The 57,671-nt window shown below is 52.8% G+C and carries 58 protein-coding genes and 1 riboswitch (1 of these 59 running past the window's edge); of the genes, 55 read left to right on the forward strand and 3 right to left on the reverse strand.

Features of this window, described 5'->3' with window-relative positions; all coding sequences use genetic code 11:
- Window positions 1–473: 473 nt before the first annotated feature.
- Window positions 474–890 (forward strand): hypothetical protein, encoded by a 417-nt coding sequence (locus tag FHS19_RS32750; protein WP_183587459.1) that lies wholly within the window; start codon window positions 474–476, stop codon window positions 888–890.
- 110 nt (window positions 891–1,000) lie between these two features.
- Here the strand turns inward: FHS19_RS32750 and FHS19_RS32755 are convergent, their stop codons facing one another.
- The gene (locus tag FHS19_RS32755) at window positions 1,001–1,525 is read right to left on the reverse strand and encodes a hypothetical protein (RefSeq protein WP_183587460.1); all 525 of its coding nucleotides are present in this window, start codon (window positions 1,523–1,525) and stop codon (window positions 1,001–1,003) included.
- Between the two features lie 209 nt (window positions 1,526–1,734).
- Here FHS19_RS32755 and FHS19_RS32760 point away from each other — a divergent pair, with 209 nt between their 5' ends.
- The 10 genes from FHS19_RS32760 (at window position 1,735) to rsmI (ending at window position 9,661) form a co-directional block, all read left to right on the forward strand.
- Window positions 1,735–1,920: a sigma factor G inhibitor Gin gene (locus FHS19_RS32760; RefSeq protein ID WP_076176641.1), complete on the forward strand. Its 186-nt coding sequence runs from the start codon at window positions 1,735–1,737 to the stop codon at window positions 1,918–1,920.
- A 354-nt stretch (window positions 1,921–2,274) separates the two neighbouring features.
- The gene (locus tag FHS19_RS32765) at window positions 2,275–3,954 is read left to right on the forward strand and encodes an aminotransferase class I/II-fold pyridoxal phosphate-dependent enzyme (protein ID WP_183587462.1); all 1,680 of its coding nucleotides are present in this window, start codon (window positions 2,275–2,277) and stop codon (window positions 3,952–3,954) included.
- A complete protein-coding gene (gene tmk, locus FHS19_RS32770; RefSeq protein WP_183587464.1) occupies window positions 3,951–4,580 on the forward strand; it encodes a dTMP kinase in 630 nt (209 codons plus the stop codon). The genes FHS19_RS32765 and tmk overlap by 4 nt, the downstream gene beginning before the upstream one ends.
- A gap of 177 nt (window positions 4,581–4,757) precedes the next feature.
- On the forward strand, window positions 4,758–5,087 hold the full coding sequence (darA, locus tag FHS19_RS32775) for a cyclic di-AMP receptor DarA (RefSeq protein ID WP_036712689.1): 330 nt from the start codon (window positions 4,758–4,760) through the stop codon (window positions 5,085–5,087).
- Between the two features lie 15 nt (window positions 5,088–5,102).
- Complete coding sequence (locus tag FHS19_RS32780; protein WP_183587466.1) at window positions 5,103–5,546, forward strand: YaaR family protein; 444 nt, start codon at window positions 5,103–5,105, stop codon at window positions 5,544–5,546.
- Between the two features lie 139 nt (window positions 5,547–5,685).
- Entirely contained in the window at window positions 5,686–6,660 is a 975-nt protein-coding gene (gene holB / locus FHS19_RS32785; RefSeq protein ID WP_183587468.1) for a DNA polymerase III subunit delta', read from the forward strand.
- A gap of 45 nt (window positions 6,661–6,705) precedes the next feature.
- Window positions 6,706–7,506, forward strand: a complete 801-nt coding sequence (locus tag FHS19_RS32790) for a PSP1 domain-containing protein (RefSeq protein WP_183587470.1) — start codon at window positions 6,706–6,708, stop codon at window positions 7,504–7,506.
- Between the two features lie 29 nt (window positions 7,507–7,535).
- The gene (gene yabA, locus FHS19_RS32795) at window positions 7,536–7,901 is read left to right on the forward strand and encodes a DNA replication initiation control protein YabA (RefSeq protein ID WP_183587472.1); all 366 of its coding nucleotides are present in this window, start codon (window positions 7,536–7,538) and stop codon (window positions 7,899–7,901) included.
- 111 nt (window positions 7,902–8,012) lie between these two features.
- Complete coding sequence (locus FHS19_RS32800) at window positions 8,013–8,780, forward strand: tRNA1(Val) (adenine(37)-N6)-methyltransferase (RefSeq protein ID WP_183587474.1); 768 nt, start codon at window positions 8,013–8,015, stop codon at window positions 8,778–8,780.
- A complete protein-coding gene (gene rsmI, locus FHS19_RS32805) occupies window positions 8,777–9,661 on the forward strand; it encodes a 16S rRNA (cytidine(1402)-2'-O)-methyltransferase (RefSeq protein ID WP_183587476.1) in 885 nt (294 codons plus the stop codon). Before FHS19_RS32800 ends, rsmI begins: the two co-directional genes overlap by 4 nt.
- A gap of 302 nt (window positions 9,662–9,963) precedes the next feature.
- On the opposite strand, the gene FHS19_RS32810 is transcribed toward rsmI, so the two are convergent.
- Entirely contained in the window at window positions 9,964–10,218 is a 255-nt protein-coding gene (locus tag FHS19_RS32810; RefSeq protein ID WP_036712714.1) for an AbrB/MazE/SpoVT family DNA-binding domain-containing protein, read from the reverse strand.
- Between the two features lie 323 nt (window positions 10,219–10,541).
- On the opposite strand from FHS19_RS32810, the gene FHS19_RS32815 reads away from it, so the two are divergent.
- The 13 genes from FHS19_RS32815 to FHS19_RS32875 all read left to right on the forward strand — a co-directional run bounded on the left by FHS19_RS32815 (window position 10,542) and on the right by FHS19_RS32875 (window position 23,103).
- Window positions 10,542–11,822, forward strand: a complete 1,281-nt coding sequence (locus FHS19_RS32815; RefSeq protein WP_183587478.1) for an HD domain-containing protein — start codon at window positions 10,542–10,544, stop codon at window positions 11,820–11,822.
- Between the two features lie 58 nt (window positions 11,823–11,880).
- Complete coding sequence (locus tag FHS19_RS32820; RefSeq protein WP_183587480.1) at window positions 11,881–12,651, forward strand: TatD family hydrolase; 771 nt, start codon at window positions 11,881–11,883, stop codon at window positions 12,649–12,651.
- Between the two features lie 205 nt (window positions 12,652–12,856).
- Window positions 12,857–13,083, forward strand: a riboswitch (cyclic di-AMP (ydaO/yuaA leader).
- 270 nt (window positions 13,084–13,353) lie between these two features.
- Window positions 13,354–14,526 carry a resuscitation-promoting factor gene (locus FHS19_RS32825; RefSeq protein ID WP_183587482.1) on the forward strand — a complete coding sequence of 391 codons (1,173 nt, stop codon included), beginning with the start codon at window positions 13,354–13,356 and terminating at the stop codon, window positions 14,524–14,526.
- Window positions 14,527–14,753: 227 nt separating this feature from the next.
- Window positions 14,754–15,308, forward strand: coding sequence for a ribonuclease M5 (rnmV, locus tag FHS19_RS32830; RefSeq protein WP_183587484.1), 555 nt, complete (start codon window positions 14,754–14,756; stop codon window positions 15,306–15,308).
- Window positions 15,305–16,195 (forward strand): 16S rRNA (adenine(1518)-N(6)/adenine(1519)-N(6))-dimethyltransferase RsmA, encoded by an 891-nt coding sequence (gene rsmA / locus FHS19_RS32835; RefSeq protein ID WP_312887407.1) that lies wholly within the window; start codon window positions 15,305–15,307, stop codon window positions 16,193–16,195. The genes rnmV and rsmA overlap by 4 nt, the downstream gene beginning before the upstream one ends.
- A gap of 56 nt (window positions 16,196–16,251) precedes the next feature.
- Window positions 16,252–17,151, forward strand: a complete 900-nt coding sequence (gene yabG / locus FHS19_RS32840) for a sporulation peptidase YabG (protein ID WP_183587486.1) — start codon at window positions 16,252–16,254, stop codon at window positions 17,149–17,151.
- Window positions 17,152–17,393: 242 nt separating this feature from the next.
- A complete protein-coding gene (veg, locus tag FHS19_RS32845; protein ID WP_105442437.1) occupies window positions 17,394–17,669 on the forward strand; it encodes a biofilm formation stimulator Veg in 276 nt (91 codons plus the stop codon).
- Between the two features lie 134 nt (window positions 17,670–17,803).
- Window positions 17,804–17,983: a small, acid-soluble spore protein, alpha/beta type gene (locus FHS19_RS32850; protein ID WP_076176656.1), complete on the forward strand. Its 180-nt coding sequence runs from the start codon at window positions 17,804–17,806 to the stop codon at window positions 17,981–17,983.
- Between the two features lie 262 nt (window positions 17,984–18,245).
- The gene (gene ispE / locus FHS19_RS32855) at window positions 18,246–19,100 is read left to right on the forward strand and encodes a 4-(cytidine 5'-diphospho)-2-C-methyl-D-erythritol kinase (protein WP_183587489.1); all 855 of its coding nucleotides are present in this window, start codon (window positions 18,246–18,248) and stop codon (window positions 19,098–19,100) included.
- Between the two features lie 120 nt (window positions 19,101–19,220).
- Window positions 19,221–20,051, forward strand: a complete 831-nt coding sequence (gene purR, locus FHS19_RS32860) for a pur operon repressor (protein WP_183587491.1) — start codon at window positions 19,221–19,223, stop codon at window positions 20,049–20,051.
- Between the two features lie 194 nt (window positions 20,052–20,245).
- Window positions 20,246–20,530 (forward strand): septation regulator SpoVG, encoded by a 285-nt coding sequence (gene spoVG / locus FHS19_RS32865; protein ID WP_076176659.1) that lies wholly within the window; start codon window positions 20,246–20,248, stop codon window positions 20,528–20,530.
- A gap of 123 nt (window positions 20,531–20,653) precedes the next feature.
- Window positions 20,654–22,045 (forward strand): bifunctional UDP-N-acetylglucosamine diphosphorylase/glucosamine-1-phosphate N-acetyltransferase GlmU, encoded by a 1,392-nt coding sequence (gene glmU / locus FHS19_RS32870; RefSeq protein WP_183587557.1) that lies wholly within the window; start codon window positions 20,654–20,656, stop codon window positions 22,043–22,045.
- 104 nt (window positions 22,046–22,149) lie between these two features.
- The gene (locus tag FHS19_RS32875; protein WP_076176661.1) at window positions 22,150–23,103 is read left to right on the forward strand and encodes a ribose-phosphate diphosphokinase; all 954 of its coding nucleotides are present in this window, start codon (window positions 22,150–22,152) and stop codon (window positions 23,101–23,103) included.
- A gap of 76 nt (window positions 23,104–23,179) precedes the next feature.
- Here FHS19_RS32875 and FHS19_RS32880 read toward each other — a convergent pair whose 3' ends face one another.
- Window positions 23,180–23,380, reverse strand: coding sequence for a hypothetical protein (locus FHS19_RS32880; RefSeq protein ID WP_076176662.1), 201 nt, complete (start codon window positions 23,378–23,380; stop codon window positions 23,180–23,182).
- A 148-nt stretch (window positions 23,381–23,528) separates the two neighbouring features.
- On the opposite strand from FHS19_RS32880, the gene pth reads away from it, so the two are divergent.
- The 31 genes from pth to folB form a co-directional block, all read left to right on the forward strand.
- Window positions 23,529–24,089 (forward strand): aminoacyl-tRNA hydrolase, encoded by a 561-nt coding sequence (pth, locus tag FHS19_RS32885; RefSeq protein WP_183587493.1) that lies wholly within the window; start codon window positions 23,529–23,531, stop codon window positions 24,087–24,089.
- Between the two features lie 80 nt (window positions 24,090–24,169).
- Entirely contained in the window at window positions 24,170–24,400 is a 231-nt protein-coding gene (gene fin / locus FHS19_RS32890; RefSeq protein WP_076176664.1) for an anti-sigma-F factor Fin, read from the forward strand.
- A 237-nt stretch (window positions 24,401–24,637) separates the two neighbouring features.
- Window positions 24,638–28,162 carry a transcription-repair coupling factor gene (mfd, locus tag FHS19_RS32895; RefSeq protein WP_183587495.1) on the forward strand — a complete coding sequence of 1,175 codons (3,525 nt, stop codon included), beginning with the start codon at window positions 24,638–24,640 and terminating at the stop codon, window positions 28,160–28,162.
- Window positions 28,149–29,282 carry a peptidylprolyl isomerase gene (locus tag FHS19_RS32900; protein WP_183587497.1) on the forward strand — a complete coding sequence of 378 codons (1,134 nt, stop codon included), beginning with the start codon at window positions 28,149–28,151 and terminating at the stop codon, window positions 29,280–29,282. Before mfd ends, FHS19_RS32900 begins: the two co-directional genes overlap by 14 nt.
- A gap of 245 nt (window positions 29,283–29,527) precedes the next feature.
- Window positions 29,528–30,070 carry a stage V sporulation protein T gene (spoVT, locus tag FHS19_RS32905; protein WP_281382620.1) on the forward strand — a complete coding sequence of 181 codons (543 nt, stop codon included), beginning with the start codon at window positions 29,528–29,530 and terminating at the stop codon, window positions 30,068–30,070.
- Between the two features lie 189 nt (window positions 30,071–30,259).
- A complete protein-coding gene (locus FHS19_RS32910; RefSeq protein ID WP_183587501.1) occupies window positions 30,260–31,939 on the forward strand; it encodes a putative polysaccharide biosynthesis protein in 1,680 nt (559 codons plus the stop codon).
- Window positions 31,940–32,157: 218 nt separating this feature from the next.
- Window positions 32,158–33,648, forward strand: coding sequence for a bifunctional methyltransferase/pyrophosphohydrolase YabN (gene yabN / locus FHS19_RS32915; RefSeq protein WP_183587503.1), 1,491 nt, complete (start codon window positions 32,158–32,160; stop codon window positions 33,646–33,648).
- Between the two features lie 316 nt (window positions 33,649–33,964).
- Window positions 33,965–34,237, forward strand: a complete 273-nt coding sequence (locus tag FHS19_RS32920) for an HU family DNA-binding protein (RefSeq protein WP_076176669.1) — start codon at window positions 33,965–33,967, stop codon at window positions 34,235–34,237.
- Between the two features lies 1 nt (window position 34,238).
- Window positions 34,239–34,517, forward strand: coding sequence for an RNA-binding S4 domain-containing protein (locus FHS19_RS32925; protein ID WP_094600122.1), 279 nt, complete (start codon window positions 34,239–34,241; stop codon window positions 34,515–34,517).
- A gap of 183 nt (window positions 34,518–34,700) precedes the next feature.
- The gene (gene yabP / locus FHS19_RS32930) at window positions 34,701–34,982 is read left to right on the forward strand and encodes a sporulation protein YabP (RefSeq protein ID WP_089549461.1); all 282 of its coding nucleotides are present in this window, start codon (window positions 34,701–34,703) and stop codon (window positions 34,980–34,982) included.
- Window positions 34,979–35,557, forward strand: a complete 579-nt coding sequence (yabQ, locus tag FHS19_RS32935; RefSeq protein WP_183587505.1) for a spore cortex biosynthesis protein YabQ — start codon at window positions 34,979–34,981, stop codon at window positions 35,555–35,557. The genes yabP and yabQ overlap by 4 nt, the downstream gene beginning before the upstream one ends.
- A 63-nt stretch (window positions 35,558–35,620) precedes the next feature.
- The gene (locus FHS19_RS32940) at window positions 35,621–35,986 is read left to right on the forward strand and encodes an FtsB family cell division protein (protein ID WP_183587507.1); all 366 of its coding nucleotides are present in this window, start codon (window positions 35,621–35,623) and stop codon (window positions 35,984–35,986) included.
- 126 nt (window positions 35,987–36,112) lie between these two features.
- On the forward strand, window positions 36,113–36,604 hold the full coding sequence (locus FHS19_RS32945) for a S1 domain-containing RNA-binding protein (protein ID WP_183587509.1): 492 nt from the start codon (window positions 36,113–36,115) through the stop codon (window positions 36,602–36,604).
- Between the two features lie 536 nt (window positions 36,605–37,140).
- A complete protein-coding gene (gene spoIIE / locus FHS19_RS32950; RefSeq protein WP_376772020.1) occupies window positions 37,141–39,552 on the forward strand; it encodes a stage II sporulation protein E in 2,412 nt (803 codons plus the stop codon).
- A 168-nt stretch (window positions 39,553–39,720) separates the two neighbouring features.
- On the forward strand, window positions 39,721–40,458 hold the full coding sequence (locus FHS19_RS32955) for a vWA domain-containing protein (protein ID WP_183587513.1): 738 nt from the start codon (window positions 39,721–39,723) through the stop codon (window positions 40,456–40,458).
- On the forward strand, window positions 40,442–41,389 hold the full coding sequence (locus tag FHS19_RS32960) for a serine/threonine protein kinase (RefSeq protein WP_183587515.1): 948 nt from the start codon (window positions 40,442–40,444) through the stop codon (window positions 41,387–41,389). Before FHS19_RS32955 ends, FHS19_RS32960 begins: the two co-directional genes overlap by 17 nt.
- Window positions 41,390–41,464: 75 nt before the next feature.
- The gene (tilS, locus tag FHS19_RS32965) at window positions 41,465–42,910 is read left to right on the forward strand and encodes a tRNA lysidine(34) synthetase TilS (protein WP_183587523.1); all 1,446 of its coding nucleotides are present in this window, start codon (window positions 41,465–41,467) and stop codon (window positions 42,908–42,910) included.
- Window positions 42,911–42,962: 52 nt separating this feature from the next.
- Window positions 42,963–43,502 carry a hypoxanthine phosphoribosyltransferase gene (gene hpt / locus FHS19_RS32970; protein ID WP_076176679.1) on the forward strand — a complete coding sequence of 180 codons (540 nt, stop codon included), beginning with the start codon at window positions 42,963–42,965 and terminating at the stop codon, window positions 43,500–43,502.
- 113 nt (window positions 43,503–43,615) lie between these two features.
- Complete coding sequence (ftsH, locus tag FHS19_RS32975; protein WP_183587525.1) at window positions 43,616–45,730, forward strand: ATP-dependent zinc metalloprotease FtsH; 2,115 nt, start codon at window positions 43,616–43,618, stop codon at window positions 45,728–45,730.
- 329 nt (window positions 45,731–46,059) lie between these two features.
- Complete coding sequence (gene nadA / locus FHS19_RS32980; RefSeq protein WP_076176681.1) at window positions 46,060–46,998, forward strand: quinolinate synthase NadA; 939 nt, start codon at window positions 46,060–46,062, stop codon at window positions 46,996–46,998.
- A 39-nt stretch (window positions 46,999–47,037) separates the two neighbouring features.
- Window positions 47,038–48,654, forward strand: a complete 1,617-nt coding sequence (gene nadB / locus FHS19_RS32985; RefSeq protein ID WP_183587527.1) for an L-aspartate oxidase — start codon at window positions 47,038–47,040, stop codon at window positions 48,652–48,654.
- A complete protein-coding gene (nadC, locus tag FHS19_RS32990; protein WP_183587529.1) occupies window positions 48,644–49,510 on the forward strand; it encodes a carboxylating nicotinate-nucleotide diphosphorylase in 867 nt (288 codons plus the stop codon). Before nadB ends, nadC begins: the two co-directional genes overlap by 11 nt.
- Before the next feature lie 5 nt (window positions 49,511–49,515).
- Window positions 49,516–50,283, forward strand: a complete 768-nt coding sequence (locus tag FHS19_RS32995; protein ID WP_145142616.1) for a type III pantothenate kinase — start codon at window positions 49,516–49,518, stop codon at window positions 50,281–50,283.
- A 108-nt stretch (window positions 50,284–50,391) separates the two neighbouring features.
- On the forward strand, window positions 50,392–51,276 hold the full coding sequence (gene hslO / locus FHS19_RS33000) for an Hsp33 family molecular chaperone HslO (protein WP_183587531.1): 885 nt from the start codon (window positions 50,392–50,394) through the stop codon (window positions 51,274–51,276).
- A 17-nt stretch (window positions 51,277–51,293) separates the two neighbouring features.
- Window positions 51,294–52,250 carry a peptidylprolyl isomerase gene (locus FHS19_RS33005; RefSeq protein ID WP_183587533.1) on the forward strand — a complete coding sequence of 319 codons (957 nt, stop codon included), beginning with the start codon at window positions 51,294–51,296 and terminating at the stop codon, window positions 52,248–52,250.
- A 252-nt stretch (window positions 52,251–52,502) separates the two neighbouring features.
- Window positions 52,503–53,441 carry a cysteine synthase A gene (gene cysK, locus FHS19_RS33010; RefSeq protein WP_183587535.1) on the forward strand — a complete coding sequence of 313 codons (939 nt, stop codon included), beginning with the start codon at window positions 52,503–52,505 and terminating at the stop codon, window positions 53,439–53,441.
- A 194-nt stretch (window positions 53,442–53,635) separates the two neighbouring features.
- Window positions 53,636–55,225: an anthranilate synthase component I family protein gene (locus tag FHS19_RS33015; protein ID WP_183587537.1), complete on the forward strand. Its 1,590-nt coding sequence runs from the start codon at window positions 53,636–53,638 to the stop codon at window positions 55,223–55,225.
- Window positions 55,226–55,237: 12 nt separating this feature from the next.
- The gene (gene pabA, locus FHS19_RS33020; protein ID WP_183587539.1) at window positions 55,238–55,819 is read left to right on the forward strand and encodes an aminodeoxychorismate/anthranilate synthase component II; all 582 of its coding nucleotides are present in this window, start codon (window positions 55,238–55,240) and stop codon (window positions 55,817–55,819) included.
- Entirely contained in the window at window positions 55,816–56,703 is an 888-nt protein-coding gene (locus tag FHS19_RS33025) for an aminotransferase class IV (RefSeq protein ID WP_183587541.1), read from the forward strand. The genes pabA and FHS19_RS33025 overlap by 4 nt, the downstream gene beginning before the upstream one ends.
- Window positions 56,704–56,738: 35 nt before the next feature.
- Window positions 56,739–57,563, forward strand: a complete 825-nt coding sequence (folP, locus tag FHS19_RS33030; protein ID WP_183587559.1) for a dihydropteroate synthase — start codon at window positions 56,739–56,741, stop codon at window positions 57,561–57,563.
- Between the two features lie 62 nt (window positions 57,564–57,625).
- Window positions 57,626–57,671, forward strand: partial view of a dihydroneopterin aldolase gene (folB, locus tag FHS19_RS33035; protein WP_183587543.1) — the start only. It continues 317 nt past the right edge of the window; only the first 46 of its 363 coding nucleotides appear in the window; the start codon lies at window positions 57,626–57,628; its stop codon lies beyond the right edge, outside the window.

Raw genomic sequence — 57,671 nt, forward strand, 5'->3', positions numbered from 1 at the left:
CGCCGATGGTACTTGGACCGAAGGGTCCTGGGAGAGTAGGACGTTGCCAAGCGAAGGACCACTGTTGATGTATATCAACGGTGGTTTTTTTGTTTTTAATAATGTGTATAAGAGGAAATGGGTTATTAAATACAAATCCTGTCGTATTCATTAACAAGAAGGAAGGAATTTTTTATCTATAGAATGAATCCTGTAAACTTAGACAGCATCATAAATTGTCCGTAGGGATGCCCTGAGATAACATAGGATCGGGATGGACCTAATAAGGGTTTATGAATCTTTTGTCATCAGGAGAGATTCAAGATACCGCAGTTGCATACCGATATTATGCATAATGTTTGTATACTCTCTAAACGAAGTAACATTTTTGTTACCGACAGCGAAGAAGTAGTCAGTATAATATGTATGTACATGTTTGGGGGTGCCTAAGGAAACTGAATAATTATTACTTTTACGATATAAGGAGGACATACATGCTCAATAAACCGTGGCTGCATGCTCTTCTTGTGTTTGGAGTCGTCTGTTTGCTGCTTACCGGCTGTATGAAAAGCGAGCCCTCGTGGACGTCCTTTGAAGGAGCTGCGAACGATAAAACTTTTCCGGTACCGAAGGAAGCAAACCGTACCGATCGGACATCCGGTAATTCTAAATTAGACTATGTACGCTACTCGATGAAAGGTCTCAAGGAAGATGATCAGATTCCGGAAGCTTACTTGAATAAGATTAAAGAGTGGGGCTGGAAGGAAAAAACGGAGGAGGCCGAAGGGAGCTCGCACGTTTTTGAGAAGCAAAGTCGGGTAATTAATTTAACCATTCATAATGATTATTTTACGGTGACCGTTTTAACCAAGGGAAAGGCGACAGTCGAAAGTGTGGATACCGATTTATAGTGACCTGCATCTAAGGATGCAGGTTTTTTAATTGTGCGTAACCAGCCGGAGGCCCCTCTAATCTAGAGGGACCTTAAGTTAATCATGATGATGAAGACGATAAAGAGCAGCTATTGCTGATAATAGGAGATGTCCTGCGCGTTAAGTTTAATCATTCCGTCTTTACGCAGGGTCATTAAGTGAAGAAAGGCATAATATTGCGGAAGCAGGAACCAGAGGTGCCAGAACAGCAAGGACAGCGTAAAGGGAACCGGTGACCCAAACATGATTACAGCCAAGAGGAGCAAGCCCAATCCGGTGATATAGGTATAGACTGTCCGAAACAAGCGATAGCTGATATGTTGATCGGTGATATATCCGAGCCAAGGCAGGCGCAGGGAAAATTTCCATCGTTTACGAAATGGAGTTCCTGATAAGAGCAGAACCGATCGGGAAATGACATAATGAATCCAGAGCATAACCGGTGCGGCAAGAACAAAATAGAAGCAGCTGGTCCAGGAAATGAAGATCATGAATGAAATCACCGCGATGTAGGGAAGAAGCAAATATAGACGCACAAGCAGCCGGGAAACCGGTATTTTTTTAATGAGTTTATAGTGGTAAAAGGTTGCGTTAACGTGATTCTCATCCGGCATGGAGAACGCTCCACCTCCTAGAGGTTTTAATTCATATATCGGCTGATTGGAAGACTTTTTTTAAAATTCCTGTACAGACACTCGCGGGGATCAAGGGGAATATGTATGTAAGGAATCAAAGGGGGATATGAAACCACTATGAAAAGGTTTAAAATAATAGAAAATGAGTCATACTTGATAGTAATTAATGAAATAAGGTGGGATGGTTGATGGAAAATCAAACCGAACACGTCTGTATTATTTGCGGGCAAGTCAAAGAAGAAGGAATCACCATTATATCACAATTCATTTGCGAAGAGTGCGAATGTGAAATGGTGCATACAAATGCCGAAGACGCCAAATACCATTATTTTATCCATCAGATGAGACAAATCAATTTACAGACCAACGCGTAAGCAGGTATTTTGTACAGGGGACAGCGGTAAGCTGTCCCTTTTTTGCTTAGGAAAATACGGCCTACCACTCCGATCGTAGTCGATGGACATTCTTCTTAATGATATAGCAACGTATAAGCTGCGGAAAATCTGAACGCCAATGTATCGCAAGGGAAACTATTGATACAAGTGTTCTGGCTGCTTTAAACGTAAACTCGATAGATGTTTCTGTTTATGCTGTTTGTATAAATTGTACGTTTAGATGAGCAAATCACCCTCTATTTGTTGTGACTTTATTTGTTGACCGTTAGCCGGATGATTCAATTTACGATAAAATAGGGTAGAGATTGAAACCGGAAGGAATTATTGCTGGGGATGAAAAAGCAACATGTGAATAAGAACCGAGCACCTGTATATGAGATGATGCAGGAGATGAAAGATAAGGCCAATTTTTCATTTCATGTGCCTGGACATAAAAGGGGACAAGCCTATACCGAAACCGGGGGGGCTGGATTTCTGCAGGATGTTATGCGGGCAGATCTGACCGAAATCACTGGAACGGACGATCTACATCACCCGGAGGGCGTTATCCGGGAGGCGCAAGCATTGGCGGCGGATTGTTTTGGAGCCGAGGAGAGCTTTTTCCTGGTCGGCGGGAGTACATCCGGAAATATAGCGCTGATTCTGACGGTCTGCAGCAAGCCGGGAGATCTGCTGATTGTCCAGCGGAATGTCCATAAATCGGTGATCCATGGACTGATGCTGGCGGGGGCGAAGGCGGTCTTTATCCAGCCGGAGCCCGATCCGGTCAGCGGACTGGCAGTGGCCCCGTCCGCAGAGACCGTCACCGCCGCCCTGGCCGCCTATCCGCAGGCCAAGGGCGTGCTGGTCACCATGCCGAACTATTACGGCATGGGCAGCGATTTGGCGCCGCTTGCGGAGGCGTGCCACCAGCACGGGGTACCGCTGCTGGTGGACGAGGCGCACGGCGCCCATTACGGGCAGCACACGCGGCTGCCCGGCAGTGCCTTGGCCAGCGGAGCAGACGGCGTCGTCCAGTCGACGCACAAAATGCTGGCCGCGCTCACCATGGGAGCCATGCTGCACGTCCAGGGGCCGCGGATTGACCGCGGCCTGCTCCGTCAGCGGCTCGCCATGGTGCAGAGCTCGAGCCCATCGTACCCGATTATGGGCTCGCTGGACCTGGCCCGGCGCCTGCTGCATGTGCAGGGCGCCGGCGCCTTCACGGCGGGACTCGCCGCCGTGGACGCCCTGGAGCGCGGCCTGGCGGAGTTGCCGCGCTTCAAGCTGCTGCACCCGCAGGGGCAGCAGCCCCAAGACGCCGCCGGCGCCGCATCGGCGGGCAGCACTGCGCAGGCGGCTCTTCCTCGCCCCGCAGCCGCATACACCACGCAGGACCCCTTCAAGGTCGTCATGTATGACGACACCGGCGTCCTGAGCGGCTATGAGCTCCAGGAGCGGCTTGAGGCGTATGGCTGCGTACCGGAGATGAGCGATGACCGATACGTTGTCCTGGTGTACAGCTTGGGGTCCACCGAGGAAGACACCCGTCACCTTCTGGATGCCCTCCGGCATATAACTGTAGAGAAGGCGGACGCCCAGAAATCAGCAGACGCCCCACCTGCAGCTGAAAGCCGCCATTCAGTTCAAGAGGGGACGGAAGAAGATTTACGTTTAACGGGAGCGTCCAGCCTGCCCAAGACGCAAGGCAGCCCTGCTGAATTTTCCACGTGGAACATTTTAGCCCAGGCCGTCATATCAGAGCCCATTCCATTTGGACTGCAGCCCATACCTTCTGAAGATACCGAGACGGTTCCTCTTCACGCTTGCGCGGACAGAACCGCTGCGGAAATGATTATTCCGTATCCACCGGGAATCCCGCTCTTGTATCCGGGAGAGCGAATTACCAAAGATACGGCAGCAAGGCTCCGCGTCCTGTCCGATGCGGGAGCGAAGTGCCAGGGGGCTGCAGATCCGAATCTACGAACCATTATCGTCTATAAGAAAAACAGAAAGCAGGGAAGCCAATTATGACTGGTCCAGGAGCATTTATTACGCTGGAAGGAGGCGAAGGGTCCGGTAAAACAACCGTGATCGGAAAAATTGGGGAACACTTTGACCGGCTCGCTATTCCCTATATGATGACCCGAGAGCCGGGAGGCATTGAGATCGCTGAGAAGATTCGGGAGATTATATTGAATCCGTCCCATACGGCCATGGATGCCCGAACCGAGGCGCTTCTGTACGCCGCTTCAAGAAGACAGCATCTTGCCGAGAAGGTGGAGCCTGCCCTGCAGAAAGGCCTCACGGTAATCTGCGACCGATTCGTCGACAGCAGCCTGGCTTATCAAGGGTATGCCCGGGGACTCGGTATGGATGAAGTGTGGGCCATTAATCAATTCGCCATTCATGACCGGATGCCGGATCTCACTTTTTATTTGGATATCGAGCCGGAGACCGGTCTGCAGAGGATTGCGGCAAATCAGGGGCGTGAGGTCAATCGCCTGGATCTCGAGGGTTTAGCTTTTCATGAGAAGGTACGGGAAGGTTATCATATCATCGCATCCCGTTTTCCGGAGCGCATCGTCGTTATTGATGCCTCCAAAGAGCCGTCTGCCGTGGAGCAGGATATCATCCGTGTGCTTCAGGAGCGATTTTAAAGGATTTTTGAGGATCTTTGTCAAATAAGTACAGTAGCAGCCTGCAGCTATATAGAATGAACTAAATCAATGATGCTCTATTGCGGACATCGATGTTATCTAAAAAGATTATTACATCTTACTTTGGTTCAATCTATATGGATGGGCAGGTCTAAATAAGCGAGGAGGGAATGCAAGATGAAACTGATCGTTGCGATTGTACAGGATAAGGACAGCAACCGTTTGTCGGCAGGGCTGGTCAAGGCGAACTTCCGGGCGACGAAACTGGCGAGTACTGGCGGGTTCTTGCGGGCAGGTAACACCACATTTATGATCGGGGTGGATGACAGCCAGGTTGAAGCCGTGATGAACGTCATCCGCAGCAGCTGTAAAGTTCGGGAACAGCTCGTCACTCCCGTAACCCCGATGAGCGGTACGACCGATTCATATTTGCCGCTCCCCGTAGAGGTTCAGGTCGGCGGTGCCACCGTGTTCGTTCTGCCGGTTGACCGTTTCGAACATTTTTAAGGCAGGAGATTCCCATTGAAGATTAATCCGGGGTTCAGACCCCTAAAGAGCGATTTGCAGATCAACGAGGGCAATGCGAAGCAGGTTCGGCCCAAATCGTTTTCCGATATCATGCAGCAGCACGGCGAGAAAGTTTCGCAGGAGGAGCTTGATCGCCGGTTTAAAGAGATTCAGATGCAGGGAGACCGCCTTGCCAGATCGATGACGATTCGTGAGTTGAAAGCCTACCGTATGCTGGTCAAACGGTTTCTGGAGGATACGGTCCGCCGTGGAGTCCGGATGAAGGAAGCGCGTGGCTGGGACCGCAGAGGCCGGAGCAAGCGCTACAATTTAATTGATGAAATCGACTCAGCCCTTTTGGGACTGGCCGACGATATGCTGGAGAGCGAACAGGGGAAAATCGAACTGCTGCAGCGTATTGGGGAAATCCGCGGCATGCTGATCAATCTGATGTTCTGATAGATTAGTAGAAATAGGAATAGGTAAAGCCCTTCGTACATGATAAACTATAGATAAATGAAGAATGCCATACTGTAACATCGATGCGCCGGCCAGGCGATCCGTCTTCCGGTCCATCGATATTGGGAAGAGAGGAAATATGTCTTTTGCAGATATTGCGGGTCAGGATGCGGCAAAGCAAATGCTGCAAAACGCCCTTCGCCGAAACTCCGTCAGCCATGCTTATATATTCAGCGGTCCAGCGGGGAGCGGGCAGATGAAGACGGCCCGGACGTTTGCCCAAGCGCTCTTCTGCACCACGCTTGAGGACGACGCCTGCGGACAATGCCTCGAATGCCGCAAAGTGGAACATGGCAATCACCCCGATCTTCATCTTCTTGCTCCGGATGGATCGTCTATCAAAATTGACCAGATCCGCGACTTACAGCGGGTCTTTTCCTATCGCTCGGAATCTAAGAATCCGAAGGTATATATTATCGATCAGGCCGATACGATGACCGTTCAGGCGGCCAACAGCCTGCTGAAATTTCTGGAGGAGCCGCCCATTCCGGCCGTGGCGATTTTGATTACGGAGAATGGACAGGCTCTGCTCCCGACCATTCAGTCGCGGGCGCAGCTGGTACCTTTTACCCCGCTCAACCCCGGGCTGATGCTGCAGACGCTGGTGGAAGGGGGTTATCCTTCTCCGCTTGCCAGATGCGCTGTTCACCTATCATCGGGACTGGACGGATGCCGTGAGCTGATGGAGCAGAATTGGTTTGCAGAAATTAGAAACGTAGTGTTACAATTAGGGAAGGAAGCTCTAGGCCGCGGCAGCTCCGCTCTGGTGACCGCAGGGCAGAAGGTGTTCAAAGCCGGGTTATCCGATCACTTGGATACACTGCTTAATTTGTTTCATTTGTGGTTCAAAGATATGCTTCACGTCCAGTACGGTAAGCACGAAAGTATCGTTTTTATAGATCAGTTGGACTTTTTGTCTACACATGCTTTAACCCGCAGCACGGCACAATGGGTTTCCTATATGGATTTAGCCGCAGAATGCAGGAAGAAATTGCGCTACAATGTGAATAGCCAACTCTGTCTTGAACAGTTTTTAATCGGTTTGGAAGGATAGCTTCAAGGCTAGCCAATGGTCTCTGGCATATAAGGGGGTTAGTTTTTGTACAGTGTAGTGGGTGTCCGCTTCAAAAAGGCGGGCAAAATTTATTACTTCGATCCGCTCGATTTCCCGATTGAGAAGGATAACAGCGTTATTGTCGAAACGGCGCGCGGTATCGAATATGGCAAGGTTGTCGTTGGAAAAAAAGAGGTGCAGGAATCCGATGTGGTCCTCCCGTTGAAGAAGGTTATCCGGATTGCCGGTGATTCCGACGCACGGGTTGTGGAAGAGAACAAGCAGGCCGCCAAGGATGCTTTTGCCACCTGTTTAAATAAAATCCGCGATCACGGCCTCAAGATGAAGCTGGTGGATGTGGAATTTACGTTTGACCGTAATAAAATTATATTTTATTTTACGGCTGAGGGAAGAGTGGATTTTCGCGAGCTCGTCAAGGATCTGGCCGGTATTTTCCGGACGCGGATCGAGCTTAGACAAATTGGTGTGCGTGACGAAGCCAAGATGCTGGGCGGTATTGGCCCATGCGGTCGCATCCTTTGCTGTTCGTCCTGGCTCGGCGATTTCGAGCCCGTATCCATCAAGATGGCTAAAGACCAGAGCCTGTCGCTGAATCCGACCAAAATCTCCGGCTTGTGCGGAAGACTCATGTGCTGTCTGAAATTTGAGCATGATAATTATGAAAGTGTGAAGGAAGAGCTGCCATCAGTAGGCAAAATCGTCATCACATCGTTGGGAGAAGGCAAAGTGGTCGGTATCAATGCCGGCAGCCGAAGCGTCCATGTCCAGCTGTTTGAAATCAGCAAGGTCAAGGAACTGCCATTGGATGATGTTGTCATCAAGTAAACCGTAGAGGTTACTTTCGGGGTGGAAACTTGGAAAAGAAAAATATTTTTGCACACATTCAAGAGATGGAAACACAAATGGAGCAGGTTCACAGTGATCTGGGTGAAATGAAGCTTCTCATCAAAGAGCTGCTGGAGGAAAACAACCGCCTGAGCCTGGAGAATGAGCAGCTGCGTAAAATATTAAAAGGAGCCATACCGGAGGAAGGATCCCCGCTGCCACAACCGGCCCATGCCACAGCAGAGCATGAGCATGAGATCGAGGACGTGGTGGGGGAAGGATACGACAACCTCGCGAGGCTGTATCATGAAGGTTTCCATATATGCAACGTCTATTATGGACATTTGCGCACAGAAGGCGATTGCCTTTTCTGCCTGTCTTTTCTGAATAAATGAAGCCGTAGGATAACTCCCTACGGTTTTTTTTCAATGTTTTTATGGTTTACAATGGTTTTATGTAAAAGTCCAAGGAATGTTACCCTATGCTGCAGAGAAGGAAAATGAAGAATGAAAATCGATAAATCACAGGTAAGCCTGCGGCCGACGGAACGTCTCGACGATCTGCTGACGCATGATTTGCATATTATCCAAAGCGATGAAGTATTCAGCTTTTCCATGGATGCGGTGCTTCTGGCACGTTTCGCGGGGATTCCGGCCAAGGGGAGAGTGCTAGACCTGTGTACGGGTAACGGCGTCATTCCGATGCTGCTCACCACCCGTACAGCGGCAGCTATAGAAGGTATTGAAATTCAGTCCCGTCTGGCGGACATGGCTCGGCGGAGCGTGGAGCTGAACGGCTTGAATGACCGGGTTCTCATCCGCGAAGGCGATCTGCGGGAGCTGCACAAGGAGACCGGGCATGGTGTATATGACGCCATTACGGTGAATCCGCCCTATATGCCGCTGAACGGCAGCGATATCAAGCTGAACCCTCACCAGGCAATCGCGCGCCATGAAATCAGCTGCACCTTGGAAGAGGTCATTCAGACCTGCTTCAGGCTGGTCAAGCCCGGGGGAAAGGTCAGCATGGTCCATAAGCCGCAGCGGCTTGCAGACATTATATCGCTGATGCGGCAGCATCGGCTGGAGCCGAAGCGGATTCGATTCGTTCATCCTAGGGCCCATTTAGAGGCGAATATGGTGCTCATCGAGGCGATGAGGGAGGGCAAGCCGGAGGTGCGGTTGCTGCCGCCGCTCATTGTATATAATGAGAATAACAGCTATTGCCCGGAAATTCTGGATATTTATTACGGAGCTAAAGAGGGAAAAGAATGAGTCTGAGCATACAAAGCAGTTTTCAGGAAAAAGAAGAGGGCGCGCCGGGTTCATTATACCTGGTGGCCACGCCTATCGGCAACTTGGAGGATATGACGTTTCGGGCGGTGAACACGCTAAATTCCTGCGACATCATCGCCGCAGAGGATACCAGGCAGACGCGCAAGCTGCTCACCCATTTTGACATTTCCCCGTCTATGCTGTTCAGCTATCATGAGCATAATAAGGCGGCAAGCGGACCCGAATTAATACGCTATATAATAGAAGGAAAAAATTTGGCTCTCGTCAGTGACGCAGGTCTGCCAGCGATCTCCGACCCCGGGGCTGACCTCGTCCAGCTGGCGTTGGAACACGGGATTTCCGTTATTCCGGTCCCGGGTGCCAATGCTGCATTGTCCTCCCTGATCGTGTCGGGACTTCCGACCGAGCGCTTTACGTTTATCGGTTTTCTTCCCCGGGAACGCAAAGAGATTCAAGCGGTGCTGGGGCCGCTGCAGGCGGCATCCGGAACGCTGCTGTTTTATGAATCCCCTCACCGGGTAATGAAGACACTCAAGGCCATCCTTGAAATTCTCGGCAATCGAAAAATTGTGCTCGCCCGTGAGTTGACCAAGCGATATGAGGAGTTCGTCAGGGGAACCATTGAAGAGTGCCTTGAGTATCTGGAGGAGCATGCTCCGCTTGGGGAATACTGCCTCGTACTGGAAGGTGCTGATCCGAAGGAGGAGCAGAAGCAGCGGGATGCTTGGTGGCAGGAGCTGACTGTGGAGGAACATGTACAGCATTACGAAGCGGAAGGGTTGCCAAGGAAAGAAGCCATGAAAAAGGCGGCCGTCGACCGCGGCGTTTCCAAAAGGGATGTATATAACGCGCTATTGTAGCGAATGATGCGTGAGAGAGCAGCAGGCAGGAGAGAGATTTGGTTGTTAAACCACTTTTTCAAAAAAACAGATGCCTTTTATAGGGATGAAAGTTTCTCCGGGGATAGGGAATTTGTGGCAAAATGGAAGCAGCCGGGTAGGATGTGTTGTGCGGCTGCTTCTCTTCTCCTTGGAGCGGTTATATCGCGCCAAATCAAAAAAAATGCCTCCCACGGCCGGGTTCTAAGCCGAGGAGACACCAAGGAGATATGAAAAAGGTTAGAATTAACAATTTGAATTACTCTTATTATATACTAAAAATCTTAATTTGTCACAGGTGTTGGGATTTCTGATATACAATCGTGACAAACAATTTTTCCTTTGAAGTAAGTTACATTCTCGGCATTGCCGCAGAAGATGCAGGCCGGTTCGTATTTCTTGAGCATAATACGTTCTCCGTCCACGTAAATCTCAAGTGCGTCTTTCTCTCCAATGCCCAAGGTACGGCGCAGTTCAATGGGGATCACTACGCGACCCAGTTCGTCTACCTTTCTTACAATACCAGTTGATTTCATCATAACTGATCATTGCTCCTCTCGCCATAGTTTTAAAGTGTCATAATTCGACAACGTTCTCTCTTTATTGATATCAATAATACCAACGATTCCCAAAACAGTCAACCAGTAAATTTGGTTCAATAACCTTACAAATAGCATAACAGCTAGGAAATCACTCATATCAGGATTCTTTTCCAATTATATCTCGTTGGTAGTATAATGTCGATTTGGAAAACATTAATTCTGCTTATTTCGACATGTATCGACACCAATTGTCAAAAATATTTCAAAATTAAAACACTTAATAACCCGAATTTCACAAAATGAACGGAGTTGACCTGAACATGAACCCGCTAAGTGAGGAAAAAGTATTTAAAGATCCGGTTCACAACTATATTCACGTCCAGGACTCCACGATTTGGCGGCTCATTAACACAACCGAATTTCAGCGTTTGCGGCGAATCCGGCAGCTCGGGACCTCGTATTTAACGTTTCATGGAGCGGAGCACAGCCGTTTCTCCCACTCTTTAGGGGTATATGAAATTACCCGGCGGATTATTTCGCAATTTGAGCGCAGCGGGTATCCCGATTGGCCCAAGGAAGAGAGGCTGCTGACGCTGTGTGCGGCGCTGCTGCATGACCTGGGACACGGCCCCTTTTCCCATTCGATTGAAGAAGCGTTTCATATGAATCATGAAGATTGGACGCGCCGGATTGTCAACGGAGATACGGAAGTGAATGACATTTTGAGTGAGATTGCCCCGGACTTCCCTGACAAGGTATCGGCTGTCATCGCGAAAACCTATGACAAACCGATCGTGGTGAACCTTGTTTCAAGCCCCCTGGATGCCGACCGGATGGATTACCTGCTTCGGGATGCTTATTACACCGGGGTGAACTACGGCACGATTGATATTGACCGTATTTTACGGATGCTCCGTCCTTACCAGGGGAGAGTGGTGGTCAAGGAGTCCGGAATGCATGCCGTGGAGGATTATTTGATGTCCAGGTACCAGATGTATTGGCAGGTCTACTTCCATCCGGTAACCCGCAGCTCGGAAATAATTTTGCGTCAAATTTTCCGGCGGGCCAAGGAGCTGTACCATGTTGGTTATCCATTTGGCTTTATGGTCGAGCCTCTGCCGCAGCTGTTTGAAGACAGGCTGGACGTGCAGGATTACCTGAAGCTGGACGAGGCCCTGATTCAAACGGCCTTCCTCCAGTGGTCCTATGAGGACGACCGTATACTAAGCGAGCTGTGCACCCGATTTATGGACCGCAAACTGTATAAATATGTAGAAATGGATTCGGTTGATTTGGAAATGATCGATGAAATCCGCAGGGAGTTTGGACAAGCCGGAATGAACCCCGAATATGATCTGGAGATTGATTTTCCGACCGATCTTCCTTACGATGTATTTCGTCCGGGTGACGAGTCGAGCCAGAAACAGATCCTGCTGCTCGACCGCCAGGAGCAGCTGCGGGAAATATCCGAGGTGTCGGATATTGTCCGTTCTATCAGCGGCATTCACCGCGGAAAATATCACTTGTATTATCCGGAAGATAAATTGGAAAAGGCGATAACCGCTCTTTCTCCTTCGATTTCCTGCATTTTCAAGCTTTAATGACAAAATACCGTATGAAACGGAACCTGTGTTACCGACAAGAAAGGAGTTCATATTCATGGAACTGTTCGACACGCACACCCATCTGGATGCGCATCAATTCGACGAAGACCGGGAGCGGGTCATTGATCATGCCGTACAAACCGGCGTAACCCGGATGGTTAATGTTGGTTTTAACCGGGAGACGATTCCATCGACGATGAAGTTAGTGGAGACTTATGATTTTATATATGCGGCCATAGGCTGGCATCCGCAGGATGCCGTTTTTATGCAGGAGGGCGATCTGGAGTGGATTGCATCCTTATGCAGTCATCCCAAGGTGGTAGCCATCGGTGAAATTGGCCTGGATTACTACTGGGACACCTCGCCGAAGGATGTGCAGCACCAAGTCCTTCGCCAGCAGATCGGCCTGGCCCGGGAGCTGAACATGCCGATTGTTATACATAACCGGGACGCCCATGAGGATATTGTGAAAATATTGCGGGAAGAGAAGGCCAGCGAGGTCGGCGGTATCATGCACTCATTCTCGGGGAGTTGGGAAACCGCAAAGCTGTGCCTCAATATGGGCTTTCATCTTTCGTTTGGCGGACCTATTACGTTCAAGAATGCCAGAGTCCCCAAAGAGGTGCTGGCACAGGTCCCGATGGACAGGCTGCTCATCGAAACCGACTCACCTTATCTCACGCCGCACCCTTTCCGCGGGAAGAGAAACGAGTCGGCCAACGTCCGTCTGGTCGCCGAGGCGGCAGCCCAAATTAAAGGGGTTGATCTGGAGGAAATTGCCCAGATTACCACCCAAAATGGGCTGGAACGATTTGGAATTGTGTGAAATCGGGAGAAAAACAGCTGAAAAAATGAGCATGAGCGAATGATTAAAGAATTTTAACAAACAAAACGCCGAATATTACATTTTTTTAACCACTTTTTCAAATAAACGTGGTTGATTACCGCTTTACAACATGCATCAAAACAGGATATCATCTTTTCAGTGAATCATTGAGCTGTCGTTAAGGTCTTACCTTCGCAGCTTTCATGAACCAGTCTCGCTGAGTCTCCCGCAAGGGAGAACGGGGGAACCAATACTGGAGCGGGTCATGACGGACCGGAAGCGGTCCCAAGCTCGCAAGCGTATTTGATTTCTTTCTTGGGTCTCTGGGGTGAATTGAACGGCTTTACGCCATGAGCGTAAGGACGCGAATAGGGCGGCTCTCTTTCGCCCGAACCCGACAGCTAACCCCGTAAGCGGATAAAGAGAGGTACCCTCGTGCATGACAATTCCGATATTCAGACATCCGGAAGCCACGAAAGAGTCCTCGTAAGCTCTTTTCTATCGGCTTCTTTTGTTTTGAATAAAGGAGAGGCAGTCAACATACTGTTGTATAACAGGAGGTGACAAATCATGATGGGGAGATTGGTTCATGGTGCAGGAACGCATGCTTTCTGTGGGTTCTTGTAAAAAATTGAGTATAGTCGCGTCAAATACAATCATGCATAACTCTAGACGGCGAGGCTATGAAGGAGGATCGAGAAAGTGGGCGTTTTCCAACCAGAGAAGACCCATGATTCAAAAATCTCCAGCATGTCTTACGCATTGCGATGGAAGCATGAGAATTTGCGCCAGATCTCCACTGCAGCTATCGTTTCAATCGCGGTTACCCTGATGATCTTGCTGCTCGTGTACAGTCAATCGCGAAAACAAGTTTATTTGGTAGTAGACGGTCAAATGAAATCTGTACAGACCAATACATCTTTACTTCAAGAAATGCTGGATGAGCAGGAAATCAGTCTGAAACCCGAGGACCAAATATCGATGCCGTTGAGCGGGGCCATATCCGACGGCGACAAGGTCGTCATCGACCGCGCGAGTTCTGTGAAGGTGACAGCTGATGGTGCAACGAAGCATTTGTATACAACGGCCAAAACGGTCGGCGACGTGCTGAAAGAAACCGGCGTCAAAGTCAAGGAAACGGACATTGTCACTCCGGCTGTTGAAACGGCGGTCTCCACCAACACGGACATCCGGATCGTCCGGATGAACAAACAGGTGGTACAGCGTCATGAATCCCTCCCTTTCCGGGTGGTCAAAACCTCCGATCCCAGCATTTACAAAGGCGAGTCGCGGGTGATTCAGCAGGGATCCCCAGGCGTCATGGTGCAGTACATTGAGAAGCAGTACAAAGACGGCAAGCTGGTGTCCAAGAAAATGGTAGGTAAAGAAGTGCAGACGGTGACCAAGGATAAGGTCATTGCCGTCGGCACGAAGAAAAAGCCTGTTCCTGTAGTGACCGAAGTCAAAACAGCCGTTGCCAAAGCTTCTTCTACCCCTGCCAAGGTGAAGAAGGTCAGCAGCAGCAGTAGTAACAACCGGGTCAGCCGAGCCGGCGTTGACTTCTCCTACAAGAAGCTGATCAAAGTCTCCATGACCGCTTATTCGTCTGGCGAGTCCGGAGTCGGCACACGCACCGCCACAGGAACACGCGTCACAGAAGGCCGCACGATTGCAGTTGATCCAAGCGTCATTCCCCTGGGATGGTGGGTTTACATTGAAGGCGTTGGCTTCCGTCGTGCGGAAGACACGGGCGGAGCCATTAAGGGAAATATAATCGATATATACTACGATTCCGTCCAGCAGGCACGCAACTTTGGCCGTAAATCCGGCCTTAAAGTGTACGTGATCGGTCCGGTCAAACCGGAGCTGAACTAATTTCGTTTTACTTTGCCATTCTAATGTTATAGTATTATGATCATGAAAATGTCATGCTAAAGAAGAGGAGCTCTCCTCTTCTTTTTGTTGTTAATTTACAGCAGTTTGTCTATACCGGACCCCGTTAAGTACCTGAACAGGCACCTCGATTTATGCCCACTTGCAGGGATACTTGGCTGTCCGGCGGCATTGACGGGTATAATGTACTCGAAAGGAAGACAGGAATCATGATTAAAGAAGTCATTGTGGTGGAAGGCCGGGATGATACCGTGGCCGTGAAGCGGGCGGTGGATGCCGATACGATTGAGACGGGCGGCTCTGCCATCAATGCGCGTATACTCCAGCGGATCGCGCTGGCTCAAGAGCGGCGGGGAGTCATTGTGCTGACGGACCCGGACCACGCCGGCGAAAGGATTCGCAAAATCATTTCGGCCAAGGTGCCCGGCTGCAAGCATGCGTTTATCCCGGAGGCCGACGCAACCCGCAAAGGAGATATCGGTGTGGAGAACGCCTCACCTGAGGCGATCCGCAGAGCTCTGGAGCGGGTTCATACCTCTTATGAGGGGGCGGAAAGCCAGATCGACATGGAGGATCTGATGGAGGCGGGGCTGCTGGTGCACCCGGATGCCGCCGCCCGGCGGATGGCGATGGGCAACCTCCTTGGTATCGGTTACTGCAACGGCAAACAATTTTATAAGCGACTCGCTATATTTCAAATATCCCGCGAAGAATTTGCGGATGCACTCGCCCGTATCGAAGATGAAGGAGGCCGGACAACGTGAACGGCATGGACGACATCGCCACACCAAGGCGAACCAAAGAAATTATTCAGCGCCACGGCTTTTCGTTCAAGAAGAGTCTGGGGCAAAATTTTTTGATTGACCAAAATATTTTAAATAAAATCGTGGACGCGGCTGGGCTCGATTCCACCAAGGGAGCCTTGGAGATCGGCCCTGGCATCGGCGCCCTGACCGAGAAGCTGGCCCAGCAGGCGGGGGCCGTAACGGCAGTCGAGATCGACCAGAGGCTGATTCCGATCCTGGAGGAGGTTCTCGCCCCTTATCCCGGCGTAAAAGTTCACCATGGAGACGTGCTGAAGACGGATCTCGCTGCGCTGTTTAAGAGCAACTTTGCCGGTGTATCCAAAGTCAGCGTTGTGGCGAATCTTCCGTACTATGTGACGACGCCGATCCTGATGAAGCTGCTGGAGGAGCGGCTGCCGTTGGAGAACATCGTCGTGATGATCCAGAAAGAGGTGGCGGACCGGATGGCCGCCCGGCCGGGCACGAAGGACTACGGCAGCCTGAGCATCGCCGTGCAGTATTACAGCGTTCCGGAGCTGGTTTGTATCGTGCCGAAGACGGTATTCATCCCGCAGCCGAACGTGGAATCGGCGGTGATCCGTCTGGCGGTGCGAGAACAGCCGCCGGTTGCGGTGGACGATGAGCGGCATTTCTTCGAAGTGGTACAAGCTTCGTTCGCTCAGCGGCGGAAGACGATCTCGAACAATTTGAAGAGCCGTTTCTTCCCCAAAGAGGGGCGGGAGCGTCTGGATCAGCTGCTGCAGGAAGCGGGAATCGATCCATCCCGCCGCGGCGAGACGCTCAGCATTGAGGAATATGCCGTGCTCAGCAACCTGCTGCGGAAGGAAGGCATCGGCTTAAATTAAACAAAAGATGAACCAATAGGGGGATTCGCCCATACCATGGGGTAGGGGTGATGTTCATGAATATTGGAGACCTGGTCGTGCGCAGATCCTACGGCGGCGATATCGCGTTCCGCGTTGAGGATTTGCGCAGGGAAGAGGCGGTGATTAAGGGAACGGAGTTCAGACTTCTGGCGGATTCTCCGCTCGATGATCTGGTAAGAGTCCCTTATGCGCCGGTAAGTGAAAAAACCGAAAAAGCAAATATTAGGGCAAACGAGTCACTCAGTTTGCTGAAACGTCACCGTCAGGAGCAGACCCAGCGGAATCAGGCCACCTTGAGCGGAAGCGGGGAATGGGGAACAGCTGAGCCGGCTTATTTCGAAGTCCCCGGGAAGGTGCTTCATCTGGATGGAGATCCTAATTATTTGAAGAAGAGCCTGAACCTGTATGAGCAGCTTCGGGTTCCGGCCGATGGCCATTATGTGAATGAGGCGGGGATGGCGGACGCCCTGTACCGGCTGCTGCCGCGGGTCCGGCCGGATATTGTGGTGATCACGGGTCATGACGGCGTGCTGAAGCATCGCCAGAATCATGATTTGTACAGCTTGAACAGCTATAAAAATTCGCAAAACTTCGTCAGGGCGATTCAGGTGGCGCGCCAGTTCGAGCGCCATTACGATCAGCTGACGATTATCGCCGGCGCATGCCAGTCGCACTTTGAGGCGCTGCTGCAGGCCGGAGCCAATTTTGCCAGCTCCCCGGGGCGCATCTTGATTCATGCCCTGGATCCGGTCTACGTTGCCGCCAAGGCTTCCTTTACATCGGTGAGAGATACGATCAACATGACGGATGTGCTTCACAATACGATCAGCGGGACGCAGGGCGTCGGGGGCATTGAAACCCGCGGAAGCTACCGGATCGGCCTGCCCCGGCTGAACGACTTAACCAAGCTTAAAGTGACGCCGTCGGCCATTTAGCGCGGTTGAGAAAAGCTGTGGCATGCTACTTAAACTGACAGCATAAACGAGGAATGCAGGAACCGTAATCTGCCGGCGGATTGCGGTTTTTTGTTGTTTTCCGGGTGTAAGCGGAAATGCGCTGAGGTTCCGAAAAAAAATTCGTTGACAACATAAAATTGATGCTGATATAATTATTATTTTGATTTGACAAAAATCTCTTTTCGAGTTATAATGGACAAGGAAAGAGGTGGTCGTCGACAATGGCTAAAAATACGCTGTTGGAAATCAAACGCAATCTCGAAGCTCACGTGGGTCAGAAGATCTCGCTTCGGGCTAACGGTGGTCGTCGCAAGACCGTCGAGCGTACTGGTGTTTTGGAAGAAACGTACCCATCTGTTTTTATTGTGAAATTGGATCAAGAGCATCAAACCTTTAAACGTGTTTCATACAGCTATGCCGATATTCTTACGGAATCCGTGGAGGTTATTATCTGCGATGATACTACCGGCACCCGGATCGAGTTGGAGAAAGCGTAACTTTAATGACAAAGCAGCCCTCCTGATGGAGGGCTGCTTTTAGTTGGTAAGGGAATAGGGAATGAGGAATGTTCGTGAGCGGGATAATACTTATGGCAGCAGCCTAATTCCGATGGAACCAAAGGAGGATGTTCATGAGCCGCAGACGCCGCAGTGTCATGTCGGATGAGCTGAAGAATGAGCTGGCAAAGGATTTGGGATTTTACGAAACCGTCCAGCAGGAAGGCTGGGGAGGTATTAAGGCCAAGGATGCGGGCAACATGGTAAAAAGAGCGATCCAGCTTGCCGAACAGGCCGCCGCACGTAAATCCTAATTCACACCAGCAATGCCGGCGGAGGCCTCCCAAGTGGGAGGTTCTCCGTTTTTGAGTTGGAGGTAGTGTCTGCTCCACCCTCTGTAAACGGAAAATGACTTGACTGGTTCAGTTTGATATAATGATTTGAAGTTGCAGATCTCTGGATTGAGCCCAAGAGAAAAAATGCTTGAGGTTCATTCCAGATTTCGGATTGAGCCCAAGGATTCGAAGCGGCTTGTGTCAATCCAGATAGAGGGAATCTTGAGGGTGGGTGAACGCCTTGAAAATTTACGAAAAAGCACCGGCTAAAATTAATTTGATGCTGGATGTATTACATAAACGGCCAGACGGGTACCATGAGGTCGAAATGGTTATGACGATGGTCGACCTGGCGGACCGGCTGGAGATGTCGGCTTTGCCCCGGGACACGATTATTATTTCAAGCCAGGCGGGATACATCCCGCTGGATGAGAAGAATTTGGCGTTTCAGGCCGCAAGGCTGATTAAGGACCGGTACGACGTCAAGAGCGGGGTACATATCCATCTGGATAAGAAAATCCCCGTAGCAGCAGGTCTGGCTGGAGGAAGCAGCGACGCTGCTGCCACCTTGCGTGGTCTGAACCGGCTGTGGAATCTGAACATACCGGTAGAGGAGCTGCAGAAGCTGGGCGCAGAGCTCGGATCGGATGTTCCGTTCTGCGTGACTGGAGGCACCGCACTGGCTACCGGGCGGGGGGAAAAGCTGACGCCTGTGGCGAACCCGCTGCAGTGCTGGGTGATTTTGGCCAAACCGCCGATTAACGTGTCGACCGCGGAGGTCTACGGCAAGTTCCGAGCGGCACAGATTAAGGAGCATCCGTCAGCCCAAGGAATGATCAGTGCGATCGAAGCGGGAGACTTCCATGGCGTATGCAGCCGCCTGGGTAACGTGCTGGAGGATGTGACGTTGAGGCTGCATCCCGAAGTGCAGCAGCTGAAGGAAGGGATGCTGCGTCTCGGCGCGGACGGGGCCTTAATGTCGGGCAGCGGGCCGACCGTATTCGGCCTGGTGTACAAGGAATCGAAGGTGGCACGAATCTATAACGGGCTGCGGGGCTTTTGCAAAGAAGTGTATGCGGTGCGCCTATTGACCTAACTTCGCCAACCATGTTGTACATATCCGTACAAAAATGATATATTCTTACTATAATATTCGGATTTTCTAGGTAATTTTGCTTTGGATTCCGATGAATACAGCGATAGCGAGGAGTATTTCGTGAAAAAATTAAAGCGAAGCGCGCGTTTGGTGGAGATGACGCAGTATCTTTTGTCCAGACCGCATACATTGATCCCGCTCACCACATTTGCCGATAGATACGGAGCCGCCAAGTCCTCAATCAGCGAAGATTTGGTCATTATCAAGGAAGTGTTTGAGGAGGAAGGCATCGGGGACCTGCTGACGCTGGCCGGGGCTGCGGGAGGCGTGAAATATATTCCAAAAATGCCGAAGGAGCAGGCGCTGGTGTTTGCGAACGATCTTTGTTCCCAGCTTCAGCAGAAGGATCGGATTCTGCCCGGAGGGTATTTGTACATGTCCGACTTGCTGGGACAGCCTTCACTTATGAACGAGGCGGGAAAGATTTTTGCCACTGCCTTCTCAGGCAAGGAAATCGACGTGGTCATGACCGTGGAGACCAAGGGGATTCCGCTGGCTTATGCCACCGGGGCCCAGTTGAACCTGCCGGTTGTTCTCGTGCGCCGGGACCATCAGGTGACGGAAGGTTCTGCCGTGAGCATCAATTACGTGTCGGGCTCGCATAAGAGCATCCACACAATGTCCCTTTCGCGGCGGGCGCTGAAGGAAAAGTCACGCGTCCTGATCGTGGACGATTTCATGAAAGCGGGCGGCACCATCCAGGGTATGGTAGATTTGCTGGCCGAATTTGATGCCGAGGTCGCAGGGGTAGGCGTATTGGTCGAGTCGGGAGCGGTGGAATCGGAGGAGCGGCTCCTGCACGATTATGTGTCCCTGGCGACGCTGACGGCGGTCGATCCAAAGACGAAGGAAATATTTGTGAGCCCGGGGAATTATTTTGACCCATCTTAACGTCGAAGAGGCCTGCGGATTTTGTCGATAAAAATATTTTATCGGCGAATAGTTCCGAAGTCTGTCGACACTCACATTCTTATAAAAAAATTCCTGATTTTAGGACATTTTGTTAACTTAAAAAAGAGGATTTCGTGCATGCAGTGTGGAATTATACACCAAGTCTCTGATGGAAAAAGGTGGTGAACACACACATGCAAATTACGGATGTCAGACTCCGCCGCGTTAACTCCGAGGGGAGAATGAAGGCAATCGCATCCATTACCATTGATAACGAATTTGTTGTTCATGACATTCGGGTCATCGATGGAAATAATGGAATGTTCGTTGCTATGCCGAGCAAACGCACTCCGGATGGAGAATTCCGCGACATTGCCCACCCAATCTCTTCCGGTACCCGGGAGAAGATTCAAACGGCCGTCCTGGCGGAATATGAACGCGCTGCCAGTGAAGAAGAAGTGATCGAGGAAGGCGCTTAAGTTTACAATTGGGGTTCAAGGAAAGGAGAGCCAGGACTATGGCTCTCTTTTCTTTTTGCTTATAATACGATATATTCAGTATTGAGCGAGTTCTAGAGTAGGAGGTCAAGATCCTTGAAAAGAATGGCGATTGTTCTTGCCGCAGGGCAGGGAAAACGAATGAAATCCAAACTATACAAAGTGCTTCATCCCGTCTGTGGCAAACCGATGGTTGGGCACGTGGTGGATACCGTCAAACAGGTGAACTGCGAACGGAGCATTGTCATCGTTGGCCACGGGGCAGAGGCTGTCCAATCTTATCTGGGTGAGGCCGCTGAATACGTGCTGCAAGAGCAGCAGCTTGGTACAGGCCATGCCGTAAAGCAGGCCAAAGCTTTACTGGGCTCGGAAGAAGGCTCGACCATTGTCATTTGCGGCGATACTCCGCTAGTTACGGCCGAGACACTGCAGGGACTGACGCAGCTGCATGAAAGCAACAACGCTGCCGCCACCGTACTGGTTGCCTACATGGACCAGCCGCAGGGTTACGGGCGCGTGATCCGGAGCGAGGACGGAAGCGTACTACGTATCGTTGAACAGAAGGACTGCACGCCGGAAGAGGATGCGGTTCGTGAAATCAATACAGGCACTTATGTTTTTGATAATGCGAAATTGTTTGCCGCTTTGGAGAAGGTAACGAACAACAACGTCCAGCAGGAATATTATTTAACGGACGTGATCGGGATTCTTGTAGGCGAGGGAGAAACCGTTCTCGGTTATGTGACCGACGACTACGCGGAGTCGATCGGCGTTAATGACCGCCGCGCACTTTCAGAGGCTGAAGGATTAATGCGGGAACGCATTAATATCCGCCATATGCTGAACGGCGTCACAATCATTGATCCCGCTTCGACGTATATCGGCGCAGACGTGACCATTGGGGCCGACTCCGTGATTTATCCCGGCACAGTACTCAAGGGAAAAACCGTCATTGGCGAAGATTGCGTAATCGGTCCGCAGAGCGAAATCAGCGATTCCGTGATCGGCGACGGCGTGAACATCAAGCATTCGGTGCTGGATCAGGCTGAAGTGGGTTCAAGAACATCGGTAGGCCCGTTTGCATACCTGCGTCCGAAATCCAAGCTTGGGGAAGACGTGAAGATCGGCGATTTTGTGGAAGTGAAAAATGCAACGATCGATAACGGCTCCAAAGTATCGCATCTAAGCTATGTCGGCGATGCGACGGTGGGCAAAAACGTCAATGTCGGCTGCGGTGCGATAACGGTCAACTACGATGGGTATAATAAGTTTATGACTGAAATTGAAGATGATGCTTTTATCGGCAGCAATGTGAACTTGGTAGCTCCGTTGAAGGTGGGCAAAGGAGCCTACGTGGTCGCGGGCTCGACGATTACCCAATCGGTTCCCGAGAATGACCTGGCCATCGCCAGAAAACGCCAGGAGAATAAACCGGGATATGCCGAGAAAATCCGCTCCAAGGCCAAAGCCAAGAAGGAAAGCAAGCAGCAGGTATAAACGTAAAGCTCCCCCGTCTTATCGGGGAGTGTGAGATACATGGTTTCAAGCGGCATGGAGGCAGGCCAGAATTTCAATGAACCAGCACGGAGGGTTTTAATTCTATGACTTATTGTGATTCGAAGTTAAAAATATTTACATGCAATTCTAATCCGAAGCTCGCACAGCAAATTGCGGATTATATCGGCATCCCCATGGGGGATTCGCATACGACCAGCTTCAGCGATGGTGAGATTCAGGTAAAATTATCGGAGAGCGTTCGCGGCTGCCACGTTTACGTCGTGCAGTCGACATGCGGTCCGGTAAATGACAATCTCATGGAACTGCTGATCATGGTCGATGCGCTGAAGCGTGCTTCTGCGAAGAGCATTAACGTCGTAATCCCTTATTATGGGTATGCGCGTCAAGACCGTAAGGCCCGTTCCCGTGACCCGATTACCGCTAAGCTGGTTGCGAATCTGATTGAAAAGGCGGGTGCCCACCGTGTCATCACGATGGACCTGCATGCGATGCAGATTCAAGGCTTCTTCGACATTCCGGTTGATCATCTGCTTGGGGTGCCGATTCTGGCCCAGTATTTCCGTTCCAAGCAAATCGAGAATCCGGTTGTTGTGTCTCCTGACCACGGTGGTGTGGTTCGTGCCAGAAAACTGGCTGATTTCCTGAATGCCCCGCTGGCCATCATTGATAAACGCCGTCCGGAACCGAACGTAAGTGAAGTTATGAACATCATCGGTCATATCGAAGGCAAAACGGCCATTTTGATCGACGACATCATCGACACGGCCGGCACGATCGTGCTTGGGGCCAATGCCCTGATGGAAGGTGGCGTCAAGGAAGTGTACGCTTGCTGTACGCATCCCGTCTTCTCCGGTCCGGCGATGGAACGCCTGGAGAATTCTCCGCTTAGCGAAGTCATCGTGACGGACACGATTCCGATTATGCATCCGGAGCCGAGCAAGAAGATCAAAGTCTTGTCGGTAGCTCCGTTGATGGGTGAAGCCATCATCCGCGTGCATGAGGAATTGTCCATCAGCAAGCTGTTCGAAATCGAATAAGGCAAGGGCAGGTATATGCAAAGAGAGGGTTATGTTTCCTGGCTCCAGGAAATATAACCCTTCTCGCGCATGCTCTTTAATATCCGGGAGTCGACACAAACGTATACAAATTCCGGTTGTAGAGCGTACCTTGAATTTCAACGAAATGCTTGGTGAATGAGGTAATTGTTCCAATGTCCACGTGTACGCCCTGCCGGAGAACCTGAACGGGAATTCCGTGGATCTGGTGCTGCTGAAAGTGCCGGTGCAGCGTAAGCAATTGGCCGAATTCAGTCATGAACCGTACCACCTTCTTATGGTGATCATGGATGCCATGGCAAGAAGCAAGCAGCATCCTATACTCTATTGTAACAAAATTTGGTGCTAATGCTAACTTGCGCAACAGGCGTAGCGGCAGCAGCCGGTTTGGAGGATCGAATAACGCAATGAAATGGATTGTAGGACTCGGGAATCCGGGATCCAATTATGAAAAAACGCGCCACAACGTCGGTTTTATGATGCTGGATGCGCTGGCGGAGCGGCACGGTATCAAGTTTGGGCCAAGCAAATGCAAGGCGCTGATCGGCGAGGGCTTTATCGGAACCGACAAGGTTGTTCTTATCAAGCCCATGACGTACATGAACCTGTCCGGAGAAGCGGTGCGGGCCTATATGGATTATTACAAGGCGAATCTCGAGGACATGATCGTCGTTTATGACGACATGGATACGGCAACCGGCAAAATCCGCCTGCGGTATCAGGGCAGCGCCGGAGGCCATAACGGCATCAAATCGATCATTCAGCATACGGGAACACAGGTGTTCGACCGGATCCGGATGGGAATTTCCCGGCCTGAGCCGGGATACGCGATCGTCGACTATGTGCTCTCGAATTTTCCGAAAAAGGAGAACGAGCTGCTGAAGACGATGATTGAGCAAGCCTGCGACGCCGCGGAATTCAGTTTGAACCATACCTTTGAACAAACGATGGCCAAGTTTAACGGTTGATCTCCGGAACAGGAGTCGGGGGCTAAACGAACGTTTTTTCGGGCATACTGAAGTATAAACGACTTTCAGGAGGCATATAGATGGCAATAAATTATATTTGCCGGCACTGCCGCACGCCGCTCGGAAAAATAGATTCGTCCCTGGTTACCGACGCCCAGCTGGGGTTCCATTCCTTGACCCCGGCAGAACGTAGAGATATAATAGCGTATGATTTAAGCGGCGACGTAACGGTCAAAGTGATCTGCGATTATTGCAGAGAAGCGCTGGAGAACAATCCGGAGCTGAGCCTGTTGGCAAACCCGCTTCAATAATGTTGTGCGCGAAACCGCGAAAATGCGGACAGATACCGTGAATGGAAGGGCCTTGGCAGTGCTGCTGAGGCTTCTTTTAGGTATTCCTTTTGTCCAGTCTCCCTAAGATAGGGGATGTCCGCCCGGTAGATATATTTTAGTGAAGCACAGCGAAAAATCACCGCAGTCAGGTATTTTATGGTAAAATTCAATCTACCATTCAAAAGATAACAAGTAAGCATAAGAGAGGTGCCCCCTTTGTTACATGCACTTATAGAAGCTTTCTCTAAAGATCCGGATTTGAAGTCGATTACCGCCGGGTTATCGGCCGGGATGAAGGAACAGCTCGTTTCCGGGTTGTCGGGGTCCGCGCGTCAGGTTATGCTGTCGGCACTGTTTGAAGAAATCAAACGCCCGATGCTCGTCGTCACTCACAACATGTTTTCCGCCCAGAAAATCGCGGAGGATTTACAGGAAGCGCTTTCAACAGACCGTGTGCTGCTGTATCCGGCCAATGAGCTGGTAGCGGCGGAATCCGCGGTATCCAGTCCAGAGACCCTTGCGCAGCGTATTGATGTGTTGATGAAGTGCGCGCAAGGGTTTTCGGGCATTGTGGTGGCACCGTTTTCGGGTGTGCGCCGGTTTCTGCCTGCCCCAGAAGTGATGGCCAAAGCCCAAATTGTGATTCAAGATGGCGGCACACTGGACGCCCAAGCTTTCCTGGCCCAAATGATCGAAATGGGATACGAACGGGTCGAACGGGTAGAAGGCAAGGGCGAAATGAGCGTCCGCGGGGGAATTATCGACTTTTACCCGATGACCTCCCTATTGGCCTACCGCGTCGAGCTGTTTGACGACGAAATCGATTCGATCCGCACGTTTGACCCATCCGATCAGCGGTCAATCGATAAAGTTAAGGAAGTCACCATTACGCCTTGCAAGGAGATCATCGCCGATCATCAGAGGCTGGAGCAGGCGGCTGCAGCCTCCGCTCAACTGCTGGAGGAGCAGCTTGGCAAGATGACCGACCGGCAGGCGAAGCTGCGTCTAACGGAAGAAATAAAACGGGAAATGGAGCTGCTTCGCGAGCATGTCTATTTTCCGGAAATCTATAAATATATCTCTCTGCTCTATCCGGAGCACAAGACGCTGTACGATTATTTACACAAGGACACCGTCCTCATTCTCGACGAGCCGGCGCGCCTCCTTGAAACGGCCAAACAGCTGGAGCGTGACGAATCCGAGTGGAACTTGCATCTGCTGCAGAACGGAAAGACGCTGCCGCAGCTGCATTTGTCCGTTGACGGCGACGAGGTGCTGTACCAGCGTCCGTTCCAGACGATATTCATGTCGATTTTCCTGCGTCAGGTTCCGCATACCCAGCCTCAGAACATCCTGAACTTTATCAGCCGGGGTATGCAGGATTTCCATGGGCAGATGAACGTGCTGAAAGCGGAAATGGACCGCTGGCATAAGTCCGGGGTTCAGGTGATGATGCTTGCCAGCAGTGACGAACGGCTCGACCGGATGCGGCGGGTGCTCCAGGATTACAACATCGAGGAACCGGTCATGCTGCAGGGTAATCTGCAGACGGGCTTTGAGATGCCGTCCATTCATTTGGCGGTGATTACCGAGGGTGAAATGTTCTCCCAGAAGCAGCGGAAGATCCGCAAGCTGGGCAAAAACATTGATAACGCCGAGCGGATCAAGAGTTATACCGAGCTGAAGGTCGGCGATTATGTCGTCCATCAAAACCACGGCATCGGTAAATATATGGGTATTGGCACACTGGAAATTAACGGCATCCACAAGGACTATATGCATATCCTGTATGCCGGCGGCGATAAGCTGTCCGTGCCGATCGAACAGATTGATCTCATTCAGAAGTACGTCGGTTCAGAGGAAAAGGAGCCGAAGATCTACAAGCTGGGCGGTAACGAGTGGACACGCGTCAAAAATAAAGTTCGCTCTTCGGTACAGGACATCGCCGACGATTTGATCAAGCTGTACGCCGAGCGGCAGTCGACGCCGGGATACGGCTTTGAGAAGGACACGACCGAGCAGCAGGAATTCGAGGAAATGTTCCCTTACGATGAGACGCGCGATCAGCTGCGGGCGATCGAAGAGATCAAGAAGGATATGGAGCGGAACCGTCCGATGGACCGTCTGCTGTGCGGAGACGTTGGTTACGGCAAGACCGAAGTGGCGATCCGCGCCGCGTTCAAGGCCGCGATGGAGGGCAAGCAGGTAGCCGTCCTTGTACCGACGACGATTCTGGCGCAGCAGCACTACGAGACGTTCCGGGAGCGGTTCTCGGGATATCCGATGAACATCCAGGTGCTGAGCCGGTTCCGTTCGCGGAAGGAGCAGAACGAGACGATCAAGGGGATCCGCCAGGGCACGGTCGACGTCGTAATCGGGACGCACCGCTTGTTGTCCCAGGATCTGGTGTTCAAGGATCTGGGTCTCCTGATTGTGGACGAGGAGCAGCGGTTCGGTGTGACGCATAAGGAGAAGCTGAAGCGGCTGAAGACAAATGTCGACGTGCTGACCCTGACGGCGACGCCGATTCCGCGGACGCTGCATATGTCCATGCTGGGAGTCCGGGATCTGTCTGTCATCGAGACGCCGCCGGAAAACCGTTTCCCTGTGCAGACGTATGTCGTGGAATACAGCCAGACGCTGGTGAGGGAAGCCATCGAACGGGAGTTGGCCCGCGGCGGTCAGGTGTATTATCTGTACAACCGCGTTCAAGGCATTCATGAAATGGCCGCCCAAATTTCGGCGCTGGTGCCGGAGGCCAAGGTTGGAGTGGGCCATGGGCAAATGTCGGAGACGGAGCTGGAGAAGACGATTCTCGACTTTCTGGACGGGGAATACGACGTCCTGGTCAGCACGAGCATTATCGAGACCGGCGTCGATATTCCGAACGTAAATACGCTCATCGTGCATGATGCCGATAAAATGGGCCTGTCCCAGCTCTATCAGCTGCGCGGCCGTGTCGGACGTTCCAACCGGATTGCTTATGCGTATTTTACGTACCAGCGGGATAAGGTGCTGACCGAGGTGGCGGAGAAACGCCTGCAGTCGATCAAGGAATTTACGGAGCTTGGCTCCGGCTTCAAAATCGCGATGCGCGACCTCGCGATCCGCGGGGCGGGGAACCTGCTCGGAGCGGAGCAGCACGGATTCATTGCCTCCGTCGGCTTCGACCTGTACTCGCAAATGCTTGCCGAGGAAATCCAGAAGCGGAAGGTATCCGTTCTCGGGGAGAAAGTCGAACCGGAGAAAACGTGGAACACCGCGCTCGATATTGGCATTGATGCATATTTGCCGTCCGAGTATATTTATGACAGCATTCAAAAAATTGAAATTTATAAGAAAGTGGCGGCAGTTTCTTCGTTCGACGACGGGAAGGAGCTGGAGGATGAGCTGCTGGACCGCTTTGGGGAGCTGCCTGAGGCGGTAACGAACCTGCTGACCGTCGCCCGGCTGAAGGTATACGGCAAGATGTACGGTATCGACTCCATCAACCGCCGTGGGGATGATCTGATCCTCAAATTTTACGAGGGACAGGAGAAGGCGGTCAGCACCGCGAAGCTTGCACAGGTTGGCAATCGCTTCGAGAGACGTGTACAATTTGAGCAGGATGCTCAAATGACGATCCGAATCAAAGGCAAGGGGCTTGATGACAAGCAGCTGCTCGATCTGCTGGAACAATTCTTGGAAGCGATCCGTGAGCTGTTCAAATCGAAGGAGGAACTTCAGGATGTTGTTCAATAAGAAAAAAGCATGGAGAGGAATTCTGCTGACTTTGGTGTGCGTATTAACCCTTTCCGTGCTGGCAGCCTGCGAGAAAGGCGGCTCCGATAAAGAGAAGGATGCCAGCAAAACGGTGGCAACCTACGAAGGCGGAGAGATCACGGAAAATGAATTCGAGACGCAGAAAAAAATCATGACGTTTATGTCTCCGGAATATGCCCAATTTATGGACATGGCGGATTTCCAAGATTATTTGGTCAAGCAAAAGATTGCTTTTGAATATTTGAGCGGCAAGGCAACGGACGATGCCAAGAAGGAGGGTGAGAAAAAGGCCGGCCAGCAAATCGACCAAATGAAGAAGCAGGTGGGCGATGACCAGTTCAAGCAGCTGCTCAATGACCAGAAGCTCAAAGAGGACGAGCTCAAGCAATATTTGGTGCAGGTGATGACGGTCATGGAGGACATGAACGCCAAAGTGACCGAAGATGACATCAAGAAGCAGTATGAGGACAACAAGCAGGATTTTATGGTGGCCACGGTGCATCATATTTTGATCGGGCTGACCGATTCGAATAACAAAGAGCGGACCAAGGAAGATGCGCTGAAGATCGCCAAAGATGTCAAATCCCAGCTGGACAAAGGGGGAGATTTCGCCGAGCTCGCTAAAAAGTACTCGGATGACTCCTCCTCCAAGGACAATGGCGGTGTCTACAAAGACTTTACCGTCGGACAGTGGAGCGTGCAGGAGTTCAAGGAGCAGGTGCTGACCCTTCCGCTGAACAAAATCAGCGCTCCCGTCGAATCCAATCTCGGATACAGCATCATCAAGGTCGACTCCCGCAAGGACACGCCTTATGACAAGCTGACAAACGATCAAAAAGAAATGATTCGGAGTAACCTGGGCGCATCGAAGATCGATCAGTTCATGCAGAATGACCTGACGAAGATCATCAAGAAGATCGATCTGCCGAAAACGGCGGATACGTCCAAGAGCGGCACGGGCACGACCGAAACGGGAACCCCCGGCAGCGGCACGGAAGGCTCTACTTCCGGTACCTCCGGAAGCGGAGACGGCGCGGGTACAGGCACGACAGGCAGCAGCGGAGATGCCAAAGATAGCAGCACGGGATCGGGCAAGTAATCCATAATCCGTTTTGAATCGTTAGTATGAAGGAAGGCACGGGTCAGACCCGCGCCTTTTTTTGCGGCAATGAACTGGATAAAATGTGCAAAACAACCGCAACTAATAGTTCCAACATCATGTATAAGGAATTGGGAATGGATGAATACTATGGGCAGATATCACAACTTATATTCCTGGGACTCACCTCTTCCCATAAGAACAGTAGTTGAAAAATCTTCTCTAGAAAGCGGGGCAACATGTTAATGAAAGCTACTGGAATAGTCCGCCGTATCGATGACCTGGGCAGAGTGGTCATCCCCAAAGAAATCAGACGTACACTGCGTATCCGTGAAGGAGATCCGCTTGAAATTTTTGTAGACCGTGATGGTGAAGTCATTCTGAAGAAGTACTCCCCGATCGGCGAGCTTGGCGATTTCGCCAAGGAATATGCGGAATCGCTGTATGAAGGCACCGGACATACGACCATCATTTCCGACCGCGACACCTTTATCGCTGTCGCAGGCGGCTCCAAGAAGGAATACTTGGAGAAACCGATCGGATCCCTGATCGAAAACTGCATGGACAGCCGCAAGACGCTGCTGGAAACAAACCAAGGCAGCTACGAAATCAGCAAGGACCATCAGGAGAACCTGTCTTCTTTTGTGGCCGCGCCGATCATTTCCGGCGGAGACCCCATTGGCGCAGTGATTCTGATGAGCAAGGACGAAGCAACCAAGATGTCGCAGCTGGAAATCAAAATGTCCGAAACAGCCGCCGCTTTTCTTGGCAAGCAAATGGAGCAGTAAACCGGCAGGCCGGTACGGCTCTTCACCGAGCACACGAAGCTCCCCCTTCATATTCACGGATGATCCGGGAATGAAGGCGGGAGTTTTTTGTGTCCGCTCTCCTCAGGTATAATAGGTGTATTCGTATTGAAAAAACGGAAAGCAACGCCAAATGATCGAGGCTGAATCCGGGCAAAAGTAGGGAAGAGGATGAAACAGACAGGTGCGGCATCGAAGATGCTGCAGGGGGCTTTGATTTTAAGCATGGCCATGGTGCTGTCGAAACTGATCGGCACGCTGCAAAAAATTCCGCTCCAAAACATGGGCGGGGATGCGGTGTTCGGCATCTATAACACGGTATATCCGCTCTATTCATTAATGATGACGATCGCGCTCGCGGGCCTGCCCGCAGCGATCTCGAAATTCGTGGCGGAGGACGAAGCCGTCGGGGGGGCAGGGGAAGGACTCCGGGTGATGAGGTTGTCCTCTGTGCTGCTGGCGCTGCTTGGCATCGTCCTGGGGGCCACCGTGTACACGTGCGCTCCGCTCATCGGGACCTGGATCGACAATTCCAGCGTCGTGCCGGCGGTGCGGACGGCGTCCTTAGCGCTGCTGTTCGTGCCAGTGATGACCGGGATGCGCGGTTTCTTTCAGGGATACCAAAATATGATGCCCACCGCCGTTTCGCAGATCACGGAGCAGTGTGCGCGGGTGGCCGTCATGATCGGTCTGCTGATTTACCTGACGGGAATCGGGGCGAAGCCGGAGACCATCGCAGCAGGGGCGCTGCTGGGATCGGCCGCTGGCGGTGCCGCCGGCCTCATTGTCATGTTTGGTTATTGGCGCAGGTTCCGGCGGATTCGGCGGGGCTTTGCCGGCGCAGAAGGAGCCGCAGTGCCGGCGCACCAGGAGTCTGCCGTTCAGACGGGTCAGCCGCGTCAAGCCGGGCGGGAGAGCAGCTGGAGCCTGCTGAAGCGGATTCTGCTGTACGCAATTCCCGTCTGCCTCGGTTCACTGGCTGTACCTTTGATCGGCATGGTGGACAGCTTTACCGTACCGCGGCTGCTTAAAGCCGGAGGTGCCGGCGAGGCGGGTGCGATGATCCAGTTCGGCATCTATAACCGCGGTATTCCCATCGTCCAGCTGGTGACGATGCTGGCTACGTCGTTGTCGGTGCTGTTCATTCCCGCTTTAGCGGATGCGAAGGCGAGAGGCGACCGCGAGCTGGTGAGCGAGCGTACCCGGCTGTCCCTGCGATGGTTCTGGCTGCTGGGACTGGCCGCCTCGGTGGGGATTGCCATTCTGGCCGATCCCCTGAATATCGCGCTGTACCAGGACACGGCGGGCAGCGGCGTCATGCGCTGGATCGCCTTCACTGCCGTCGGCAGCGCGCTCAGCATCATTTCGGCTTCGCTGCTGCAGGGCGTCGGCATCGTGCGTGCACCGGCCGTGCACCTGCTGGCCGCGGCAGCGGCGAAGACGCTGCTGAACCTGCTGCTGGTTCCGCAGCTGGGCATTACCGGCGCGGCGATCGCCGGCGTAGCCGCGCACTTCCTGGCGGCAGCGCTCAACATCGCGCTGCTGGCCCGCAGCACCGGCCTGCGCATTCGCGCCGGTGCCGCCCTGGCCAAGCCGGCGCTGATGCTGGCCGGCATGGCCGTGGTGGCGGGCGCTGCGGCGCTCGCGGCGGACGCGGTGCTGTCCGCGCTCGGGCTGCCCGCCCGCCTCGTGGCCGCCGCGGCAAGTGTCGCCGGTGCCGCGGCCGGAGGCGCCGTGTTCCTCGCCGGCGCCGTGCTGGCCAAGCTCCTTACCGAAGAGGAGCTTGGGTTGCTGCCGAAGATCGGCCGTCCACTGGCCGGCTTGCTGAAGCGGGTCCGGCTGCTGCGGTAATAGCCGGAGGGGCTGTTGAATCTTCTATTTTGCCGTCATAGAGGGAGAATGATAGAAGGGGGTGGATTAACGGATCCGCCGAACAGGCATCAGTAAAGGGCCGGGCCATAGTGAAGACCCGCCTAGCGCGTCTGGTTTTCTTTTAAAAAAGAAACCGTGATATAGTATATTTATGTCCCATTCCCGGAAGAATGGGAAATAGAGCGGAGGAATGACATATGAGCGCAGTACTGAAGGTTGTCGGTCTCGGTTCGGGCAACCCGGACCGGCTGACGGTGGGTATTGTGAAAACGTTGCAGCAGGCATCACAAATCTACGTCAGAACGAAAGAACATCCGGTTATGTCGATGCTGGAGGAGCTGAAGCTCGAAATCAGTTCGTTCGACCACATCTACGAAGCGCATGATTCGTTTCCAGAGGTTTACGCCTCCATCGCGGAGCGGCTGCTGGAGCTGGCCCTGGCCGGCGAAGAACACAGCGTGATCGTCTATGCGGTACCAGGGCATCCGATGGTGGCGGAATCCACCGTCCAGCTGCTGAGGGAGCGCTGCCCGCAGAACGGGATTTCCCTTGAAGTCCTGGGCGGGGAATCCTTTCTCGACGAGGCCTTTATCCGTCTTGGCTTTGATCCGATCGAAGGCTTCCAGCTTCTCGATTCCACCGGCATTCGCAGCAGCATGCTGCAGCCCCAGCTGCACACCGTGATCGGGCAGGTATACGATGAGTTTACGGCTTCCGAAGTGAAGCTGTGCCTCATGGAGCTTTATCCTGACGATTACCAGGTCGTTGTCGGACATGCGCTTGGTGTCGAAGGAGAGGAGCAGGTGCTTCAGGTTCCGCTGTTTGAGCTCGACCGGGTAGAGGGCTACGGCAACCTCTCGCTCGTGTACGTTCCCAGAAGCGACGACGAAAGCCTGCGCCAGCGGACCTTCGCCCGGCTTCATGAGATCGTCGGCATTCTCCGCAGTCCGGAAGGCTGCCCGTGGGACCGGGAACAGACGCATGAGTCGATCCGGAAAAATCTCATCGAGGAAACCTACGAGGTGCTGGAGACGATTGACGATGACGACCCTGAGCATATGCAGGAAGAGCTTGGCGATTTGCTGCTGCAGATTATGCTGCATTCGCAAATGGAGGAAGAGGAAGGCACTTTCAGCGTGTACGATGTCATTCAAGGTTTGAACGACAAGCTGATTTTCCGCCATCCGCATGTGTTCGGTGAGAACAAGGCCAAGGATGCGGAAGCCGCACTGCAGAACTGGGACGCCATGAAGGCCGAAGAGAAACGCCGTAAAGGACTCGAGCCCGAGAAGACGTCCGCCCTGGACGGGATTCCAAGAGACCTGCCGGCGCTCATGAAAGCTTACAAGCTGCAGAAGAAGGCGTCGAAGGTCGGGTTCGACTGGGATTCCATCGAGGGCGTTTTCGACAAGATCGAGGAGGAGCTCGGAGAGCTGCGGCAGGCCGTGGCGGAGGGACTGAGCGTCGACGAACAGGTGGGCGAGCTGGGTGACCTGCTGTTTGCGGCGGCGAACGCGGCCCGGTTCCTGGATGCCGATCCGGAAGAAGCGCTGTCGAGAACGAACCGCAAGTTCGTCAGCCGGTTCCGTTATATCGAGGATGTGCTGCATGCAGAAGGCAAAACGCTGCAGGAAGCCAGCCTGGATGAGATGGAGACGATTTGGCAACGGGCCAAAAATGAGGTATGATATGAAATCTCCGGTCCCGGGCGGGAACGAGAGGCGCCTTAATGCCTGCAGAGTGAAGCCGATTAAGCGATCAGGAATGAATAACCTTTCGTGTTCTTGATTCCGATTTCGCGCAAATTTTCCGTTAGACGACGTCCTGAGGCTAATTTTAACAAGGATTTCCTCGGAAATTATAAAAAATTGGCGGATTGAGGCAGGAATTCGGGCGGCACAGCAAGAATATCATACAGAACGCGCCAAAAGCGGTATGTTTTGGAGCTAGGCTCCTCTGCCGCGCCAATACTTATTTCTTTGTATATTGGGAGGATTATAATTTATGAACAAGACAGATCTGATCAACAACATTTCCACGAAAAGCGGTTTGACTAAAAAAGACGTGGAGTCCGTTCTGAACGGTTTCCTGGGTGAAATTGAGGAAGCTCTGGCAAGCGGTGAGAAAGTTCAGCTGATCGGCTTCGGCACTTTTGAAACCCGCAAGCGTTCCGGTCGTACAGGCCGCAACCCGCAAACCGGCAAAACCATCGAAATTCCGGAATCCAACGTTCCTGCTTTCAAAGCGGGCAACAAGCTTAAAGAAGCCGTAAAGTAAGATGCGCGTCGACAAATTCCTTAAGGTATCAAGGTTAATCAAGCGGCGTACCGTTGCGAAGGACGTCTCCGATCAGGGAAGGGTCCTCATTAACGGCAGGGAAGCCAAGCCCAGCAGCACGGTCAAAGTGGGCGATGAGATCACCGTCCAGTTCGGCCAGAAGCTGGTGACCGTGAAGGTGGAGCGGCTTGCCGAAACAACCCGCAAGGACGAGGCAACCAGCCTATACACCTTGGTCAAGGAAGAACCGATCGCCAAAGATAACGGTTTAAACTGGTAAGCGGGCATTCCAGAAGGCATATACAGTACACAAAGGCATCTTCCGATCACGATCGGAGGATGCCTTTTTAGCTTGGCGCGATGTTTAGTTTATGCTTAAAGTTCCTTCGGTTCACCCGGCGGGGCTGGTTCTAAACCCTGAAACCGCTCCATAAGCTATTGATAAGAAGGAGGGGTACATGCCATGATCGAGCAAGCGAAAAACAAGCAGCATGAATTGCATATGCTGAATCGCAAGCAGCTGCACCTGACGGGGGTAAACAATGTGGAGAGTTTTGACAGCGAGGAGTTTCTGCTCCAGACCGAGCTAGGGCACCTGACCATCAAAGGCCAGAATTTACATATTAAAAATTTAAACCTGGAAGAAGGCCTGCTCTCGATCGAGGGCCACGTGAATTCCCTGGTTTATTTGGATCCCGGTTCCCACAGCAAAAACAAAGGAATGCTCGGCAAGCTATTTAAATGAGTCCACAGATCCAATGGATTACCCTGCTGTGGATGCTGTTCTCGGGAGCGGCTTTGGGGGTGGCCTATGACAGTTACCGGGTGCTGTCGGGCCAGCTCCACTTTCCGAAATGGACCCTTCATATATTGGACGTGCTGTACTGGAGCGCTGCGGCCCTGTTTGTGTTCCGGATGCTGTATATCAGCAATTACGGCCAGCTTCGGTTTTATGTATTTGTGGGACTCTTTATCGGGGTATGGTTATATTTTTTAATCTTGAGTGTTACAACCCAGCGTTTTGTGGTAATGTTAATAAGGACAGTACGTTACGTGATTGATGTGGTCAAGCGTTTGTTTCGGGCGCTCGTCTGGGCTCCGATCCGTGCGCTCTTGAAACTGTTGAAATGGATTGCCGTCATGATCGGCAGCCTGCTGATGTTTCTCCTCCACGTGATCCTGCGCTGTCTCACGCCTTTCTGGAAGCTGCTTCAATGGATGCTCCGCCCCATCACCTCCCGTCTGAAGATGCCCGAGTGGTTCAGCAAGTTTCTCACCGCAGCTGCAGAGCTGTGGAAGCGATGGTTCTCCAAGGAGTAGACAAGGCCTCTAAGAACGGCCCGTTACGTTAACGATTTCCGTATTTGTAAAGAGGAGGCATTCATGGGAAAATACGCTGCATCACCAGCCCAAACCCGCCCGCAGACTACACAAAAGAATGACAAGCAGCCTGCCGGTCATCATGCTGGCGCACGGAGGCGGATTTTTTTATGGCTGACTTTCATGATTCTGTTTATGGGGTGGGCAGGTTACACCTTTATCGACCAGAATTCGCAAATTGCGGACAAGAGTTCCGAGCTGTCGAAGAAGCTGAAGCTGGAGGCACAGACCACTCAGACGAAGGCACAGCTTGAGCGGGATGTGAAACGGCTGAATGATCCGGAGTATATCGGCCAGATGGCAAGAAAGAATTATGGTTTGTATTTGCCGGGGGAAACCCCGATTCATGCGGAATCCACCCGCCCATAATATAGGCGCTGAAGTGGGTTATTACTCAGTTGACCTGGGTTTGCGCTTTATGTATAATCAAATCACCACAGCCAAGGTTTTATTTAAATCTTGTTGTATATTTTTAAGGGAGGATCATTTTATTCTATGGCAATCGAAGTGGGCACCAAGTTAGAAGGCAAGGTGACAGGCATAACGCATTTTGGAGCATTTGTGGATCTGTCAGGAGGTGTCACGGGTCTCGTTCACATCTCGGAAATCGCCGATAATTACGTCAAGGATGTCAACGATCACCTGAAGATCAATGATGTTGTGACAGTGAAGGTGATCAATGTCGATAAGGACGGCAAGATCGGGCTTTCCATCAAACAAGCTGTTGATAAGCCGGCATCCGAAGCTCGGCCTCCAAGAGGACCAAGACCGGAACGTACCGGCGGAGGCGGCGGAGACCGTTTTGGCGGTGGTGGTGGTGGAGGTTACAATCGTGAACGTGGCGGGCGTCCGTATAAGCCTGCGGCCAACAAGACTTCATTCGAGGATAAAATGTCTCGTTTCCTAAAAGACAGCGAAGAGCGCATATCGTCGATCAAGAAGAACACGGAATCCAAGCGCGGAGGCCGTGGCGCGAAACGCATGTAATTTTTACTAACAGATGAGAGCATACGATAACCGTATGAAGCAGATAACCGTAGAGGGCATCCAGCCTTCTGCGGTTTTTTTGTTTTTGTTGGAGGCCAGGCACTGTTTTACAGTTGTCATCCGACAAAGGGCTGCATTCGGTAATTTTGTCGTTCTGCAAGAAATTACCGACAGCATCCAACGCCATTCCAGCTATCTCTGTCGCAATCGCTAGTCGAAGCGGTGATTTTATTCGGGAGATTGCCCCGGATCGAACCGGCTGGAAACCGGCTGGAAGTGTTGGGGGACAACCAGTCGACCCGGATTTCCGACCATTCGGGAACGCAGGCTTTTTTGTCGGAAATTTCTTGGGCGCTTGTCCGCTGTTCTGACAAACTTTCATGTTTCACCGGTTCTATAATGGGTACCAACAAATCCTACGAAATGGTGGTGCCTGGATCATGGAAAAATGGAATGTGATGGACGTGCCTGTCATGAAATCAGCCAAGGGGGAAGCGGTCGTGGACGGAATGAGCTGGACGGAACGAATCCGGAACATGTCGGCGGTACAGCGGCCGATGCAGTTCCTCGCAGCAAAGAAGTGGATGCTGCTGCTGACCTTTATGGGCTTCTTACTCGGAAAAGCCATGATATTGGACGAGCTGTCGCCGTTTGCGATCGCCTTTTTTGCAGTCATCGCCTTCATGCGGCGGGATTACATCCTGCCGGTGGGGATGGCAGTGATCCTGGGCTCCCTGTTTGCTCCGTTTCCGGCACCGCTGATCATCGCCGCCGAGCTCATCATCTTCCACCTGATGTATAAAGGGCTGAACGCCTTTGACCACGCCGAGTTATCCTACGCGCCGCTGATGGTGTTCGTCTCCGCCTTCTGCGTCAAAATATTCATGGTGCTGATCGGTCCGCCATTTACGTGGTATTCCCTGATGATGACCGCCGTCGACGCCGTACTCAGCTTTGTACTGACGCTCGTGTTCATCCAGGCGATCCCGGTGTTTACGTACAGGAAAAAGAACTATCAGCTGAAAAACGAAGAAATTCTATGCCTGATTATCCTGCTTGCATCCGTCATGACGGGCGCGGTGGGGTGGAGCATCTATAATTTGTCCGTGGAGCATGTCCTCTCCAGGTATCTGATCCTCGTGTTTGCGCTGGTCGGCGGAGCGCCGCTTGGGGCTTCGGTCGGCGTCGTAACCGGGTTGATTCTGAGCTTGGCGGATATATCGGCCATTTATCAGATGAGCCTGCTCGCCTTTTCCGGGATGCTCGCCGGCATGCTGCGGGAAGGGCGGAAAGGAGCCGTATCCATCGGCATGCTGCTGGGCTCTTCCATTCTGTCCATCTATTTCAGCGGTCCGGGCGACGTCATGCAGTCCACATGGGAAACCTGCATTGCCATCGGACTGTTTCTCCTGACCCCGAAAGCGATGATTGCGGTGATCTCCAAGTATGTGCCGGGCACGACGGATCACAGCAAATCGCAGCATGAGTATGCCAAGCGGGTAAGGGATCTGACCGCCGAGCGGGTGACCCAGTTCTCCCAGGTATTCCGTCAGCTGTCACAGAGCTTCGGCCAGGTGTCCGGAACGGAGGAGGTGAGCAAACGGAACGAAGAAATGGACCATTTTATGAATGCGGTGACAGAAGGGGCGTGTGCCAACTGCTTCAAGAAAAACCATTGCTGGGACGCGAAGTTCTATCAAACCTATAAATATATGACCGACGTGATGACTTCGGTGGAGGAGAATCCGGAGATGTCGGCTGAGGACGTCCCGGAGGAATGGAAGAGAATTTGCGCCAAAACCGGCGACGTTGTGGATGTTATGAAGCAGCAGTATCATCTCTACCAACATGATATGCAGTGGAAACGGCAAATATACGACAGCCGGCAATTGGTCGCCGAGCAATTATCGGGCGTATCCCAGGTGATGGAGGACCTGGCTAAGGAAATTCAGCGGGAAGGACAAGCGATGTACCGGCAGGAGGAGCAAATTCGGGACGCTTTGGAGAAGCTGGGACTGTCGATCCAAGGGATCGAAATCATCAGTCTGGATCCCGGTCATGTGGAAATCGAAGTTGTGCATGCGTATACAAGGGGGTACGATGAATGCCGTAAAATTATTGCGCCGCTGCTGTCCGATATATTGGAAGAGCATGTGGCCGTGTTAAATGAAACGTTCAGCAGCAACAAAGACGGGCTTGCGACCGTCATGTTCGGATCGGCCAAAACGTTTGAAATTACGACGGGGGTGGCCGGGGCCGCCAAAGGAGGAGATCTGCTGTCAGGCGACAGCTTTAGCACGGTCGAGCTCGGCAACGGCACCTTTGCGGTGGCGCTGAGCGACGGAATGGGCAACGGAGAGCGGGCGAGGTTGGAGAGCAGCACCGCGCTGAACATTTTGGAGCAGCTGCTGCAGTCGGGCATGGAGGAGAAACTGGCGATCAAATCAGTGAATTCCATTCTGATGCTGAGATCCCCGGAGGAGATTTATGCGACGGTGGACATGGCGTTGATTGATCAATATACAGCGGAAACGACATTTATGAAAATCGGCTCTGCCCCAAGCTTTATCAAACGGGGCAATGAAGTGATTCCCGTCTCGGCCAGCAACCTGCCGATCGGCATTATTCAGGATATTGAGGTGGACCTGGTCACCTTGAAGCTGCAGGCGGGGGACATCGTCATTATGATGACGGACGGCATCTACGATGCGCCCGGTTACGCCGTGAACAAGGAATTGTGGATGAAGCGGATGCTGCAGGAGATCGAAAGCAACGATCCGCAGCATATTGCCGACTGCCTGCTTGAGAAGGTGATTCGTTACCAGCAAAATCAAATTCATGACGACATGACCGTCGTTGTCGGAAAGGTGGAGCATTACCAACCGGAGTGGGCTACTCTGCATGTGCCGGGCGTTGACCGCATGGAGCGGCCGCGCACGGTCAGCTGACCGCCTCGCCGGAGCACGACGGGAGGTGAACATGTAAAACTATCGTTGTTAGCCGTCCCATTGCCCGGGAAATGGGATGGTAAGGCCGGGCTGCCGTTTGAATCTCTCAAAAGTGGAAATACTAGAACCTAAAGGGTGATAGACACTTTTGGGAGGAATGATGCCATCATGAAACAAATTTTATTAATTACGGACGGTTGTTCCAATGTCGGTGCAAGCCCGGTCATGGCCGCAGCTCATGCGCTGCAGGAGGGAATTACGGTAAATGTCGCGGGTGTGATCGATTACGGAACGATTGGGGAGCTTGGCAGCTTAGAAATTGCTGAAATCGCCAAGGCCGGCGGGGGGGTGAGCCACATCGTGGGGACCAGGCAGCTGGCCCGAACGATGCAGATGATGACGCGCAAAACAGTGGTTCAGACGATACAGCAGGCGGTTAATAAGGAGTTAAAGACGATTTTAGGGGACGGGTCCTTGGAGGAGCTTCCGCCCCAGCAGCGGTCCCAAGTTGTTCAAGTCGTGGATGAGCTGACCGAAACGACGCCGCTGCAGGTTGCCTTGTTGATTGATGCCAGTGCCAGCATGAAGCCGAAGCTGGCTGCGGTCGAGGACGCCATTCGGGATTTGATGCTCAACCTGCAGGCCAGAGAGGGCCTCAGTGAACTGGCCGTATTCCATTTTCCCGGACGGAACAGCGGAGAGGAAGCCGTCATGGATTCCGGTTGGATCCAGGATCTTGGCGGAGTGCGCAATCTGTTCCAACGAATCCAAATGAAAGGGGCCACGCCAACCGGACCGGCGATACTGAAGGTGATTGATTTCTTCCGTTATGGTACACTAGACGGACAAACCTGGCGGGGAAATGACGAAGAAGGAGAAGGGATGCTCGGTGACTACGTCGTCTAGACCGGCATATCCGGCCGGAACGGTAATTACGGGAAAATGGCATAACAACCGCTTTGTGATCCGGCGAGTGCTCGGACAGGGCGGCAATGGCATCGTGTACCTCGTTCACAAGGCCGGATACCGGAATTTGTACGCGCTGAAAATGGGGTATGACACGCTTGATCTGCAGTCGGAGATCAATGTGCTGACCTCATTGCAGTCACAGAGCAGGCGTCAGGACGGGCTGAAGGGGAGTTTTAAAACTCCGTTTCTGCTGGAAGTGGACGATTTTACGGGGATGGATAAAGAAGTGCCATTCTACGTGATGCGTTACATTGAGGGGAATCCGATCCATCATTTTATCCGCCGACGGGGCCAGGAATGGGCGGGAATTACAGGGCTCCGGCTGCTTGAAAAGCTGACCGGCCTGCATCGGCTCGGGTTTATATTCGGAGACCTTAAGCCGGACAATGTTATGGTATCGGATTATGGGCAGGTGGAGTTGATCGACTACGGCGGCGTCAGTAAAATTGGACGCAGCGTCAAGCAGTTCACGGAATGGTATGACCGGGGATATTGGAATGCCGGCAGCCGCAGCAGCGATGAAGCTTATGACTTGTTCGCCTTTGCCGTGCTGATGATCCAGCTTTTGAATGAAGAGGGACTAAAGACAGCCTGCGCCCAGCTGCTTCCACAAACGCGGAACCGTTCGGAGCTGCTCACCCTGATCGGCCGAAGCCCAAAGCTGAAGCCGTACGCCCAATGGCTGCGCAAAGCGGTCCAAGGTGAATTTTCGGGCTCCAGGGAGGCGCTGGCCGCGTGGAAACAGCAAATATATGCACCGGCCGTTTCCGGCAGAGCCCCGGGCAAGACGCCGAGGTGGCTGATCAATACTTTTGCCTTTTCGGTTATTATGCTGGGAGCTGCGGTGTACTTTGTATTTTTTAAATGAGCAACGTTAGATCGGTGAGCTGTATAATAGAAGATATCGATACATAGGCATGAATGCGAAAAAAGGAGAACATGGATGGAGAGCAGGCAGAAGTTCAACACAATTAAAGAGCAAGTGCTCCGCACGGCGGAAGAGCACCGCTTATGGTCTCCCCATGACACCCTCGTAGTCGCAGTATCCGGAGGTCCGGACTCTGTGGCTCTTTTGCATGTTCTGAAGGACATTTCGGAAACGGCGGTCCCCCTTACCCTCATTTGTGCCCACGCTCACCATGGGTTGCGGCCGGAAGCGGATGAGGAAGCCGAACTGGTCCGGCGGCTGGCCGCGGAATTAGGCATCCGGTTTGAGATGGCCAGAGTCGACGTTCCCGCATATATGAAGGAGAGCGGCAAGGGAGTGGAGGAGGCGGCCCGGTTCAAGCGTTATGAATTTTTGTTTGAAACGGCGAAGGCCTGCGGCGCCAACACGATCGCTTTGGCCCATCACGCCGACGATCAGGCGGAGACGGTGCTGATGCATTTGCTGCGCGGAAGCGGGCCGGGGGGGCTCCGGGGAATCCGGTTCAAAAGACGGGAAAAAAATGTGGAACTTATCCGCCCTTTCTTACGTATATACAAAACAGACCTCGTGGATATGTGTGAGCAGCATGGTTATCCTTACGCTGTCGACCAGACCAACTTCCAGACCGAGTACAGACGGAATGCAATCCGTCTGGATGTCCTGCCTTATTTAGGGCAATATAATAGTCGGATTGTTCAATCGATCAATCAGATGGCTGACATTATCGGCCCGGAAGACGACTTCGTGGAACAGGCAGCGGTGAACGCATACCGTGAACTGGTACAGTGTAATCATGGAAGGCACGCTTTTCGGGCGCCTTCCTTTTTGGCCTTACATGTCGCTTTACAACGGAGGTTGATTAAACTAATATTAAATTATCTGTCGCCGGGTTCCGAAAACACCGATTATCACAAGATCGAAACCATTCGGCACGGGATTCACCAGAAAGACAGCACAACATGGCACCTGGATCTGGGCTGCGGCCTGGTCTGCATACGCGAATACGATTGGATTACGTTTATGCACGGGATGCCGGAGAAGATGATTGGCTATACATATCGGTTGGATGCAATCGTCCCGGAGTTGTGGTTGCAAGAAATAAGGAAAGTCCTGAGAATGGCGGAGCATACGCCTGAAGTAAATCAATTGTCCAAGATGGCCCTAAACGGTCATCAAGCGGTTTTTGACGCCGATGAGCTGCAGTTTCCGCTCACGATCCGTTCAAGACAGCCAGGGGACACGATGAGAATCATGGGATTAAACGGAAGCAAAAAGGTAAAAGATATTTTCATTGACGCGAAGATACCTCCATCCATGCGCTCCCGCATACCGGTTCTTGTTGACGGTTCAGGCAGCATTGTATGGATCCCGGGTGTAAGGCGTTCGATTCATGCCGCTGTAGGTGCGCATACATCGACGGTGCTTCACTTTTCCTTGGAGGATGCAGGGAGTAGGGAGTAACTGTAATGGTCATTGTTAGGCTTTCATAGTATAACGTAGGAGGTTCGCTCAGTTGCAAAACGATATTCAAGAAGTTCTGATCAGCGAAGAAGAAATCCAGAAGAAAATTAAGGAACTCGGTGCCGAGCTGAGCTCGGTGTATGAGGGTCGCAACCCTCTTGTCATTTGTGTACTCAAAGGCGCGTTTATTTTTATGGCGGATTTGGTTAAAAATATGACAGTACCTATGGAACTCGATTTCATGGCCGTATCCAGTTACGGGGCACAGACCAAGTCTTCGGGCGTTGTCAAAATCATCAAGGATTTGGATGTCCCGGTTGAAGGACGTGACGTGCTGATTGTCGAAGATATTATCGACAGCGGTCTCACGCTGAGCCATCTGATTGAGCTGCTAAAGAGCCGCAATGCCAAATCGACGTGCGTGGTTACGCTCTTTGACAAACCTGCCCGCCGAACAGTGAAGCTCGAGGCGGATTATACCGGATTCGTACTCCCTGACGCGTTTGTTGTCGGATACGGTCTGGATTACGCTGAGCATTACCGGAACCTGCCCTACATCGGGATCTTGAAACCGGAAATCTATACCCACTAATTGCGCTACTCAAGCCCATGAGCTTAATTACGCTCATGCCTTTACCACCTCTATTTGAGATGGTCAGACAGGCTATGGTAAAATAATTAAAGTGTTTTGAGAGGAGGTAGGGGATGAATCGGTTCATCCGGAATTCTGGTTTTTATTTGATTCTTTTTTTAGTTGTGGTGGGCATTGTCCAGTTTGTCAGCAACAGCGGTGAATCTGCTGACAGCCCTAGATACGATCAATTGCGCCAGCAAATCGCTGCTGGTAACGTATCGGAAATTACGGTTCAATTCGACGGTTACGCCTATCTGGTAACCGGTAAATATAAGAATAAACCGGCCGACGTTAAATCAGAGAATTTCTCGACCTACACTCCGGCTACAGATGCTGCAATCGATGAGCTGGTAGCTGCCAGTGACAAAACCGGCATGAAATTCACCCAGAAGAAGATGGAAGGCGAAAGCGTCTGGCTGACGCTGCTCTCCTCCCTGATTCCTTTGGTTATTATGTTTATTCTTTTCTTCTTCCTGTTCAACCAGGCGCAGGGTGGCGGGGGCAAAGTCATGAACTTCGGCAAGAGCCGCGCCCGTCTTTATAATGAAGAGAAGAAAAGGGTTACCTTTGAAGACGTTGCGGGAGCCGACGAAGAGAAGCAGGAGCTTGTCGAAGTCGTTGAGTTCCTGAAGGATCCGCGGAAATTTGCCGCAGTAGGTGCCCGTATTCCTAAGGGGGTTCTTCTCGTAGGCCCTCCAGGTACAGGTAAAACCCTCCTCGCCCGCGCCGTAGCGGGTGAAGCCGGAGTTCCGTTCTTCAGTATTTCCGGTTCGGACTTCGTGGAAATGTTCGTCGGGGTCGGTGCATCCCGTGTGCGTGACTTGTTCGAGAACGCCAAGAAAAACGCACCATGTATTATCTTCATTGACGAGATTGACGCCGTAGGTCGTCAGCGCGGTGCCGGACTCGGCGGCGGGCATGACGAGCGCGAGCAGACGCTGAACCAGCTCCTCGTTGAAATGGACGGTTTCGGCGGCAACGAAGGCATCATCATCGTGGCTGCAACGAACCGTGCCGACATCCTCGACCCTGCGCTTCTGCGCCCAGGCCGTTTTGACCGTCAAATTACGGTCGACCGTCCGGACGTGAAAGGCCGCGAGGCGGTGCTGAAGGTTCACGCACGCAACAAGCCGCTGACCAAAGATGTCAAGCTGGATGTTGTGGCTAAACGTACGACAGGTTTTACCGGCGCCGAGCTGGAGAACCTGATGAACGAAGCGGCGCTGCTTGCTGCACGCCGTAACCGTAAAGACATCTCCATGAGAGAAGTTGATGAAGCGATTGACCGTGTCATTGTCGGTACCGAGAAGCGCAGTCGCGTGATCAGTGACCGGGAGAAGCGGATTGTCGCTTACCACGAAGCCGGTCACACGATCGTGGGCTACTTCCTGGAGCATGCCGATATGGTACACAAGGTAACCATTATTCCACGCGGACGCGCCGGCGGATATGTCATCATGATGCCGAAGGAAGACCGGATGCTTGTGACCAAGCAGGAGCTGCTTGATAAGGTGACGGGTCTCCTGGGCGGCCGGGTTTCCGAGGAACTGTTTATCGGTGAAATCGGAACTGGCGCATACAGCGACTTCCAGCAGGCTACAGGCATCGTCCGCAGCATGATTATGGAATACGGTATGAGCGAGAAGCTTGGACCGCTTCAGTTCGGGTCCTCGCAAGGTCAGGTATTCCTGGGCCGTGACCTCGGTCACGAGCAGAACTACAGTGATTCGATCGCTTATGAGATCGACCAGGAAATGCAGCGCATGACAAACGAGTGCTACGAGCGGGCAAGAGACCTGCTGACCAAGTACTCGAAAGAGGTTCACCTCATCGCGAACACGCTGCTTGAGAAGGAAACACTCGAGCTCGAACAGATCAAGGAACTGATCGAGCAAGGTTATCTTTCTGAAGACGGCCCGAAAGAGGGCGGAAATGGCGAAGGTCCTTCCGAGAGCGGTGCCCCTGTGATCGACAATGTCGGTGACGTGCGGGTACGTATTCAAGGCAAGGATAACACCAGCCTGCCGACGGAAGAAATTCCGAACGATGTTCCATCCAACTTGCCGAATGACCCGCCAAGCGATATCAATACCGATTCGCCGGGCGACATTCCGAACAATCATGGGGGAACGGATAAAAATCAAGGACCCGATCAAGGTGGAACACCGCCGGAGTCCAGATCCTAATACAAATATAACAACAGCCCGGAGACGGTTAGCCGTCCCCGGGTTTTTTGTGTCGTTTGCCGGAAATACGGGTAAACGGAAGCGATGCGGCCAAATCGGACGGAATCGGGCGGGAAGCTTTGCTTTCTTTTGGCTAGATATCATATAAAGATCATTTTAGTCAATTGACAGTATCGTGAACCTTGTGTAAATTAGTTGATAAACAAGATGGTCTCAAGGTTGCAACGGACAACTTTGGGAGAATTTTCACAAACTATTCATGATGTTATTTAGGTTAGGAAGCCATCAACCGGGTAAAATCATGGGATTTCAGAGGGAGTGGGTTACTGGTGGAAGCTCTGGCACTGGAGCATAAGCAGGAACAAAAGCGGGAACTGACGGAGAAGCTGCTGAAGCTGAAAAAGGAAAGAAACGCCATTATTTTGGCGCATTATTATCAAAGGGATGAAATTCAGGAAGTAGCGGATTTCCGTGGCGATTCCTTCCTGCTTGCCCAGAAAGCGGCTCAAACCGATGCGGAAGTTATCGTCTTCTGCGGCGTTCATTTTATGGGTGAAAGCGCTAAGATTCTGGCTCCGAACAAGACGGTGCTGATTCCGGATGAGCGTGCAGGCTGTCCAATGGCCGATATGGTCAACGTGGACGGACTCCGCAAACTGAAAGCGCAGCACCCTAACGCCAAAGTAGTCACGTATATCAACTCTTCGGCAGAGATTAAGGCGGAAACGGATATTTGCTGTACTTCTTCCAATGCGGTAAAAGTGATTCAATCGGTCGATTCCGATGAGATCATCTGGGTACCGGACAAAAATTTGGGCCACTATGTGCAGCAGCACACCGACAAGAAGCTCATCATTTGGGAAGGGTACTGCAATACGCATGATATGCTGACGGTCAAAGACGTCGTGGAGATGAAAGCCAAGTATCCCGACGCCGAGTTTGTCGTACACCCGGAATGCCGTCCGGAAGTCGTGGCCATGGGTGATTTCGTCGGCAGCACCACGGCGATTTTGGAATACTGCAAAAAATCAAGCAGCAAACAGTTTATTGTCGGAACCGAAGACGGTACCGGATACCAGCTTCGTCTCGACAGCCCGGATAAAGAGTTTCATTTCGCCACCAAGTTTTTGGTATGCCCGAATATGAAGGTGAACAATCTGAAAAAACTGGTGAAGTGTCTGGAAACCATGAAGCCGCAAATCTACGTGCCGCCGGTTGTTGCAGATAAAGCCAGAACTTCTTTAGAGCGCATGTTACAAGTACAGTAGCATGCGCTACTCTTTCTCTTAAGACAGGTGAACAGGGACATGATTCCACAATATCTGGTTGATTTTGATCTGCAGACTTTGCCCCGGACCAAGACGGATGTCATCGTCATCGGCTCGGGCATAGCCGGGCTGTTTACGGCGATTCAGGCAAGCGAGGACCGGCACGTCATCATGATCACGAAAAAGGCACTGCTCGAAAGTAACACCCGGTACGCTCAAGGGGGGATTGCCGCAGTCATTTCAGAGAATGATTCCCCTCAGTATCACCGGCAGGACACGCTGATGGCGGGGGCAGGGCTGTGCTCGTCTTCCTCGGTGGACCTCTTGGTCAATGAAGGCCCTGAGGGCGTTAAGGAGCTGATCCGGCTCGGCACGACGTTTGACCTGGAGAACGGGGAGTTTGCCCTGACCCAGGAAGGCGCGCACAGCCACCGGCGGATTTTGCATGCCAACGGGGACGCGACCGGCTACGAAATTGTCAGAGCGCTGGCCGAGAAAGTGGCGGAGCATGATCATATTGAAGTATGGGAACATCACTTTGTGATTGACGTCATTACAGAAGACGGCGAGTGCAAGGGAGCACTGGTTCAGCGTCCTGACGGGCAGCGGCTGTTTGTGCAGGCGAACGCGACCGTGCTTTGTTCCGGCGGCGCGGGACAGCTCTACCGGTATACCACCAATCCGGAAGTGGCCACCGCCGATGGTGTGGCGATTGCCTATCGGGCCGGGGCTGAAGTTCGCGATATGGAGTTTATTCAGTTTCACCCGACCTCTCTTTGTTACCCCGGTGCTCCTAGGTTTTTAATCTCTGAGGCGGTTCGGGGCGAAGGCGCCGTTCTGCGGAATATTAAAGGCGAACGTTTTATGGAAAAATACCATGAGCTGCTCGAATTGGCTCCGCGCGACATTGTCGCCCGGGCCATCCTCAATGAAATGGAAGAAACGAAATCCACCTTTGTCTATCTGGATATTACCCATGAGCCGGAGGATATGCTTAAGCACCGGTTTCCGACCATATACGAAACCTGCATGAATTATGGGCTGGATATGTCGACAGACTGGATTCCGGTGGCTCCGGCTGCACATTATATGATGGGCGGCGTCAAAACGGACCTGAACGGGGAGAGCAGCATCAAGCGGCTGTTTGCATGCGGTGAAGTGTCCTCAACCGGTGTCCACGGCGCCAACCGGCTGGCCAGCAACTCCCTCTCCGAAGCGATCGTGTTTGGACGGCGTATTGTGAACCGCCTGCGGGAATTGTCCCCGTTGGACTGGGAACCCAAGGATATCCGGGCCGATGAGGGGCGCTCGGAATCGCCAAGGCAGGCCATTGTAGAGCGTCGGCTCAAGCTTCAGAAGGTCATGGTGCGTTATGTTGGACTGCGCCGGAATAAGACGCTCCTGCTGAAGGGACTGGATGAATTGAAGCGCCAACTGCCGATTTTCCAGTCTGGTTTGAGCAAGCGTGAAGAATTTGAATTTGCCAACATGCTGACCAGCTGTCTGCTGGTGACCAGCGCGGCGCTATCCCGTGAAGAGAGCCGGGGGGCGCATTACCGCGAAGACTTCCCCCTGCGGGATGACGAAGGCTGGCGCAAGCATCTGCTGCAGCAGCGGGATCAAGGAATAGTGGAGGAAATCAGCGATGACGTTTAACGGATATGATGAAAGTCTTGTGGAATCCATCCGGCTATGGCTGAGAGAAGATGTCGGATCGGGGGATGTGACGACGCTGTCGACCATCCCGGCCGGACATGAATCCAAGGGAATCATTCATGCCAAGGAAGATGGCGTGGTAGCCGGACTGCCCGTGTCGGAACTCGTGTTTCAAGTCGTGGACCCGGCACTCACGTTCACACCTCAGGTTTCGGAAGGCGATTATGTAAAGAAGGGAACGGTACTCGCTGTCGTGGAAGGCAGCACGCACCGGATTTTGACGGGGGAGCGGCTGGCCTTGAATCTGCTGCAGCGTCTGTCAGGCATTGCGACCCGGACACGTTCATTCGTGGACGCACTGGAAGGCCTTCCTACCCGCTTGGTCGACACCCGGAAGACGACGCCGGGACACCGCATGCTGGAGAAATACGCTGTGCGCGTCGGCGGGGGAGCCAACCATCGCTTTGGGCTGTATGATGCTGTGATGATCAAGGACAACCATATTAAGGGTGCCGGAGGTATCCGCCAGGCAGTAGAGCGTGCCCGGGCGTTTATCCCGCATACGATGACCATCGAAGTGGAGACGGAATCGCTTGAGCAGGTCGAGGAAGCGCTGGAAGCCGGTGCGGACATCATCATGCTGGATAACATGAGCCAGGAACTGATGAAAGAGGCCGTTCGGCGCATCAAGGCCAGGTCCCCGCATGTGACCGTGGAGGCCTCCGGCAACGTATCCTTGAAAACCATAAAAGGGATCGCGGCCTGCGGCGTCGACGTCATTTCGGTTGGCAGACTGACGTATTCCTTCGAGAGCCTGGACATCAGCCTTGACCTCAATGCGGTGAAGGAGGGATAGCCCCCGTGATTCTGGTGATCGACATCGGGAATACGAACATCGTCCTGGGGATATACAGAAACCGAGAGCTATTGCATCATTTCCGTCTCAGCACGGTCAATCATTCCACGCCGGACGAGTACGGTATTATGTTCCGGAACATGTTTCAGATGTCCGGGATCCCGGTCAGCGACATTGAGGGCGTGATCATTTCTTCGGTGGTACCGCCTATGGTGCATGTCATTGAGGAGATGTGCCAAAAATATATCCACCATTCGCCGCTCATCGTGGGACCGGGGATTAAAACCGGACTCAATCTGCGTTACGAAAATCCGCGCGAGGTCGGGGCTGACCGGATCGCCAACGCGGTTGCCGCCGTTGAGAAGTACCAGGGCCCGCTCGTCGTGATCGATTTTGGCACGGCTACCACATTCGACTGCATCGATCCCAAAGGCGCCTATCTCGGCGGCCTGATCGTGCCGGGCATCGGCATTGCGACCGAGGCGCTGTATCAGCGTGCATCGAAGCTGCCGCGGATTGAGCTGGAGAAGCCCAAAAAAGTCATCGGACGAAATACAGTCCATGCGATGCAGGCAGGGATTATATTCGGATACGCCGGACAGGTTGACGGCATTGTTGAGCGGATCCGCGGCGAGATGCAGGTGCCCTCCCTGAAAGTGGTCGCTACGGGTGGATTGGCGGATCTGATCGCCAGTGAAACAAAGGTCATCCAGGAAGTGAATCCGCTTCTGACGCTCGATGGCCTCCGGATAATTTATGAACGCAACCGCTGAATCGCGAGAAGGATCAACCGGATCACCAAAATGGCCTGTTTTGCGGTAAAATAGATAAATAAAGGCGGAGCCTTCCCGGCTCATCCAATAAAGGAGGCAGTACACAGAATGGAAAACAAACAGGACCGCCTCATCCGGGGCACGGCCATGAACGGACGCGTCCGGGCTTTCGCGGTGAGAACGACGGCTCTCGTGGAGGAGCTTCGCAGAAGGCATGATACGTGGCCTACCGCCACAGCGGCGCTGGGACGCACGCTTACAGCCGCAGCTATGATGGGCGCTATGTTAAAGGGCAAGGAAAAGCTCAGCATTCAAGTCAAGGGCGACGGACCGATCGGGCAGATCGTGGTCGAAGCCAATTCCTTTGGCGAAGTGACGGGATACGTCACCAATCCCCATGTCCATTTGCCCAGCAACAGCCAGGGAAAACTCGATGTCGCTGGCGCAGTCGGCCGTGAGGGATACCTGCACGTAATTAAGGACCTGGGCCTCAAAGAGCCTTACCGCGGAAGCATACCGATTATCTCAGGAGAGCTCGGAGAGGACTTTACGTATTATTTTGCCGTATCGGAGCAAACTCCCACGGCGGTTGGCCTGGGCGTACTGGTCGCTCCCGACAATTCCGTCCTCGTGGCCGGCGGCTTTATCATTCAGCTGCTTCCAGGGCTAACCGATGAGGAAATCACTGCGATCGAGCAGGCGGTAGGCGCGATTCCACCGGTAACCACCCTGCTGGACCAAGGGCTTGAGCTGGAGGATATGCTGAAGCAGCTGCTTCCGGATGTAGAGGTTCTCGAAGAGATGGATATCCAGTTCCGCTGTCAGTGCTCCCGCGATCGGGTAGAGCAAACGCTGATCAGCCTGGGCCAAGCGGAACTGGAGCGTTTGATCGAGGAGGATGGACAGGCGGAAGTGGTGTGCCATTTCTGCAATGAAGCGTATCATTTTGACAGGGACCAACTGCAGCAGATTCTTGAACAAGCCATGAAGTAAGGGGCGGGTTCGATGTTATGATAACCAGACAGGAGAAGGGGCTGTGGGCCGCGGTCATTATTTTGGCAGCGGGCGTGTTGTTTATGGGAAGTCTGATTGTCATCCGTGGACTTAAACCGGCAGATGAGCCGTCACCGGCTGAAGACAAGCAGACAGGGGCGGATGCGGTGGCGTCTTTTAATGGCAGCGCTATTACAGAAGGCGATTGGGTCGAGGAGTTGAAGCGGACGCACGGAGAGGAAGCGTTAACGCAGATGCTGAATCACAAGGCGGTATATGCGGAAGCCCAGTCCCTGAAAATCAAGGTGACCCCGGAGGAAGTGACGGAAGAGATTAACCGGGAGATGCAGGGATACGCCTCGCCGGAAGACTATTATCGGGAGATGGCCAACCAGTTGAACCTCACTCCCGAAGAGATCCGGGCGGAAACCGAATACCGTCTCACGTTGCAAAAGATCGCCACCGCAGGAATCCGTATCACGGATGCGGAGGTACAGCGTTATATCGACCAGCATCAAGAGGAATTTGCGGCCAAGAAGGCGTATCATCTTGCCTGGATTCAGACGGATACGGAAGATGAGGCAAATCGGGTGCTTGACCGCCTGCAGCAGGGAGAGGATTTCGGCACGCTGGCGGCAGCGTATTCCCTGGATGAATTTACGCGCGATCAAGGCGGCGATCTGGGGACGGTGGAGGAAGATGATCCTTTTATTGCTCCAGAAGTACTGCAGACAGCCTCAACCCTGAAGCCAGGGGACGCAGCGGGCCCGGTACGGTTAAAAGACGGATATGCGGTCGTCCAGCTGATCAGCGTAGAGAACGGAAGTACCAAGAGCAGCGAGGAGATCCTTCAGGAGGCCCGCAAACAGCTGGCCCTAAGCGAGGCCGTTCCCCTTTCGCAGCTGGAAGAACAGTTGAGAAACAAATATGACGCCAAAATTTTGATCAAAATATCCCCATCTAAAGCATCCTGAAACGACAGAAGCGGCTGCCAAGATTACGCGCCCTGGCTTACACACGTTTTCAGGATGTTTTCTTTGTTTACAACCAGGCCTTACGTCCGGGTTCGTATTGACATTGAGGTGGAAGGTTGATAAGATGAAGGTATAAATACCTACTTATTTACTCGGATATAGCTTTATTCTAAGCCAGCCAGATTCTCTTTCTAGAATTTTGTATACAGCAGTTATCCATTAAAATTCATTATAAACAGGGAGGATTTACCTATGGCTAAGGTCGTCAACAACGTAACGGAATTAATCGGGGGAACACCCCTTGTCCGTCTGAACCGGCTTGCACCGGAAGACAGCGCGGAAATTTACTTGAAGCTGGAATATCAGAATCCGGGCTCCAGCGTTAAGGACCGGATTGCGATCAGCATCGTCGAACAAGCGGAGAAGGACGGCCTTCTGAAGCCTGGCGGTACAATTGTCGAAGCGACAAGCGGCAATACCGGTATCGGTCTGGCCATGGTAGCTGCAGCCAAAGGCTACAAAGCTGTGATCGTCATGCCTGAAACGATGAGCCTTGAGCGCCGCAACCTGCTCCGCGCCTACGGTGCAGAGTTGGTTCTGACACCGGGAGCTGAAGGTATGAACGGTGCTGTTAAGAAAGCCGAGGAAATCGTGAAAGAAAATCCGGATTACTTCATGGCTGAGCAGTTCAAAAACCCGGCCAACGTGAAGATTCACCGTGAAACAACGGGTCCGGAAATCGTGGAAGCGATTGATTCCATCGGCGGTTCCCTCGACGCATTCGTGGCAGGAATCGGAACGGGCGGAACGATTTCCGGTGCCGGCGAAGTGCTGAAGAATCGGTTCCCTGACATCAAGATCGTGGCTGTTGAACCTGCGGCTTCCCCAATTCTGGCTGGAGGCAAACCAGGACCGCACAAAATTCAAGGTCTTGGCGCCAACTTTATTCCGGATATCCTCAACCGTGACATTTACGATGAAATCATTCACGTGGAGAACGATGAAGCGTTTGAAACGGCCCGACGCGTCGCCAAAGAAGAAGGCGTTCTGTCCGGTATTTCTTCCGGCGCTGCCGTATTCGCTGCACTTAAAGTAGCCAAGGAGCTCGGTAAAGGCAAACGTGTCGTGGTGGTCATCCCAAGTAACGGCGAACGTTATTTGAGCACGCCGCTGTATAACTTTGAGGCGTAATTAGCGTCTTATACATTGTAACAACTCTCGCCCCTGCTGCCGGTTTATCCGGCTGCAGGTTTTTTTTGTTCATGCAGCCCGCTCATTAGCAGTCAAATCAGGACAACTTTTTGGAAAAAGTCTTTTCAAACCTGCCGACTCCAAGTATACTGACAACCAATAGACGGGTCTTGTTACTAAAAGGGGATCAGAAAATGAAGAGAAATGAGAGCGGTTTGATCACCTTGGATCAATGGATGACTTGGGCCGCAGAGGGCATCACGATGTTTCCATATGTGCTGTCGTCCGGAGGATTGGACCGGCAGGAAGAAGGGAAGCTCCCGGCGGCTTGGACGGCGGCCTGGGAACAGGCTTCGCCCTATTCCTTCGTACTGGAGAGCGGCAAGGAGGGGCGGTATACTTACCTGGGGCTGCGGCCGGTGTCGGTCCTCTGCGGAAAGGATAACCGTGGCGTCGTGACAAACCTGCTGGGCGGGGGCGCTGAGAAGGTGGACGGAAGCCCGCTGCAGGTGCTTCAGCGGTGGATGGCGCCGTACCGGGCGGCGCAGCAGCCGGATCCAGATTTGCCGCCCTTCCTTGGGGGATGCGTTGGCTTTCTAGGGTATGACATCGTTCGTTCCCTCGAAAATCTCCCGTCCACCGCAGTCGATCTTCCGGCATTCCCGGATTATTTGTGGATGCGGATGGAAGAGTTGTGGGTGCATGATGCAGACAGGCGGAAGGTGTACTGCATAGTCCATATGCATTTTGATGCAGAGGGACTGGACAGCGATCTGATCCGGCAAAGGCTGTGTGCGCTTTACGAGGAAGCTGCCGAGCGGGCCAGGTCCATGCAATCGCTGTGGTTCTCCATGGTGAACTTAAACGATGGGATCCAGGCCGAAGCGGACCGGCGGCGAAAGCAGGCGGAGGAGCTGACTCCCCGGGTAGAGTGGCCGCAGCTGCGTACCGGATTCCCGCAGGAATCCTTTGAACAAGCTGTGCGTTCCATCCAGCAGTACATTCGCGAAGGGGACGTCTTCCAGGTGAATCTGTCGCTCCGCCAGGAGCTGGACCTGCATTCGCCCCCGGAGCAGGTCTATGAATGGCTCCGCCTGTTGAACCCTTCCCCTTACATGGGGCTTCTGCGCTCTCCGGGATTCACGCTGGTCAGCGGCTCCCCGGAACTGCTGGTGAAGCTTCAGGGGGAGCGGATCAGCACCCGCCCGATCGCGGGCACGAGGCGCCGGGGGCTTACCCCGCAGGAGGATGCGGCCATGGCGGCCGAGCTGATAGGCAGCGAGAAGGAGAGAGCCGAGCATATCATGCTGGTGGATCTCGAACGCAACGATCTGGGGAAGGTGGCGGCGTACGGCTCCGTGCACGTCCCGGAGCTGATGACGGTCGAGCATTACTCCCATGTGATGCATCTCGTTTCTCAGGTGGAAGGCCGGCTCGCTCCGGGCAAAGGGGTGTACGACGTGATCGCGGCATTTTTTCCGGGAGGAACCATCACGGGCGCACCCAAGGTGAGGACGATGGAAATTATCGAGGAGCTGGAACCGGTAAGGCGCGGGCCTTACACCGGCTCGATCGGCTGGATTGACTACAACGGCAATATGGAATTAAATATTATTATAAGAACGATGGCCGTCCTGGACGGTACGGGATATATCCAGGCCGGGGCGGGAATCGTCATTGATTCCGACCCTTACCGGGAATACCGGGAATGCCAAAACAAGGCCAAAGGCATGATCCTGGCGGTTCTCGCAAGCGAAGAGGAATCCGCCGCCAAATCTGGATAAGGGGATGAGCATATGATTTTGGTTATCGACAATTATGACTCTTTTACGTACAATCTGGTGCAGTATTTGGGGGAGCTCGGACAGGAAGTGAAGGTGTACCGCAACGATGAAATTACCGTGTCCGGTATCGAGGAGCTTGCGCCCGACCATATTTTGATCTCCCCGGGTCCCTGCACGCCGAACGAGGCGGGGATCAGCCTGGAGACGATTGCGTATTTTAAAGGCAAAATCCCGATTTTTGGCGTTTGTTTGGGCCATCAGGCCATTGGGCAGGCATTCGGCGGCAATGTCATCCGCGCCGAACGGCTGATGCACGGAAAAACGTCGCCGATCCATCATCACGGCACTTCCGTGTTCGAAGGTCTTCCTTCGCCATTTACGGCGACAAGATACCACTCGCTGCTGGTGGAGCGGGACAGTCTGCCGGATTGCCTGGAGATCACCGCAGAAACCGAGGAAGGCGAGATTATGGGACTGCGTCATAAGGAGTATCCGATTGAAGGCGTCCAGTTCCATCCGGAGTCGATCATTACCGATTACGGGCACCAAATACTGCGTAATTTCCTGAAGCAGACCGCAGGCACCAAAGCATGAAGAAGATAGGATTGAACGGCGGGATCGTTGATGCCGCCGACGCCGTGGTACCTGTAATGGATCACGGCTTTTTATACGGAATGGGGTTGTTTGAGACGCTGCGGACATACCGCGGCCGGCCCTTTTTGCTGGAGATGCATTTGAAGAGGATGGCGGAGGGCTGCCGGATACTGGGCATTCCCTTTTCCGTAGAGGATGCGCTTGCGTCCATGCCCGGTTGGATTGAAGCCTTGATGAAGGCGAACGGCCTTGATGAGGCTTACATCCGTTATACCGTCAGCGCGGGCGTTGATGTTCTCGGGCTTCCCGGGGAGGAGTACAGCCGTCCCAATCATGTTCTGCTTGTGAAGTTGCTGCCCGGGGTGCCGGAGAGCCTCTACACCCAAGGAAAAGCTCTGCAGCTGCTGGATACGCGGCGCAACTCTCCCGAAGCTCCAATCCGCTTGAAGTCGCTCCATTACATGAACAATATTTTGGCGAAAAGGGAGCTGGCGGCGATGAGTGACCCGCGTTCCCGCCAGGCGGAAGGCCTGATGCTCGATGAGCGCGGGCATGTCAGCGAAGGCATCGTCAGCAATGTGTTTTTTGTGAGAGAAGGGGCACTCTATACACCTGATGCATCTACCGGGCTGCTGCCTGGCATTACGCGCCAGGTTGTGCGTGAGCTTGCCGGCGCGGCCGGCATCCGCTGCGCGGAAGGTTTGTATACGTGGGGAGATCTGCTGACCGCAGATGAGGTGTTCGTGACCAGCTCCATCCAGGAGCTTGTGCCCGTTACGCTTTTACTGGACAGGCAGGGAGCGGGCAGAAGTGTGAGTCACGGCGCCGCCGGCCCGATCACCCGTAAGCTGCTCGATTTGTACCGACAGAAAGCAGGGATTTGACAGTGAAAACGACAATCTATGAACGTAACTTTGCGATGGGGCAAGCCGTGCTGAGGCTCGGACAGTCCACCCAGGTGATGGGCATTTTAAATGTAACACCCGATTCCTTCTCTGACGGAGGCCGGTATGTGGACCCGGACACAGCCGTACGCCATGCGCTCAAAATGATGCTGGACGGCGCCGACCTGATCGATATCGGAGGAGAATCGACCCGGCCGGGGTATACGCCGGTATCTGCGGAAGAAGAACTGGCCCGCGTGATTCCCGTGATTGAGGCGATCCATAAAGCGGCCCCGCACATTCCCATCTCGATCGATACGTATAAGGCGGAAGTAGCGCGCCAGGCCATTCTGGCCGGTGCCCACATCATCAACGATATTTGGGGAGGCAAAGGCGATCCGGACATGCTGAAGGTGGCAGCCGAGCTGGGCTGTCCGATCATTCTGATGCATAACCGGCACGACATGGACTATACCAATATTGTGGAGGACGTCGTCGCCGACCTGGAAGAGAGCGTGCGCCTCGCCTTGGCGGCCGGAGTTCAGCCGGAATATATTATTTTGGATCCGGGGATCGGGTTTGCCAAAAATGGAGAGCACAACTTGAAGCTGATGACCCAGCTGGACCGTCTGAATCAGATCGGTTATCCCGTGCTGCTGGCAACGTCCCGCAAAAAGTTCATCCGCAGCGTGCTGGATCTGCCGGTGGATGACTTGGTCGAGGGCACCGCAGCCACGGTGGCGTTCGGGATCGCCCAGGGCTGCCAGCTGGTGAGGGTCCACGACGTGAAATCGATCAAGCGAACCGTCAAAATGTGTGATGCGATGATCTACACTTCGGAGGTTGTGAGCCGAAATTAAACGTTTTTTTATACAGGATCGTTTGATACGATGTTGAATATTTGGGGAGGCGGGAGTAGAAAATGGATAGAATGGTCATTCACCGCATGGAGTATTACGGGTATCACG

Origin of the sequence: Paenibacillus rhizosphaerae, from assembly GCF_014192015.1 — a bacterium.
Classification (GTDB): domain Bacteria; phylum Bacillota; class Bacilli; order Paenibacillales; family Paenibacillaceae; genus Paenibacillus_AQ; species Paenibacillus_AQ rhizosphaerae.

Bases quoted from the DNA above. Each gene is read 5' to 3' on its own strand.
- FHS19_RS32750 (WP_183587459.1), top strand. From the start codon at position 474: ATGCTCAATAAACCGTGGCTGCATGCTCTTCTTGTGTTTGGAGTCGTC.
- FHS19_RS32755 (WP_183587460.1), bottom strand. From the start codon at position 1,525: ATGCCGGATGAGAATCACGTTAACGCAACCTTTTACCACTATAAACTC.
- FHS19_RS32760 (WP_076176641.1), top strand. From the start codon at position 1,735: ATGGAAAATCAAACCGAACACGTCTGTATTATTTGCGGGCAAGTCAAA.
- FHS19_RS32765 (WP_183587462.1), top strand. From the start codon at position 2,275: ATGAAAAAGCAACATGTGAATAAGAACCGAGCACCTGTATATGAGATG.
- tmk (WP_183587464.1), top strand. From the start codon at position 3,951: ATGACTGGTCCAGGAGCATTTATTACGCTGGAAGGAGGCGAAGGGTCC.
- darA (WP_036712689.1), top strand. From the start codon at position 4,758: ATGAAACTGATCGTTGCGATTGTACAGGATAAGGACAGCAACCGTTTG.
- holB (WP_183587468.1), top strand. From the start codon at position 5,686: ATGTCTTTTGCAGATATTGCGGGTCAGGATGCGGCAAAGCAAATGCTG.
- FHS19_RS32800 (WP_183587474.1), top strand. From the start codon at position 8,013: ATGAAAATCGATAAATCACAGGTAAGCCTGCGGCCGACGGAACGTCTC.
- rsmI (WP_183587476.1), top strand. From the start codon at position 8,777: ATGAGTCTGAGCATACAAAGCAGTTTTCAGGAAAAAGAAGAGGGCGCG.
- FHS19_RS32810 (WP_036712714.1), bottom strand. From the start codon at position 10,218: ATGATGAAATCAACTGGTATTGTAAGAAAGGTAGACGAACTGGGTCGC.
- FHS19_RS32815 (WP_183587478.1), top strand. From the start codon at position 10,542: ATGAACCCGCTAAGTGAGGAAAAAGTATTTAAAGATCCGGTTCACAAC.
- FHS19_RS32820 (WP_183587480.1), top strand. From the start codon at position 11,881: ATGGAACTGTTCGACACGCACACCCATCTGGATGCGCATCAATTCGAC.
- rnmV (WP_183587484.1), top strand. From the start codon at position 14,754: ATGATTAAAGAAGTCATTGTGGTGGAAGGCCGGGATGATACCGTGGCC.
- yabG (WP_183587486.1), top strand. From the start codon at position 16,252: ATGAATATTGGAGACCTGGTCGTGCGCAGATCCTACGGCGGCGATATC.
- veg (WP_105442437.1), top strand. From the start codon at position 17,394: ATGGCTAAAAATACGCTGTTGGAAATCAAACGCAATCTCGAAGCTCAC.
- FHS19_RS32850 (WP_076176656.1), top strand. From the start codon at position 17,804: ATGAGCCGCAGACGCCGCAGTGTCATGTCGGATGAGCTGAAGAATGAG.
- spoVG (WP_076176659.1), top strand. From the start codon at position 20,246: ATGCAAATTACGGATGTCAGACTCCGCCGCGTTAACTCCGAGGGGAGA.
- glmU (WP_183587557.1), top strand. From the start codon at position 20,654: ATGGCGATTGTTCTTGCCGCAGGGCAGGGAAAACGAATGAAATCCAAA.
- FHS19_RS32875 (WP_076176661.1), top strand. From the start codon at position 22,150: ATGACTTATTGTGATTCGAAGTTAAAAATATTTACATGCAATTCTAAT.
- FHS19_RS32880 (WP_076176662.1), bottom strand. From the start codon at position 23,380: ATGACTGAATTCGGCCAATTGCTTACGCTGCACCGGCACTTTCAGCAG.
- pth (WP_183587493.1), top strand. From the start codon at position 23,529: ATGAAATGGATTGTAGGACTCGGGAATCCGGGATCCAATTATGAAAAA.
- fin (WP_076176664.1), top strand. From the start codon at position 24,170: ATGGCAATAAATTATATTTGCCGGCACTGCCGCACGCCGCTCGGAAAA.
- FHS19_RS32900 (WP_183587497.1), top strand. From the start codon at position 28,149: ATGTTGTTCAATAAGAAAAAAGCATGGAGAGGAATTCTGCTGACTTTG.
- spoVT (WP_281382620.1), top strand. From the start codon at position 29,528: ATGAAAGCTACTGGAATAGTCCGCCGTATCGATGACCTGGGCAGAGTG.
- FHS19_RS32910 (WP_183587501.1), top strand. From the start codon at position 30,260: ATGAAACAGACAGGTGCGGCATCGAAGATGCTGCAGGGGGCTTTGATT.
- yabN (WP_183587503.1), top strand. From the start codon at position 32,158: ATGAGCGCAGTACTGAAGGTTGTCGGTCTCGGTTCGGGCAACCCGGAC.
- FHS19_RS32920 (WP_076176669.1), top strand. From the start codon at position 33,965: ATGAACAAGACAGATCTGATCAACAACATTTCCACGAAAAGCGGTTTG.
- FHS19_RS32925 (WP_094600122.1), top strand. From the start codon at position 34,239: ATGCGCGTCGACAAATTCCTTAAGGTATCAAGGTTAATCAAGCGGCGT.
- yabP (WP_089549461.1), top strand. From the start codon at position 34,701: ATGATCGAGCAAGCGAAAAACAAGCAGCATGAATTGCATATGCTGAAT.
- yabQ (WP_183587505.1), top strand. From the start codon at position 34,979: ATGAGTCCACAGATCCAATGGATTACCCTGCTGTGGATGCTGTTCTCG.
- FHS19_RS32940 (WP_183587507.1), top strand. From the start codon at position 35,621: ATGGGAAAATACGCTGCATCACCAGCCCAAACCCGCCCGCAGACTACA.
- FHS19_RS32945 (WP_183587509.1), top strand. From the start codon at position 36,113: ATGGCAATCGAAGTGGGCACCAAGTTAGAAGGCAAGGTGACAGGCATA.
- spoIIE (WP_376772020.1), top strand. From the start codon at position 37,141: ATGTCGGCGGTACAGCGGCCGATGCAGTTCCTCGCAGCAAAGAAGTGG.
- FHS19_RS32955 (WP_183587513.1), top strand. From the start codon at position 39,721: ATGAAACAAATTTTATTAATTACGGACGGTTGTTCCAATGTCGGTGCA.
- tilS (WP_183587523.1), top strand. From the start codon at position 41,465: ATGGAGAGCAGGCAGAAGTTCAACACAATTAAAGAGCAAGTGCTCCGC.
- ftsH (WP_183587525.1), top strand. From the start codon at position 43,616: ATGAATCGGTTCATCCGGAATTCTGGTTTTTATTTGATTCTTTTTTTA.
- nadB (WP_183587527.1), top strand. From the start codon at position 47,038: ATGATTCCACAATATCTGGTTGATTTTGATCTGCAGACTTTGCCCCGG.
- nadC (WP_183587529.1), top strand. From the start codon at position 48,644: ATGACGTTTAACGGATATGATGAAAGTCTTGTGGAATCCATCCGGCTA.
- hslO (WP_183587531.1), top strand. From the start codon at position 50,392: ATGGAAAACAAACAGGACCGCCTCATCCGGGGCACGGCCATGAACGGA.
- FHS19_RS33005 (WP_183587533.1), top strand. From the start codon at position 51,294: ATGATAACCAGACAGGAGAAGGGGCTGTGGGCCGCGGTCATTATTTTG.
- cysK (WP_183587535.1), top strand. From the start codon at position 52,503: ATGGCTAAGGTCGTCAACAACGTAACGGAATTAATCGGGGGAACACCC.
- FHS19_RS33015 (WP_183587537.1), top strand. From the start codon at position 53,636: ATGAAGAGAAATGAGAGCGGTTTGATCACCTTGGATCAATGGATGACT.
- pabA (WP_183587539.1), top strand. From the start codon at position 55,238: ATGATTTTGGTTATCGACAATTATGACTCTTTTACGTACAATCTGGTG.
- FHS19_RS33025 (WP_183587541.1), top strand. From the start codon at position 55,816: ATGAAGAAGATAGGATTGAACGGCGGGATCGTTGATGCCGCCGACGCC.
- folP (WP_183587559.1), top strand. From the start codon at position 56,739: ATGGGGCAAGCCGTGCTGAGGCTCGGACAGTCCACCCAGGTGATGGGC.